This is a genomic window from Bradyrhizobium sp. WSM4872 (genome assembly GCF_055811715.1).
This window is the reverse complement of the sequence record NZ_JBVVPT010000009.1, coordinates 113869-170322: the sequence shown is the minus strand read 5'-3', so window position 1 is coordinate 170322 and position 56454 is coordinate 113869. Positions and strand designations below refer to the sequence as shown.

Annotated in this window: 53 protein-coding genes (2 of these 53 cut by a window edge); 21 read left to right on the top strand and 32 right to left on the bottom strand. The window is 64.0% G+C overall.

The window, feature by feature from the left end; genetic code table 11:
• Positions 1-169, top strand: the 3' portion of a protein-coding gene (locus AC0L3C_RS15440) for a CaiB/BaiF CoA transferase family protein (RefSeq protein WP_473408391.1). 1019 nt of this gene lie to the left of the window's left edge; only the last 169 of its 1188 coding nucleotides appear in the window; its start codon lies off the left edge, out of view; it ends in the stop codon at positions 167-169.
• Here the strand turns inward: AC0L3C_RS15440 and AC0L3C_RS15435 are convergent.
• Complete coding sequence (locus AC0L3C_RS15435) at positions 166-951, bottom strand: DUF72 domain-containing protein (RefSeq protein WP_473408390.1); 786 nt, start codon at positions 949-951, stop codon at positions 166-168. The two genes, AC0L3C_RS15440 and AC0L3C_RS15435, sit on opposite strands and share 4 nt — an antisense overlap.
• A gap of 65 nt (positions 952-1016) precedes the next feature.
• Here AC0L3C_RS15435 and AC0L3C_RS15430 point away from each other — a divergent pair, with 65 nt between their 5' ends.
• Complete coding sequence (locus tag AC0L3C_RS15430; protein WP_247496821.1) at positions 1017-1262, top strand: hypothetical protein; 246 nt, start codon at positions 1017-1019, stop codon at positions 1260-1262.
• 6 nt (positions 1263-1268) lie between these two features.
• Here AC0L3C_RS15430 and AC0L3C_RS15425 read toward each other — a convergent pair whose 3' ends face one another.
• From AC0L3C_RS15425 to AC0L3C_RS15395, 7 genes are all read right to left on the bottom strand, one after another.
• Entirely contained in the window at positions 1269-2438 is a 1170-nt protein-coding gene (locus AC0L3C_RS15425; RefSeq protein ID WP_473408389.1) for an amidohydrolase, read from the bottom strand.
• A 211-nt stretch (positions 2439-2649) separates the two neighbouring features.
• A complete protein-coding gene (locus AC0L3C_RS15420) occupies positions 2650-4098 on the bottom strand; it encodes a DUF2235 domain-containing protein (protein WP_473408388.1) in 1449 nt (482 codons plus the stop codon).
• A 473-nt stretch (positions 4099-4571) separates the two neighbouring features.
• Positions 4572-4802, bottom strand: a complete 231-nt coding sequence (locus AC0L3C_RS15415) for a hypothetical protein (protein ID WP_473408387.1) — start codon at positions 4800-4802, stop codon at positions 4572-4574.
• 200 nt (positions 4803-5002) lie between these two features.
• Complete coding sequence (locus AC0L3C_RS15410) at positions 5003-6091, bottom strand: mandelate racemase/muconate lactonizing enzyme family protein (RefSeq protein WP_473408386.1); 1089 nt, start codon at positions 6089-6091, stop codon at positions 5003-5005.
• A 102-nt stretch (positions 6092-6193) separates the two neighbouring features.
• Entirely contained in the window at positions 6194-7201 is a 1008-nt protein-coding gene (locus AC0L3C_RS15405; RefSeq protein WP_473408427.1) for an alpha/beta hydrolase, read from the bottom strand.
• Positions 7202-7428: 227 nt separating this feature from the next.
• Entirely contained in the window at positions 7429-8622 is a 1194-nt protein-coding gene (locus AC0L3C_RS15400) for a M20/M25/M40 family metallo-hydrolase (protein WP_473408385.1), read from the bottom strand.
• A gap of 24 nt (positions 8623-8646) precedes the next feature.
• Positions 8647-9900, bottom strand: a complete 1254-nt coding sequence (locus tag AC0L3C_RS15395) for an MFS transporter (RefSeq protein ID WP_473408384.1) — start codon at positions 9898-9900, stop codon at positions 8647-8649.
• 143 nt (positions 9901-10043) lie between these two features.
• Between AC0L3C_RS15395 and xylB the strand changes: the two genes are divergently transcribed.
• The 4 genes from xylB to AC0L3C_RS15375 all read left to right on the top strand — a co-directional run bounded on the left by xylB (position 10044) and on the right by AC0L3C_RS15375 (position 15305).
• On the top strand, positions 10044-11489 hold the full coding sequence (gene xylB, locus AC0L3C_RS15390; RefSeq protein ID WP_473408426.1) for a xylulokinase: 1446 nt from the start codon (positions 10044-10046) through the stop codon (positions 11487-11489).
• A gap of 210 nt (positions 11490-11699) precedes the next feature.
• Positions 11700-13229 (top strand): sugar ABC transporter ATP-binding protein, encoded by a 1530-nt coding sequence (locus AC0L3C_RS15385; protein WP_473408383.1) that lies wholly within the window; start codon positions 11700-11702, stop codon positions 13227-13229.
• On the top strand, positions 13222-14262 hold the full coding sequence (locus tag AC0L3C_RS15380) for an ABC transporter permease subunit (RefSeq protein WP_473408382.1): 1041 nt from the start codon (positions 13222-13224) through the stop codon (positions 14260-14262). The genes AC0L3C_RS15385 and AC0L3C_RS15380 overlap by 8 nt, the downstream gene beginning before the upstream one ends.
• Before the next feature lie 95 nt (positions 14263-14357).
• Positions 14358-15305: an ABC transporter substrate-binding protein gene (locus AC0L3C_RS15375; protein ID WP_473408381.1), complete on the top strand. Its 948-nt coding sequence runs from the start codon at positions 14358-14360 to the stop codon at positions 15303-15305.
• 277 nt (positions 15306-15582) lie between these two features.
• Here the strand turns inward: AC0L3C_RS15375 and AC0L3C_RS15370 are convergent, their stop codons facing one another.
• Complete coding sequence (locus AC0L3C_RS15370; protein WP_473408380.1) at positions 15583-16347, bottom strand: outer membrane protein; 765 nt, start codon at positions 16345-16347, stop codon at positions 15583-15585.
• A gap of 384 nt (positions 16348-16731) precedes the next feature.
• A complete protein-coding gene (locus tag AC0L3C_RS15365; protein ID WP_473408379.1) occupies positions 16732-18012 on the bottom strand; it encodes a L,D-transpeptidase in 1281 nt (426 codons plus the stop codon).
• 247 nt (positions 18013-18259) lie between these two features.
• Here AC0L3C_RS15365 and AC0L3C_RS15360 point away from each other — a divergent pair, with 247 nt between their 5' ends.
• The gene (locus tag AC0L3C_RS15360; protein WP_473408378.1) at positions 18260-19399 is read left to right on the top strand and encodes a lysozyme family protein; all 1140 of its coding nucleotides are present in this window, start codon (positions 18260-18262) and stop codon (positions 19397-19399) included.
• Between the two features lie 254 nt (positions 19400-19653).
• Here AC0L3C_RS15360 and AC0L3C_RS15355 read toward each other — a convergent pair whose 3' ends face one another.
• The 3 genes from AC0L3C_RS15355 to AC0L3C_RS15345 form a co-directional block, all read right to left on the bottom strand.
• Positions 19654-20004 (bottom strand): hypothetical protein, encoded by a 351-nt coding sequence (locus AC0L3C_RS15355; protein ID WP_081747933.1) that lies wholly within the window; start codon positions 20002-20004, stop codon positions 19654-19656.
• Between the two features lie 435 nt (positions 20005-20439).
• A complete protein-coding gene (locus tag AC0L3C_RS15350; protein ID WP_473281520.1) occupies positions 20440-20676 on the bottom strand; it encodes an HGGxSTG domain-containing protein in 237 nt (78 codons plus the stop codon).
• A gap of 29 nt (positions 20677-20705) precedes the next feature.
• Positions 20706-21362: a hypothetical protein gene (locus AC0L3C_RS15345; protein WP_473263408.1), complete on the bottom strand. Its 657-nt coding sequence runs from the start codon at positions 21360-21362 to the stop codon at positions 20706-20708.
• Positions 21363-21805: 443 nt separating this feature from the next.
• Between AC0L3C_RS15345 and AC0L3C_RS15340 the strand changes: the two genes are divergently transcribed.
• Positions 21806-22780, top strand: a complete 975-nt coding sequence (locus AC0L3C_RS15340; RefSeq protein WP_473281362.1) for a Bug family tripartite tricarboxylate transporter substrate binding protein — start codon at positions 21806-21808, stop codon at positions 22778-22780.
• Here the strand turns inward: AC0L3C_RS15340 and AC0L3C_RS15335 are convergent.
• The gene (locus AC0L3C_RS15335) at positions 22767-23252 is read right to left on the bottom strand and encodes an NUDIX hydrolase (RefSeq protein ID WP_473408377.1); all 486 of its coding nucleotides are present in this window, start codon (positions 23250-23252) and stop codon (positions 22767-22769) included. The genes AC0L3C_RS15340 and AC0L3C_RS15335 overlap by 14 nt on opposite strands.
• 104 nt (positions 23253-23356) lie before the next feature.
• Entirely contained in the window at positions 23357-24313 is a 957-nt protein-coding gene (locus AC0L3C_RS15330; RefSeq protein WP_473408376.1) for a lytic transglycosylase domain-containing protein, read from the bottom strand.
• 184 nt (positions 24314-24497) lie between these two features.
• On the opposite strand from AC0L3C_RS15330, the gene AC0L3C_RS15325 reads away from it, so the two are divergent.
• A complete protein-coding gene (locus AC0L3C_RS15325) occupies positions 24498-25532 on the top strand; it encodes a L,D-transpeptidase family protein (protein WP_473408375.1) in 1035 nt (344 codons plus the stop codon).
• Here AC0L3C_RS15325 and AC0L3C_RS15320 read toward each other — a convergent pair.
• From AC0L3C_RS15320 to AC0L3C_RS15310, 3 genes are all read right to left on the bottom strand, one after another.
• On the bottom strand, positions 25529-25804 hold the full coding sequence (locus AC0L3C_RS15320) for a hypothetical protein (protein WP_027516602.1): 276 nt from the start codon (positions 25802-25804) through the stop codon (positions 25529-25531). The two genes, AC0L3C_RS15325 and AC0L3C_RS15320, sit on opposite strands and share 4 nt — an antisense overlap.
• Before the next feature lie 79 nt (positions 25805-25883).
• Positions 25884-26738 (bottom strand): VOC family protein, encoded by an 855-nt coding sequence (locus AC0L3C_RS15315; protein ID WP_473281355.1) that lies wholly within the window; start codon positions 26736-26738, stop codon positions 25884-25886.
• Between the two features lie 146 nt (positions 26739-26884).
• Positions 26885-28075, bottom strand: coding sequence for a urate hydroxylase PuuD (locus AC0L3C_RS15310; RefSeq protein ID WP_473408374.1), 1191 nt, complete (start codon positions 28073-28075; stop codon positions 26885-26887).
• A 235-nt stretch (positions 28076-28310) separates the two neighbouring features.
• Between AC0L3C_RS15310 and AC0L3C_RS15305 the strand changes: the two genes are divergently transcribed.
• Positions 28311-29651: a PQQ-dependent sugar dehydrogenase gene (locus AC0L3C_RS15305; RefSeq protein WP_473408373.1), complete on the top strand. Its 1341-nt coding sequence runs from the start codon at positions 28311-28313 to the stop codon at positions 29649-29651.
• Positions 29652-29824: 173 nt separating this feature from the next.
• Here AC0L3C_RS15305 and AC0L3C_RS15300 read toward each other — a convergent pair whose 3' ends face one another.
• From AC0L3C_RS15300 to AC0L3C_RS15290, 3 genes are read right to left on the bottom strand one after another with little or no spacing between them, the layout of a single operon-like run.
• Entirely contained in the window at positions 29825-30625 is an 801-nt protein-coding gene (locus AC0L3C_RS15300) for an SDR family NAD(P)-dependent oxidoreductase (RefSeq protein ID WP_473281339.1), read from the bottom strand.
• A 1-nt stretch (position 30626) separates the two neighbouring features.
• Positions 30627-31181, bottom strand: coding sequence for a carboxymuconolactone decarboxylase family protein (locus AC0L3C_RS15295; RefSeq protein ID WP_473408372.1), 555 nt, complete (start codon positions 31179-31181; stop codon positions 30627-30629).
• A 14-nt stretch (positions 31182-31195) separates the two neighbouring features.
• A complete protein-coding gene (locus AC0L3C_RS15290) occupies positions 31196-32008 on the bottom strand; it encodes an SDR family NAD(P)-dependent oxidoreductase (RefSeq protein WP_473263421.1) in 813 nt (270 codons plus the stop codon).
• A 234-nt stretch (positions 32009-32242) separates the two neighbouring features.
• Here AC0L3C_RS15290 and AC0L3C_RS15285 point away from each other — a divergent pair, with 234 nt between their 5' ends.
• Genes AC0L3C_RS15285 through cyoD form a run of 4 tightly spaced genes read left to right on the top strand, consistent with a single transcriptional unit; the run spans position 32243 to position 36093 of the window.
• Complete coding sequence (locus AC0L3C_RS15285; protein ID WP_473281332.1) at positions 32243-33076, top strand: cytochrome ubiquinol oxidase subunit II family protein; 834 nt, start codon at positions 32243-32245, stop codon at positions 33074-33076.
• Positions 33066-35066, top strand: a complete 2001-nt coding sequence (gene cyoB / locus AC0L3C_RS15280) for a cytochrome o ubiquinol oxidase subunit I (RefSeq protein ID WP_473281345.1) — start codon at positions 33066-33068, stop codon at positions 35064-35066. Before AC0L3C_RS15285 ends, cyoB begins: the two co-directional genes overlap by 11 nt.
• A complete protein-coding gene (locus tag AC0L3C_RS15275; protein ID WP_473263423.1) occupies positions 35066-35707 on the top strand; it encodes a cytochrome (ubi)quinol oxidase subunit III in 642 nt (213 codons plus the stop codon). The genes cyoB and AC0L3C_RS15275 overlap by 1 nt, the downstream gene beginning before the upstream one ends.
• Positions 35704-36093 (top strand): cytochrome o ubiquinol oxidase subunit IV, encoded by a 390-nt coding sequence (cyoD, locus tag AC0L3C_RS15270; protein WP_473263425.1) that lies wholly within the window; start codon positions 35704-35706, stop codon positions 36091-36093. The genes AC0L3C_RS15275 and cyoD overlap by 4 nt, the downstream gene beginning before the upstream one ends.
• 215 nt (positions 36094-36308) lie before the next feature.
• Here cyoD and AC0L3C_RS15265 read toward each other — a convergent pair whose 3' ends face one another.
• Entirely contained in the window at positions 36309-37097 is a 789-nt protein-coding gene (locus AC0L3C_RS15265; RefSeq protein WP_473263426.1) for a thermonuclease family protein, read from the bottom strand.
• Positions 37098-37293: 196 nt separating this feature from the next.
• Here AC0L3C_RS15265 and AC0L3C_RS15260 point away from each other — a divergent pair, with 196 nt between their 5' ends.
• The 4 genes from AC0L3C_RS15260 to AC0L3C_RS15245 all read left to right on the top strand — a co-directional run bounded on the left by AC0L3C_RS15260 (position 37294) and on the right by AC0L3C_RS15245 (position 42248).
• On the top strand, positions 37294-38892 hold the full coding sequence (locus AC0L3C_RS15260) for a GMC family oxidoreductase (protein WP_473408371.1): 1599 nt from the start codon (positions 37294-37296) through the stop codon (positions 38890-38892).
• 7 nt (positions 38893-38899) lie between these two features.
• On the top strand, positions 38900-39349 hold the full coding sequence (locus AC0L3C_RS15255) for a gluconate 2-dehydrogenase subunit 3 family protein (RefSeq protein WP_473281330.1): 450 nt from the start codon (positions 38900-38902) through the stop codon (positions 39347-39349).
• 92 nt (positions 39350-39441) lie between these two features.
• Positions 39442-40461, top strand: coding sequence for a S1C family serine protease (locus AC0L3C_RS15250; protein WP_473263429.1), 1020 nt, complete (start codon positions 39442-39444; stop codon positions 40459-40461).
• Positions 40462-40520: 59 nt separating this feature from the next.
• Positions 40521-42248, top strand: a complete 1728-nt coding sequence (locus AC0L3C_RS15245; RefSeq protein WP_473408370.1) for an FAD-dependent oxidoreductase — start codon at positions 40521-40523, stop codon at positions 42246-42248.
• A gap of 141 nt (positions 42249-42389) precedes the next feature.
• Here AC0L3C_RS15245 and AC0L3C_RS15240 read toward each other — a convergent pair whose 3' ends face one another.
• Positions 42390-45866: an indolepyruvate ferredoxin oxidoreductase family protein gene (locus AC0L3C_RS15240; protein WP_473408369.1), complete on the bottom strand. Its 3477-nt coding sequence runs from the start codon at positions 45864-45866 to the stop codon at positions 42390-42392.
• Between the two features lie 177 nt (positions 45867-46043).
• On the opposite strand from AC0L3C_RS15240, the gene AC0L3C_RS15235 reads away from it, so the two are divergent.
• The 3 genes from AC0L3C_RS15235 (at position 46044) to AC0L3C_RS15225 (ending at position 48989) form a co-directional block, all read left to right on the top strand.
• Positions 46044-46238, top strand: coding sequence for a hypothetical protein (locus tag AC0L3C_RS15235; protein ID WP_473263433.1), 195 nt, complete (start codon positions 46044-46046; stop codon positions 46236-46238).
• Between the two features lie 383 nt (positions 46239-46621).
• A complete protein-coding gene (locus tag AC0L3C_RS15230) occupies positions 46622-47323 on the top strand; it encodes a cysteine hydrolase family protein (protein WP_473408367.1) in 702 nt (233 codons plus the stop codon).
• Between the two features lie 10 nt (positions 47324-47333).
• Positions 47334-48989 carry a regulator gene (locus tag AC0L3C_RS15225; RefSeq protein ID WP_473408366.1) on the top strand — a complete coding sequence of 552 codons (1656 nt, stop codon included), beginning with the start codon at positions 47334-47336 and terminating at the stop codon, positions 48987-48989.
• Here AC0L3C_RS15225 and AC0L3C_RS15220 read toward each other — a convergent pair whose 3' ends face one another.
• The 9 genes from AC0L3C_RS15220 to AC0L3C_RS15180 form a co-directional block, all read right to left on the bottom strand.
• On the bottom strand, positions 48990-49814 hold the full coding sequence (locus AC0L3C_RS15220) for a carbohydrate ABC transporter permease (protein ID WP_473281322.1): 825 nt from the start codon (positions 49812-49814) through the stop codon (positions 48990-48992).
• The gene (locus tag AC0L3C_RS15215; RefSeq protein ID WP_473408365.1) at positions 49811-50749 is read right to left on the bottom strand and encodes a carbohydrate ABC transporter permease; all 939 of its coding nucleotides are present in this window, start codon (positions 50747-50749) and stop codon (positions 49811-49813) included. The genes AC0L3C_RS15220 and AC0L3C_RS15215 overlap by 4 nt, the downstream gene beginning before the upstream one ends.
• Positions 50746-52068, bottom strand: coding sequence for an ABC transporter substrate-binding protein (locus AC0L3C_RS15210; RefSeq protein WP_026233315.1), 1323 nt, complete (start codon positions 52066-52068; stop codon positions 50746-50748). The genes AC0L3C_RS15215 and AC0L3C_RS15210 overlap by 4 nt, the downstream gene beginning before the upstream one ends.
• 78 nt (positions 52069-52146) lie before the next feature.
• Positions 52147-52926 (bottom strand): sulfur oxidation c-type cytochrome SoxA, encoded by a 780-nt coding sequence (soxA, locus tag AC0L3C_RS15205; protein WP_473408364.1) that lies wholly within the window; start codon positions 52924-52926, stop codon positions 52147-52149.
• The gene (soxZ, locus tag AC0L3C_RS15200; RefSeq protein ID WP_473263441.1) at positions 52923-53240 is read right to left on the bottom strand and encodes a thiosulfate oxidation carrier complex protein SoxZ; all 318 of its coding nucleotides are present in this window, start codon (positions 53238-53240) and stop codon (positions 52923-52925) included. The genes soxA and soxZ overlap by 4 nt, the downstream gene beginning before the upstream one ends.
• On the bottom strand, positions 53240-53707 hold the full coding sequence (locus tag AC0L3C_RS15195; RefSeq protein WP_473408363.1) for a SoxY-related AACIE arm protein: 468 nt from the start codon (positions 53705-53707) through the stop codon (positions 53240-53242). The genes soxZ and AC0L3C_RS15195 overlap by 1 nt, the downstream gene beginning before the upstream one ends.
• Before the next feature lie 8 nt (positions 53708-53715).
• A complete protein-coding gene (gene soxX / locus AC0L3C_RS15190) occupies positions 53716-54168 on the bottom strand; it encodes a sulfur oxidation c-type cytochrome SoxX (RefSeq protein ID WP_473263443.1) in 453 nt (150 codons plus the stop codon).
• Positions 54161-55432 (bottom strand): FCSD flavin-binding domain-containing protein, encoded by a 1272-nt coding sequence (locus tag AC0L3C_RS15185; protein WP_473263445.1) that lies wholly within the window; start codon positions 55430-55432, stop codon positions 54161-54163. The genes soxX and AC0L3C_RS15185 overlap by 8 nt, the downstream gene beginning before the upstream one ends.
• 53 nt (positions 55433-55485) lie before the next feature.
• On the bottom strand, positions 55486-56454 hold the 3' end of the coding sequence (locus AC0L3C_RS15180; RefSeq protein ID WP_473408362.1) for a xanthine dehydrogenase family protein molybdopterin-binding subunit. Its footprint extends 1218 nt past the window's final position; the window shows 969 of its 2187 coding nt (coding positions 1219-2187); its start codon lies beyond the right edge, outside the window; it ends in the stop codon at positions 55486-55488.

The window sequence follows — 56454 nt, the reverse complement described above, 5'->3', positions numbered from 1 at the left end:
TCTGCCGAAGCCCGCACCAGTGTCGCGGGCCGCCGTCCGCCTCTCGGAAACGCCCGGCGAGATCGCGACGCGTCCGCCGACGCTCGGCGAGCATACCGACCTTATCCTGAGCGAGCTCGGCTACGACAAGGCCGCCATCGCGGCGCTCCGGCAAGGCGGCATCGTCTAGCGGTGAACAACGGTGTCCGCACGGCGGCTTGCCGTCGTGATCGCCGCGCTTTGCCGCACGTTGAGCAATTGCTGCAACGCCCGGGCATCGGCCGGCGCCGCGCTCTTCTGGTCGTTGTCGAAATAGACATAGACGTCGCAGCCCTGCCGCTTCCAGGACTTGATGCGCCGCGCCCATTGCGCCAGCGCGGGTTTCGTATAGTGCCCGTGATAACGCCCGCTGGGCCCGTGTCCGCGCACATAGACGAAGTCCGCCGTGCGCTTCCATGGCGCGGGCGCATCGTGATGATCGGACAGGCACAGCGACATGTTCTCGTCGGCCAGCATCCGCAAGATGCGCGGCTGATACCAGCTCGGATGACGGAATTCGAAACTGTAACGCCGCTTCCGCGACAACAGCTTGAAGAAACCGGCGAGGCGGTCCGCGTCGGCCTCGAATTGCGGCGGCAGCTGGAACAGGATCGGGCCGGCCTTGCCGCCGAGCCGTGAGATGCGATCCTCGAGCAGTTCGAGGCTGTTCACCGAGCGATCCGACAGGCGCTTCCAATGCGTGATGAATTTTGAGGCCTTCCAGGCAAAGACGAAATCGCGGCCGGTCTGCTCCCGCCACCCCTCGACGGCCTCCGGCGTCGGGGTGCGGTAGAACACCCCGTTCAGCTCGGTGGTGTCGAACTGTCCGGCGTAGTAGCTCAGCTGCTGCTTCAGCGTCACGCCCTCGGGAAAGAACGGGCCTCGCCAGGAGGCGTAATGCCAGCCGGAAGTTCCGATCAGAACGCGCGCCATGTTTGACGTGTCCATCCGTTGCGATTTGCCGGATTGGGAACGTCCGTGCGGCCGATACGTTGCTCGTGAGCTTGATCAACGCAGGACCGGAACCGATGTACGCGCTGTTCGAAGGCAACAAGCAGATCGGCGACCCCTTTCCCTCCGAGAAGGAGGTGTGGGAAGCCGCCTTGATCGAGGGGCTGGTGACCGACGTGCCGGTCGCGGACGAGGAGGGCGGCCGGCTTCTGCCCGCCGGCTATCACGTCGCGCAGGTCGAGGAGACGTTCGAGCCGAAGCCGGGCTGGAAGCTGCCGCGCGAGATTTCTTGAGCGCGCCTAGTTCGAGGCCAGCGCCGCCTTGTTTGAAGCCAGCGCCGCCTTGGCGACTTCCGCCATCCAGCTCGATGCCACCGGCAGGATCGCGTCGTTGAAATCATAGCGCGGGCCGTGCAACTCGGCGCCATCACGCAATTCGCCGTTGCCGATCCAGACGAAGGCGCCGGGGCGCCGCGAGAGATAATGGGCGAAATCCTCACCGGCCATGCTGGGCGCGAGGTCGCGCCGCAACTCGGCCCGCACCTTGTTCGCGGCGAGGCGCGCGAGATCTGCCTCGGCCGCCGTGTTGATCACGACGCCGACGCCAATGACGATCTCGGGCGTCACCTTGACGCCGAAGCTCGTGGCAATCCCGGCGCAGATCTGTTCGATCCGCGCCACGACGGTGTCCTTTACCGCATCGCGATGGTAGCGCAGCGTGCCGCCGATTGAAACGCGTCCGGCGATTTGGTTGCGTGCCGTGCCGCCTTCGAGCGTGCAGAGCGAGAGCACAGCGGTGTCGAGCGGATCGACGCTGCGTGACACGATCGATTGCAGCGCCACGATCAGATGCCCGGCCGCCATCACCGGATCGCGCGTCAGATGCGGCATGCCGGCGTGACCGGCATGGCCATCGATGGTGATGCTGACGCGCCCGCCGGAGGCCATGACGACGCCGTCATGGACCGCGATGGTGCCGGCGGCAAGGCCCGGCCAGTTGTGAAAGCCGAACACCCGCTGCATCGGAAAGCGCTCGAACAGGCCGGCCGCGACCATCGCGCGCGAGCCGCCAAAGCCTTCCTCGGCCGGCTGGAAGATGAAATCGACCGTCCCGCTCCAGCTGGTGTCGGCGGCGAGCAGCGCGGCGGCGCCGAGCAGCGAAGCGGTATGCCCGTCATGGCCGCAGGCATGCATCACACCGGGATTTTGCGAAGCGTAAGCTAGGCCCGTATCTTCGGTGATCGGCAGCGCATCCATGTCGGCGCGCAGGCCGACGCGGCCCTGGGCGCGGCCGCGCGTCAGGGTCGCGACGATGCCGTGACCGCCAACGCCTGACACGAAGGGAATGCCGAGCTCGGTGAGCTTTTCTTGCACGAAAGCGGCGGTAGCTTTCTCCTGGAGGGACAGTTCGGGATGCGCATGCAAATGCCGGCGCCACGCGGTCAGTTTCTGGTGAAGCTCGGGGCTCAAGGCGGGATTCTCTCGGATTGTGTGTCGGCGTCGACACCATAGCCGAATAACCGCAGCTTGCATCAAGCGTCAGCGAATGCCTCGCGTGCAGCAACGCGATCTTATCCTTGAAGCCTGGCTGTGAGAGGGAGGGCCGGCAGAGGGATCGATGGCCGGGCCTCTTGCCATCTGGTCCAGATCGCGGTTCTCAAGGCTTCCGTTCGTCGTGCAGCTATTCCGCCGCTCGTTTTCCGGCTGCCAGGAACGGGGCGGCAGTTTCCGAGTTCCACGTGTCGGATAGAAGATCGTACCCAAGTCCCTTTAAGCGTTCATAGGCTTGCTCCACGGCCTTCCGCGCAAGCTCCTTGTCCTCATCCGTTGCCGTTCCGGGAGCGATGGGATCGCCTGTCCATGTCGTGATCGTCACTGCTTCCAAGCTCCAATCCCGGAAAGGATTCTTGCAGTACATCTCCCAAAGGTTAGGAAGATGTTCGATCAGGTTTCTTGGGAGATAAAACCTTTCTTCAATTGCGCTCGCGACATCTATCCTGACCGGCGTTCCAACGCGCTCGATCGATGAGATGTGAATTGATTCGCCGACCACTGCTTCGTTGCGATTCCAACTCACGAGCCGCTCGCGCCGCAGCAGCGGTGGCGGTAGGTTTCCAACGGCGCGAACGGCAATTGGGAAAAGTCGGTACGGTCCAGCCCGTGAATCATGTTGAAGAGGTTGTCCCGCGAGGCTTGGTCCCGGAAGAGGTGCGAAGGCGAAGTCGAGGATAGGAAAGTCGGCATAGTGATGCAGAAGTCGCTTAATCATCCAGTCGAACGTCACATCGTCGAGCTGCCGCGGTCCTCGATTGCGCTCCAGATCGCTGAAAAAACCTCCCCCGACATCTGCGTGCACGCCCGGGAACCAAACCTGCTCGGTGACAGAGTTGCTGACTCGAAATTTGCTCTGCCGCCACACGTTGGCCGCGAACTGGAGCCTGCTCTCGTCAATCGCCAAGGCATGCAAATTGAGTTTCACGATCGGGGAAAGAAGAACGTCGTGAAACTCGTAGCGTTCCCTATTGACCCGCCAAAATGAGGATAATGGGACGCCGAGAGCGCCAACAGTATCGAACACACCGACGCATGCGATCCGGAGGTCGCTCGGCGAATGCACATACGTGTCGAGCTGCGCCTTGATCCCCGGAAACCGATCGTTGGCCGCCATAGCATAGTAGTCCCATGCCTTCTGCTCCAGATCGGGGGTACAGTTTTGGGCCTTCAAGAGGCCCGCTGATGTCAGGAATCCCACGACTGAGCGCGCGGTATAGGCGCCTCTCGAGAATCCGAAGATAAAGATCTCGCTTCCAGGTACATAGTATTGCGAAAGGAATTTGTACGCGCGGCGAACATTTTGGTCCACGCCGCGCCCCAGAGCTCCGCCCGTGTAGCGGCTAAATCCTGATCCGGTGCCCACGCCGCGCTCGTAGAAAATGAAATAGTCGCAATCGCGGAATTTGCACGCTCCGAATTGCACGAGTCCACTGTCGGCCTTGTCGACGGCTTCGATCGAGCGAGGGACGTAGAATTCGGATGTTACGCTGCGCGAAATGACATCGCGCAACCTGACGATATTGGTGTCTTGATCGGTCTCGGCATCCTCGTTCCAGGTGCCATCCAGTAGGAGCACGAGCCTCCGGGGCGGACTCATTGCAAGTTCATCATCGGTTGGCGAAGTCTATCATAGACAATGATGATTTTCGCCAGCTGGCATATGTTCTCGACATAACCCTCCACTGGGTGGTCGTTCCTATCATTGAGTATGACATAGAGTTTGGATGGCCCGGATCCCTGCAACTCGATAGGAAGTTGTTTGGAATGGAGGATCGGAGAGTAGTCCACGAGAAGGTTTCTGCTCATCTTTCCGTTTTGAGTATAAAAGAATGCCGTGATCGTCTCGGACACATCATCTCTGAGCATGATTGTGTGGTCGCAAGAGGCGTCACTGCGACCAGAGAATGCCGGTAGCAAAATCAATGCGAGCGTGACGACCAGAAACAATCTGAGACGGAGCCGGGGCGCGCAAGAATGAAATTGACGAAGGCAATAGGGCAGCACCATCCCCTCCGAATATGCCTGAAATAGTCGCGTGGCGATGAAAGGCTATTTTCCTTTTGGCTTTTCTTGAGGTTGAGGCGGCCGCGCGTCTTCAAGACCGCGCTGATAGCCTCTCCTGTAAGCGCGCCGAAGGGCGTCTTCCGTCATCTGATCCGAACTGCGGGGAAACAGATCGTGCAGGGCTTGATCGATTTCCTTGGATGATGGCTCGGCGTAAGCTCGTTGCATTGAAAGCTGCACAACGAGCAAGCCGAGAACGATAAGCAATGCTCTCATCGCAAATCTCGCAATATCATACGTGTGTAAAATCAACTCATGGTAGCGACTTGGATGCAACTCGTCGAGTGCAATCTTACATGGAATATTGAGGCCCCGGACCGGCGACAGTGCACGTTGAGGGACCCTCGCCGCGAGATAAAGAGTTCCGATCGGCCGCTTTGCCCAGCTCCCCTGAACCAGAGACGGGCGGATCCGCGCTACGCCGACAGCTTCGCCAGCCCATTCCAGTCGAAGCTGATGCCGTGGCCGATCCGGTCCGGCGCGAGCGCCAGCCCGTCCTGCAGCACCAGCGGATGCTCGATATATTTGTCGAGCCCAAAACCGTGCGCCTCCAGATACGACCGGTTCGGGCAGGCTGCGAGCAGGTGCACGGTGATGTCGTGCGCGCCGTGGCTGGTGACGGGAAGGTTGAACGCTTCCGCCAGCCGCGCGATCTTCATGAAGGCGGAGACGCCGCCGCAATTGGTGACGTCAGGCTCGGGATAGGACACCGCGCCCGCGACGATGTAGTTCTTGAACTCCCACAGCGAACGCAAATTCTCGCCCGCCGCGATCGGCACGCCGCCGACCTGCATGATGCGAGCATGGCCCGCGATATCGTCGGGAATGATCGGCTCCTCGAGCCAGGTGAGGTCGTAGGGTTGGAACGCCCGGGCGGCGCGGATCGCTTCCTCGACCGTCCATTTCATGTTGGCATCCACCATCAGCGGAAAGCCGTCGCCGAGATGTTGCCGCATCGCCGCGACCCGGGCGACATCCGATTTGAGATCGGGGCGGCCGGCTTTCATCTTGATCGCGCGAAAACCCTTGGCGAGATTGCCATCGGTCTGCTCCAGCAGCGCCTCGACCGAGAGATCGAGGTCGATGCCGCCGGCATAGCAAGGCACGCGCGCATCGAAGCCGCCGAGCAATCGATACAGCGGCAATTGCGCGCGCCGCGCCTTCAAATCCCACAGCGCGATGTCGAGTGCCGAGAGCGTCAGCACCGCCGGCCCGCCCCGCCCGCCGTAATGCAACGCCCACCAGACCTGATGCCAGATCGCCTCGGTGTCATCGGCCTCGCGGCCTTCGACCAGCGGCGGGATCTCGCGCTTGAGGATGTCGGCGACGGCACCGCCATTGCGCCCGACCGTGTAGGTGTAGCCGACGCCCTCGGCGCCATCGGCATCGCGCACCCGGCAGGTGATCAGTTCGAACGCTGCGATGTCGCCGTGGGTCGAATCGGAGAGCATGACGGGGAGAGGGATCCGGTAGAATCCGGTCTCGATGTTTGAAATGCGCGGCATGATTTTCTCCCTGCGTTTTCTTTGCAGGCTAGACCGACGGTCGCGCCGCGGCAATGCGGTCGTTGCGACATCGCGGCGCATCTTGGGCAAGATCCCGTTGAGCTAGTGCGCCGGCGCGCCGGCGGCCGGTCGCCGCGAAGCGTCCTCGGCAAGCTGCTGACCTTGAGCGAGCCTGCGCTCGATCATGCCCATCACGGTGGTCACGTCTTCGAAGGCGCGCGAATGCGCTTGTCCCTGTAAGCGGGTGATGTCGAATACCAGAATATTGGCCCGCGCCAGTTCGTCCTTGTAAGGCTCTTCCTCCGCGTTGACATCGCCGAGCCGGGTGAGGCCGCCCGCGATCGACTTCGACAGCTTCAGCGCACCGTCATCCTGCGACAGGAAGAGCGCGAAGCGCGGCCGCGACGATCCCATTTCCTGCATCTGTTCGCGAAACGCTGCGAAGTCGACATCGGGGGCCACCATAGCCACGTTCCTGATCTTGCCGCCGACCTTCCCAGTCCGGCGTGCCCTGGCCTGGAGGGCATTCAGCGTGATCAGGCAGCCCATGGAATGGCAGAGCACGGTGACCTCGCGGATTGCGGGGTTGAGCGCCACCTGCTCGATCAGCCCGTCGAGCGATCCGACGGATTCACGGGCGACCTCGCCGTCGCGCTCATAGGCGCGCAATCCGACCAGGCCTTGCGAGGGCCAAGAGAACAGGATCGGGATCACCGGGGCTCGCGAGTCCTGGACGATTTGCGCGAAGCGATAGACCGCATCGTCGAAGCGGTTGTTGAAGCCGTGGACGAAGATCATCGCCTTGCTGCGGCGGGTCTTCTTGGCGACACTGTTGATGGCGGTATTGAAGCCGGCCCTGTCGAGGTAGTCGGCCGACACCGTGACGAACTCGCGGCGCGGATCGCCGGGCGGCACCGTCGGCCACTGGATCGCTCCGACCACGCGGGCCTCGTCAGGCGGAATTGAGACAGAGACCATCGCGTAGGACATCGCGGCGGCACGTTCGCGGCTGAACATGTCGCCAGTGTCGACGGCAGCGCGCTCGCGGGTCGTCGCAACAAGCACCGGAACACGCGACGTGCTCTCCGCGGCCTCGACCGGAACGAGCACGCCCTGCAAGGGGCGTCCTGCGCAGGACGCGCACGCCAAAAACACCATCAGGGTGCCCACGACGTGCCAATGGCTGCGGGGGAGGACCTCCGAACTCATACTGCGGCGAAGGATGGCAATGGGCCGTTGCCTCTGGTTTGCAATCTGCCGGCAGAGGATAACCTTCGGGCCCGACCTCGCTTGATCTAGATCAAGCACGGTCCGTGACGAATTGCTTTGGCATCCTACTACCGCATCGTCGCGAGCTGCACAGCCAGCGCGCAGGCGCGGTCATATTCGTCGAGATTGATCCATTCGTCGATCGTGTGCGCCTCGTTCTGGCCGGCGCCGAAGGTGACGGTCGGAACGCCGTGGCGGACCATCCAGTTGGCATCGAGGCCGCCATTGGCGGTGCGCACGTTCGGGGTGCCGCCGACGGCGGACACGGCCGCCACCGCGCGTTTGACGACGGGAAGGTTGTCCTTCATGCGGAACGGGAAATAATGGGTCTCGGCCTTGAACTTGACCTTGCCGGATTTGCCTTGCGCGTTGGTGACCTTCTTGGCCGCCTTCTCGAACGCGGCCTTGTAGGCTTTGGTGATCTCCTTGAAAAACTTTCCGTCGTGGCTGCGGCTTTCGCCGCGCACATGCACGTAGTCGGTGACAACATTGGTGGCGTCGCCCGCAGGCCGCCCCTCGCCGCCGGTGACGGGGCCGACATTGCTGGTGCCTTGCTGCTTGCGCTTGACCACCTTGCCGAACCAGCCGCTGGCCTTCACGTCGGCCAGTGCAAGCGCGAGGATCATGGTCGAGGAGATGCCGCGCTCCGGCGCGACGCCGGCATGCGAGGCGCGGCCGAAGATCTCGACGGTCCAGCGATCCGCACCGACCGCACCGATGACGACGTTGGAAGCCGAGCCGCCGTCATAGTTGAACGCCATCACCGGCGAGCCGAGCTCGTCGAGCTTGACGTGGCGCGCGCCGTAAAGCCCGCTCTCCTCGCGGACGCAGAACAAAAGCGTGATCGGCGGATGATCGAGCTTCTGCTTTTCGAGCTCGGCTGCCAGCGTCACCAGCACGCCGCAGCCGCAGCGGTTGTCGCCGCCGAGTGCGGTCTTGGCATCATTGACGATCTTGCGGCCCGACTTCTTCGGCCTGGCGCCGGCGCACAGCGGCACGGTGTCCATGTGGGTCATGAACATGATGCGCGGCTGGTTGTGCAGCGCGCCGCGGCCGGGCAGGTCGACGATGAGGTTGCCGGTCTCGGTCGGCACGGGAATGCGGGTATTGGCGTCGTCGAGCCGGATCGCCTTCGCCGGAACGCCGCTCTCCTTCAGCGCAGCCGTGAGCTCACGCCCGATCGCGGCCTCCTGTCCGGTGACGCCCTCGACGGCGAGAAAGCGCATGAGGCGGTCGGTGGCGGCCTTGGTGTCGACAGGCATGAGATGTCCCCTTGATGCAGGGCTCTACTCTATCGCCGGTCTTGGCGAGGTATAGACCAAAAAAATCAGCGCGCCGACGCCAAGCATGGCTGCCATGAACAGCAGCACCGCCGGCAGCCCCGCGAAGGCGGCCACCGCGCCGGTGACCGACTGCATCAGCGCCGCGCCGAGGAAGAAGGCGAGGTTGATCGCCGCGAGCGCCTTGCCCGCGACCTGTGCGTCGACCAGCTGCCGCGACATGCCGAACAGCAGCGGCTGCGCCGAGGTCGCCAAGCCAATGAGCACGAACAGCACGAGGTCGTATTGCGGCGGCATCACGGGAAGGCCGAGCAGCATCGAGACGGCATAGTGCGGCGCCCCTAACGCCATCAGCGCCAGCAGCAATGCGCCGACCAGGTGCGTTCCGGCCACCAGCGCGCGGCGGCGGCCGATCCTGCGGTCGATCATGCCGACGAGAAGCGGACCGGCAATCATCGCGAGCGTGAACGCGCCGAGCTGGTTGCCGGCCTCGACCCGCGACAATCCCTTGACCTGCATCAGCCACGGTCCGCCCCACAGGCCGCGCAGCACCAGCGATGTCGCGAGCGACACCAGCGCCAGCGCGATCAGGCCGCGCAAGGGCCGCGACAATCCCAGCCTGAGCACCTCGATCATCTGCGACAGCGGCGAGGATTCGTCCTTGTGCTCGGCGGGCTGGCTCGGCACCAGCAGGAACACCGCGAGTGCCACGGCGACGCCGCCGAGGCCTGCGATCCAGAACCCGGCGCGCCAGCCGTAGGTGTCGACCACGAAAGCGAGCGGGCTCGACGACAACAGCATGCCGATATTGCCGATCGAGAGGATCGCGCCCGACCACAGCCCGAAGCGCGCGGCCGACAATTGCTTGGCCGCCAATGTCATCGGGCACATCAGCATGCCGGAGGTGGCGACGCCCAGCAGCACCTGTCCGACCGCGAAGCTTTCGGGTCCCGTCGCGAACCCGGACGCGATGGCGCCGACCACGGTTCCCGCGAGCAGGCTCAGCGACACCGGCCGCACGCCAAAGCGGTCCATCGCCGCGCCGACCGGGATCTGCGCGGCCGCAAACGCGAACGGGTAGACCGAGGTGAGGCTCGCCAGCGCCTGCGGTTCGATGCCGAAATCCGCCGCCATCAGGTCGAGGCTGACCGCCGGAATGGTGCGCAGCAAGGTCGAGAGCATGTGCCCGCAGGCGAGCGCGAGCAACGCAAGGATCAGCGCGCGGGTGGCTCCCGCGTCGTGGGTGGCGGCGGTGGTCATGGGCGTTCCGTCCCGGCAAGGTTTCGGGTGGGGTTACATGATTGGCGGGTGCATGCCAACATCGGGACCGCCATGCCCGCAATGCCATGGACGCACAAGGCGATGGACACGCAAGGCAATGGGCACGCAAGGCAAGTGACATCATGTATCTCGGCATCGACCTCGGCACCTCCGCCGTCAAAATCGTTCTGGTCGACGACGCGCAGCGCGTGGTGGCGAGCCGCAGCCGGTCGCTGACGGTCAACTCGCCGCGTCCCGGCCATTGCGAGCAGGACCCGGCGCAGTGGATCGAAGCCACCTTCGCGACGCTGGACGCCTTGACGGCAGATCACGCGCGCGAACTGGCCGCGGTCGAGGGCATCGGCCTGTCCGGCCAGATGCACGGCGCGACGCTGCTCGACGCCGGTCACGCGCCATTGCGGCCCTGCATTCTCTGGAATGACGGACGGTCCTTTGCGGAATGCGCCGAGCTGGAGCGGCGCTGGCCCGCCTTGCGGACGACGACAGGCAACAAGGCGATGCCGGGATTCACCGCGCCAAAACTGCTTTGGGTCGCCAGGCACGAACCGGAGATCTTCGCGGCGACAAAACTCGTGCTGCAACCAAAGGCCTATCTGCGCCTGGTGCTGACGGGCGAGGCGATCGAGGATGTCTCGGACGCCTCGGGTTCGCTGTGGCTCGATGTTAACAGCCGCGATTGGTCGGATGAGGGGCTCGCCGCGACCGCACTATCGCGCCGGCAGATGCCGCGCCTCGTCGAGGGCTGCGCGCCGTCGGCACGGCTGCGGAGCGAGTTGGCGCAGCGCTGGGGCATGACCAGGCGGCCGATGATCGCCGGCGGGGCCGGCGACAATCCGGCAGGAGCCGTCGGCATCGGCGCCATCAATCCCGGCGCAGCCTTCATTTCGCTCGGAACCTCCGGCGCATTGCTGGTGCCGACCGAGACGATCGCGGCCAACCCGGAGCGGGTCGTGCACACGTTCTGTCACGCCGTCCCGAATAGATGGATTCAAGCCGGCGCGATCCTGTCTGCGGCTTCGTGCCTGGCCTGGATCGCGCGGCTGTTGGGGACCTCTGAGGCCGACCTGCTGGCGCCGCTCGGGTTGCGCCCGAGCGCGCCGTCGCCGGTCAGCTTCCTGCCGTATCTCTCCGGCGAACGCACCCCGCACGATGACCCGGATGTGCGCGGCATGCTCGATGGCCTCAGTCACGCCACCGATCGTGACGCGATCGTGCAGGCCGTGCTCGAAGGCGTCGCCTTCGCGCTTGCCGATTGCCGGGACGTTCTCGCCGAGACTGGACTGGTGATCGCGGAGGCCGATGTCATCGGCGGCGGTTCGCGGTCGCGGTTCTGGTTGTCGGTGCTGGCCAATGTCCTGAACATGCCGGTGCATCGCTTTGCCGACGGCGAGACGGGCGCGGCGTTTGGTGCGGCGCGGCTCGGCCGCCTCGCCGTCACCGGGGAGGCGATCGATGCCGTCTGCACCGCGCCACGGCGCGTCGAGACGTTCGAGCCCGACCGCGCGCTTGCACAAGCCTATGCCGAACGGCTTCCGCAATGGCGTCGCCTGTACCGGCCGCGGCGCTGATCGCGATGCGCGATGATGTGGCGAAGAAAAGGCATCACGCGCGAGATCGGTTCCGTCTGCAAAAGATAAAAGCAGCGCCGGACCGTGCATCGGCGTGCGGGAGGTATTGCCCTGCGCCACAACCTTTTGTTTAATGCTTGCACCCGCGCCAGGGACCAACGAGACGCGGGTGAGATTGCGATGCCGCCGTCGGCGCGTCGGGGAGGTGTGATGAGCGAGCCCATCCTCGAGATGCGCCGGGTCTCCAAATCGTTCTTCAGCATCAAGGCGCTGCGCGACGTCGACCTCACCGTCTACGCGGGCGAGATCCACGCATTGATGGGCGAGAACGGCGCCGGCAAATCCACCCTGATGAAGATCCTGTCGGGCGCCTACCGGCCGGACCCGGGCAGCGAAATCCGCATCGACGGCCAGCCCGTGCAGATCAGTGGTCCGCTCGGTGGCCGCGCGGCCGGCATCGCGATCATCTATCAGGAGCTCTCGCTCGCCCCCAATCTGAACGTCGCCGAGAACATCTATCTCGGTCGCGAGGTCTCGCGCGGCGGCTTGCTGGCGCGCGAGGCGATGCAGGCCGACGTCGGTCCGATCCTGGCGCGGCTCGGCGCGGATTTCACGCCGCAGACTCTGGTCGCCAATCTCTCGATGGGCCAGCGCCAACTGGTCGAGATCGCGCGCGCGCTGCACGCCCGCTCCAGGATCCTGATCATGGACGAGCCGACCACCGCGCTGTCGGCCGGTGAGAGCGAAAGGCTGTTCGCGCTGATCCGCCAGCTGCGCGCCGAAGGTCTCGCCATCATCTACATTTCCCATCGCATGGACGAGGTCTACGCGCTCGGCGATCGGGTCACCGTGCTGCGCGACGGCACGCTGGTCGGTTCGCTCGACAAGGGCGACATCCGCGCCGACACCATCGTCCGGATGATGGTGGGACGCGACGTCTCCTCCTTCTACAAAAAGGAGCATGATCCCAGGAATGAGGCGCGGTCGGGAGCTCCGGTGCTCGCGGCCGTCGACATCGCCGACGGCAGGCGCGTCAAGGGATGTTCGCTGACGGTGCATGCCGGCGAGGTCGTCGGCCTTGCCGGCCTGGTCGGCGCCGGCCGCACCGAGCTTGCACACCTCATCATCGGCGCCGCGCCGATGGTCTCGGGCCATGTCGAGATCGACGGGCGCGCGGTCTCCATCCGCACGCCCGGCGAGGCGCTGGACGCCGGCATTGCCTATCTCACCGAGGACAGGAAGGCGCTCGGCCTGTTCCTCGACATGTCCTGCCTCGACAACATCAATCTCGCGGTGCTCGGCCGCGATGCGAAATTCGGCGGCATCCTCGACCGCGACAAGGCCCGCGACCGCGCCAAGCGCGCGTTCGCGGGGCTCGGCATCCGTGCTGCGAATGTCGGTGTTCCCGCCGGCGGGCTCTCCGGCGGAAACCAGCAAAAAGTGCTGCTGTCGCGGCTGCTCGCGATCGGCCCGAAGATCCTGATCCTGGACGAGCCGACGCGCGGCGTCGACGTCGGCGCCAAGTCCGAGATCTATTCGATCATCGACAATCTCGCGAAGTCGGGCACCGCGGTTCTCGTCATCTCGTCCGACCTGCCCGAGATCATCGGCATCTGCGACCGCGTCGTCGTGATGCGCGCAGGACATATCGCCGGGCAGATCCGGCGCAACACGACATCGCCGCTCAGTCAGGAGGAGATCATGGCCCTCGCCACCGGAACGGAGCAGCTCGATGCCTGAGAACGGCGCTTCCGCCAACACCGTCCCCGCTGCGCCCGGTCTTGCCGCCGCGCAGGCGACGAAGCGGCAGCGGACGCGGATGATCATTCGCGCGGTCGGCATGCTGCCGGTGCTGCTGTTGTTGTGCATCGGCTTTCACGTGCTGTCGGACGGCCGCTTCTTCACCGGCCAGAACATCGGCATCGTGGTGCAGCAGTCCGCGGTCAATACCGTGCTGGCCGCGGGCATGACCTTCGTCATCCTCACCGGCGGCATCGACCTTTCGGTCGGCTCCATCCTGGCGGCATCGGCGATGGCCGGGCTGATCATCTCCAAATTCCCGGATCTCGGAGTGCTGTGGTTGCCGGCCGCGGTGCTCACCGGCGCCGCCTTCGGCATTCTCAATGGCGGCTTGATCGCGCTGCTGCGCCTGCCGCCGTTCATCGTCACGCTGGGGTCGTTGACCGCCGTGCGCGGCGCGGCGCGGCTGCTCGGCGCCGACACCACGGTCTTCAATCCGTCGATCCCCTATGCCTTCATCGGCAACGGCGCCTTGACCCTCATTCCCGGTGTATTGTCGATTCCCTGGCTCTGGGTGATCGCGTTGCTGGTCATCCTGGTGTCGTGGCTGGTGCTCAAGCGCACCGTGCTCGGGGTGCACATCTACGCGGTCGGCGGCAATGAGAGCGCGGCGCGGCTCGCCGGCATCAAGGTCTGGGCCGTGCTGATCTTCGTCTATGGCGTGTCCGGCCTGCTTGCGGGCCTCGGTGGCGCGATGCAGGCGGCGCGGCTCTATGCGGCCAATGGCCTGCAGCTCGGCCAGTCCTACGAGCTCGACGCCATCACCGCCGTGATCCTGGGCGGCACCTCCTTTGTCGGCGGCATCGGCTCGATCTGGGGAACGCTGGTCGGCGCGCTGATCATTGCCGTGTTGTCGAACGGCCTGATCCTGATCGGCGTGTCCGACGTCTGGCAATATGTGATCAAGGGCCTGGTGATCATCGGCGCGGTGGCGCTGGACCGCTATCGGCTGCAGGGCTCGGCCCGGACTTGAGAGCAAGAAATGCAGCGGGCGCTGCGCCGTCATGTTCATTCCGTCACGGCAACTGGTCGCCGTACCGGAGATTCAATAGACCAGGGAGGAAGCCAATGTTGAAGTCGATCTCGTTTGCCGGCGCCGCGATGGCGCTCGTCCTGAGCTCCGCGCCGTCCGGTGCCAAGGAGCTCAAGTCGATAGGCGTTTCGCTGGGCTCGCTCGGCAATCCGTTCTTCGTCGCGTTGTCGAAGGGTGCCGAGTTCGAGGCCAAGAAGACCAACCCCAACGTAAAGATCACGACCGTCGGCTTCGAATATGATCTCGGCAAGCAGGTCACCCAGATCGACAATTTCATCGCCGCCGGCGTCGACCTGATCCTGCTCAACCCCGGCGATCCCAAGGCGGTCGGACCGGCGATCAAGAAGGCGCAGGCCGCCGGCATCGTCGTCGTCGCCGTCGACACCGCGGCCGAAGGCGCCGACGCCACGGTGACCACCAACAACGTCCAGGCCGGCGAGATCTCCTGCCAGTACATCGTCGACAAGCTGGGCGGCAAGGGCGACGTGATCATCGAGAACGGCCCGCAGGTCTCCGCGGTGATCGACCGCGTCGTTGGCTGCAAGAACGTGCTCGGCAAGAATCCCGGTATCAAGGTCCTGTCCAACGACCAGGACGGCAAGGGCTCGCGCGAAGGCGGCCTCACGGTGGCGCAAGGTTATCTGACTCGCTTCGCCAAGATCGACGCCATCTTCGCTATCAACGATCCGCAGGCGATCGGCACCGACCTTGCGGCGCGCCAGCAACAGCGGACCGGCATCATCATCACCGCGGTCGACGGCGCACCCGACATCGAAGCCGCCCTCAAGGACCCGCAGGCGACGCAGATCCAGGCCTCCGCCTCGCAGGACCCGTTCTTCATGGCCCGCCGCGCCGTGCAGGTCGGCGTCAACATCCTCAACGGCCAGAAGCCGGCCTCCACAGTCGAGCTGCTGCCGTCGAAACTGGTGACGCGCGACAATGTCAAAGACTACAAGGGCTGGACCTCGGATCGGTCGCAGTAACGGGCGGGAGACGGCCGGCGCCGTGCGCGGCGCCCGTCGGCTTGCGTGGTGCGGTGTTAGCTGGGCGTGCAGCGATTGACCAAGGCTGGGTCGGCCGCGCTCTCGTTAAGCTCGTGATCTTGAGGTCAGAGACTCAATCTCGTCTCTCATCATATTCGGGGGCTGGACCAGCCGACGTCTGCTTTTCGACACCGAGCGGACCCCTGACTTTCAATACAGCTTGTGACCAACTACCGATGTCCGGCGACTGCACAACGATAAACCGAATAAGCTCTGCTCACCTACCCCATGGTCCGAACCTGAAATTCACGCCAACCATGGCCGTATCTATCCGGCGGCTAACTCGAATAGGTTCGATGAAACCAAACGCATCCTGTGTGTTGAGCGTCTGCGTACCGAAATCCATGTGGTCGTACTCCACGAAGACCGACCAGTTCGGCGCGAACAGATATTCGAGACCGCCTCCGACAATCCAGCCGGACCGGGTCTCCGCACCTGTGTAATTTGCGAGGCCCATTCCAGTGATCGTGTAGTCAAGCTTTCCATGCGTCCAGGCCGCACCGCCCTTGGCGTAAAGAAGCGCCTGCGGAACGACCGCATAGCCAACCCGCAGCGTTGCGGTCGTAATCCAGGAGGTCCTCGCACTTAGGTCAAAGATGTTCGGGAATTGAGGGTCGGCTGGTCCTGGCACCACGTGGTTGCTGCCGCGGAGATCAGCAGCCTGGAACATGCCTTGCGCGCCGATCACCCAAGATCCCGCCTGATAATCGCAACCAAGCTGACCGCCACCGAGCACGCCCGAATTGCGCTCAGACCCTAGATCGAAATTTGGCAATCGTTGCGGGTTGACGTTGGTGTAACCTTGGCGGTCCCAGCCACCGCCGATATTTCCGCCGATGAAGCAACTCGTCCAGCTATAGATCGGAGCCGCCGCGGCCGGAGCTTTGGTGTAGGGGCGCGTGCCCAGATCAGCAGCCTGCGCTGTCGTTGCGGATACCGCGAGCGCAGCCAGCGCAATCCCCAAGAAATTCCGAAAAGACATCGCTGCCCCCAATCATCAAAGCAGAGTTTTCATCAAACATAGATGACCTGTATAACAAGCCCGCCGGGCATGTGTCAGTTTCCAAAGTGTCTGCTGCGCTTTTAGTTGGAGCTATGTTGCTTTGACGCGACACTGGTTTACGGCGCCATTGAGAGGACTATGCGGACAGCGTCGTAGGGACCAAGCCGCTGATGGCCGCGATCGTGGCCTGAGACCGAACCGTCCTGGCTCCTCACCGCCCTCCCGGGGAAAGCTGTTTTTACACAGCCAAGACCATTAGCGGACCTCGCGCCGCTTTGGCTCAGGTGCGGACATCAAGTTGTCGTCGGACAATTCCAGCGGGTTGCGCAGCGGCGTCGTGTGTTGGTGAGTTGCGCCGCCGCGTCAATGCGTTACCACGATGAAGTCCGTGTCTTTTCCGGTCTCCTGGCTAATTCCGTTGTCGGAAACAATCAACGAAGAAGCCGGCGTCAGGAGTTCAGAGATCTTCTCAACCGTATCCTGGGGCATTTCGATACGGTTGAGCGCAGCGTTGGCTTTGTCGGGTAACGGTTCCGGCGCGGTTTGCTTCGCGGGCGCTTCTCGCCGTTTCGTGGCAGCTTCGGACATACGGGGCAATTCCTCTGGAATCGACACGACGCTCCAGCGAATAGCCGTTCCCTCGTTCTGGAATTCCATGGCGGTAAACACGTGCGTTCCCAGCGGCTCCTCCGGATTTTCGATCTTGACCGGGACATCAAACAACGGCGTGAAGCCCTGACGCACGAACAGCTTGCTCAACTTGCGACTGACGAAGATGGAGATCGGGACGATCTTTTTAGGCCCGCTTGCAGCGGGAGCCGAGCCTGGCTCCTGGAGACTGGCGGCTTCTGGAGTCTCGGTGTTTGACACCAGTGATCCCTGCGTTGCCGCGGCTGCATCGATGCTCTTGGTTGCGACGGTGGCACTCTGGAATTCGGACGAACCGGACGCGGCTTTCGGTTGAAAAAGATGCGGATTGATTATCTCGACCGGCTGGACATCACCATGCGCAATGATCACGCGCGTGCCGCGCTTCGTGAGATGCCAGAGTCGAACGGCAAAATCATTTTTCAAACGGATGCAGCCGTGTGACGCTGGATGTCCGGGCACGACACCGGCGTGCAACGCTATTCCTGACCAGGTGATGCGTTGCATGTAGGGCATGGGGGCGGCGCTATAAATATTTGAACGGTGCCATCGTTCTTTGCTGATGACGCTGAACACGCCGAGGGGCGTCGGATGCCCCTCCATTCCCGTGGACACCGAAGAGCGTGCAATCAGGGCCCCGTTGTCAAAAAGCGAGACCCGTTGGTCTGCGATCGAGATGATGATCTGGAGCGGGCCCTTCGGAAGGGGTTCGGACCGAACGCTCTTCGCCGTTTCAGAGTTTGTCTGCCGGTGGTGGTGCTTGTCCTTGTACGGAGCGTAATGGCTTCGCCAGAACGTGTGTTGGGGTCCAAACAGAAATTGAGCGTGTGCGATCCCCGCGGGGAGCATGAAAATGGCGAATACAGCGGTTGTTATCGCGCGCTGCATTGCTGGTAATTCCTTAACGAACATCGCCCGGTCCCGTAGGCGCGACTCCATCGTTTCGAGACGATGCGCGAAGCCGAAGCCTGATGCGTCATCCTGACGGCGCGCCAAGCCTCTCCTCCAAATCTGGTCGCAGTGGGTCGAAAATTGGACGGTACTCACAATTACCGTGGGAGTTGGCGCTGAGACGGGCGCAATGGCTTGTGATCGACGCGTTGCAATCGGGCAACACATTTCGGAAAAATTGACGAGCGGCCGTTCGCGCCATTGCGCGGCCCACATTGATCCCAAGGATCAGCCTCTTCGCATGCTTGGCTTTTCTACACGCTCCGGTGGAGCCTATGGGGGCGACGGCATCATGAACCCGCGGCGATTTGCGATAGTGGCGCCGACGTTTTGCGGAACGGTCGTTCTCGCGGGGTGGATCGCTGGCTGGCTGGCCGGCTTGGGTCCGGCCGGCACCGAGAACGCCCGCGCAGTGACCATCCAGGACCGCGCAGCATCTCTCGCCGCCAACGCGAGGCTCGCGGATGAATCGCAGGCAATCGCAATGGGCAACACCGGACCCGCGAACGCCGCTGTCGCTAACCCCGAAGTGGCGACTGCCGCTGAGCCCGCGGCGGGGACGGCCACCGACATGACGGCGGCCTCGGATAAATCGGAATCTATCGTCGTCGCCGCGTTGCCCGATCGGTCGCAAACGCTGTCGGCCGATTTACCGCCTGCGCAGGACACGGTGGACCTGGGCCACCACGATGTCGCCCAGCCGGCGCCGACCACGTGCGGTGCATCCGGCGGTGCCTCCAGCACGGGGCCGCAGGATTTCCGGTATCTCATTTGTTATGTCTGGTCCGAACTGCCGCCTGCCGAGAAGCCGGCGGCGATCGTCTTGCGTTCGTTCAAGGACATCCCGGTCGGAACGCCGGTGGAAGAGATCAAGCGCGCGTCCGACGCTTTCGGTCTGGATTTCAATTTCATGAAGGCCGTGGCCAAGGTCGAGTCCGGTTTCGATCCCAAGCAGCGCACCGGGTCGTATATCGGGCTGTTCCAGCTGAGCAAATACGAGTTCAGAAAATTCGGCGCCGGAGACATTCTTAATCCCCGCGATAATGCCGTCGCGGCAGCCTACAAGGTCATCACGGAAGGCATTCTATTCCAGTGGGTGACGCGCAGGAAGCCGGACTTGAACGATCTTTACCTGATCCATCAGCAGGGCTGGGAAGGCGCCGCGGAGCACCTTAGCCAACCCAATCGCATCGCCTGGAAATCGATGTGCGCCACCGGCGAAGGCAGGGAGAAGGGCGAAAAATGGTGCAGGCGCGCGATCTGGGGCAATACGCTTCCGGCCGTCAAAGAGGCGTGGAAATCCGTGGACAAGCTGACGTCGGAGGCGTTCGTCGGAATGTGGCGCGAGCGGGTTGCTCATTTCCAATCGAAATACATGGGCACCGCGACCGCCGACGCCGAGCGGGCGCAGGCACCAGTGAATATCCGTTGAGTGGCTAGCAGGCGTTGCCGCACCCGCGGGCGAGCGGGGTTTCACCGTCGCCGGTCGCGCGGATGCACTTTACATCGTCAACGACGCGCTCGGGTCGTTCCTGCTGCTAGCGAGGCGATCGATCGGGTGCCGATGTCTGCTTGTGGTCCGAAAGCGAAGTGTCCGGCACGCCGGCAGCTAGGGCCATAGCGGACATCGAGAATACGCGGGCAAATCGACGCGAGTGACCCGAAGCGGAGCATTTGAAAGTGAAGTCAAGTCATGATTCCAGGCATGAAGCATCGGACGCGCGGATGGCCGTCTATGTAATGCCTCCAGACCATTGTACGGCCGAAGCGGTTTGGTTCTGTGACAACCGCACCGTCAGGTACGAGCACCCATTCGCCGTCGATGAGGACGCGGTAACGGCCCCGACTGGACTCCCAATCGGCATCGGACACGATGTATCCGTCGGCATCGGTACAGCACTTTCCAAATTCGCTCTGCAAGCTTTCAAACCAAGACTTCAGCGGAGAGTGGTCGTATCGGCCATCGTCGCGTGCAAGGACCGGCGTCAGTAGCAACGCTGAACCCAGCAACGATGCCGCAAGTTTCGCTGGGAACATCTGTTTGCCTCCGCGATATTCGCCGGCCGATCCGCTGGCTTGGTGCGGCTTAGGCTGGCAACCCGGAAACCAAGTCCGTTGCAACTGCCGCTGACGAGTGTCGATAGCTACAATCGCTCGATGCTGTGATGGGACAGTTCATTCCCATCGCCTACTGACGTGAGTCCGGCCATTCGAGCGAAGGTTCAAATACGACAACGCTTCAACTAAAGGTCAGTGCAGCTGCTTCTTTGGCCTAGCTTGCACCTTGGCCGACCTCCAGGCTGGCGCCGGGCTTGTCCGCTCAGGACGGCGCAGCCGACCAAAGCCATCACAGACTTATGGAAACGACCCGCGGTGCAAGTCTGCAGGGCATCTGTTGCGGGTCTCGGCAAGCGTGTTCGTCAACAACGATTGCGGTCTTCGCTGGTTCGCCTTCAAGGTCTATCCGGCAACTCACGACAGCTCCCCAAGTAGCTTCAACGCATCATTCAGCAGCTCCCGGTCCTGCCTTCGTTCAGCGGCCGCATCACGCGTGAAGGCACCATGCGTCCGCGCATTCTGATTTCCCCTCGGCGCGCCCGATCTGCGTGCGCCGCCGTGCATGCGGCAGCGAGACTTGCCATGCACTGCGGGTGAGCGGCAGGTCGTGCCGTTTCGCGTTTCGGCGCCACAGCGCGGGCTCGTCCACATCGCGCTCGTGTTGCGGACGTGATTGCCGCTCATGCGTCGGCGCCTTGCCTCGATTCGGCCCTTTTGCATTCGCCGGCCTCGCGCGGCGGGACCGTTCCAGCGGCCGTCGCAACGTTCGGCTCCGCGACGATTATGTTCGCGTGTTGCGTGACGTTGCCCACGATCGCCCTGCCGCCGTCCTGCACCGACAAATTCCGGACCGTGATCGCGCGCTCGCCGTTGTTGCGGTGGCGGCTCAGTGCCTCGATCTGGGCTGCGAAGGTGCGGTTCAGCCGCGTCAATGCGCGCGTGATGCTCTCCTGCTGCGGAATGTCGTCGGTGAGGGCGAGGCGGCAGGCGGAGCGCATCGCCGCGGCGTGAACGGACACCATCTGTACCGCGAGCATGGCCTCGATCGAATCCTTCGGCGCGATGCTCTTCACCAGCGAGATCAGGAAGGCGAGATTGGCTTCATCGGGTTTCCGTCCGGTTACGCTCGCCTTCACCAATTGCCTGAGGAGACCATGCAGCGCGTCGCAGTCGGCGGCACCGAGCGCCTCTGCCAGCAGCTGTTCGCCGGCTTGCGGGTCGGCATGGAGGATCGCAATCCGGCGCTTGTAGAGCTTGACCCGCGGGCTCGCGGCGGGGCCGCTGCGATCGTTTGCCGCAACCGGCAGCGTGCTCTGGCGTTTCGAAGATGTCGTCATGTGCTGTGTCCTTTGCCCGCACGGGCGCGTTGCGCGCGACATCGATCGCTCGCCTGCTGCGCGCTTGTGGGATTTTCGAGATGTTGATGAAGGGCTTACGCGCAATCGCCACGCGACGCCCGTGGTCGGGCGGCGTGGAGGCTGACGATTGTTGCGATGATGGCATTCTGCCGGTGTTTTGCCCGACGAGTCAAACGAAGATTGCGAAGCGCGCAATCCTCGTTCGTCCAAGTCCCCGTTCGTGCAAGTGCTTGATCTCGCAAGCGTCGGCTACTGTGCATGGGGTTGTTTTTGCGTTTTTTGTTTTGAAGCGGCCCTGACCTGCCGCGCGACGGAATGCCAGCCTGCAAACGCGATTGCGAAATCCGGCGCCGCCGCTCATCATGATCCGCGAATCCGCTGCGTCATGGCAAAGCGGCGCGGTTCGTCTGGGGAGAGAACGAATGCAACGAACGCTTCGCCTGCTGGCGATCGTCGCCGGATTGTGCGTGACGACCGAAGCCCTCGCGCAAAAATATCCGGTGCGGCCGGTCAAGATCATGGTCGGCTTCAGCGCGGGCGGCCCGGTCGACGTCGTCGCGCGCATCGTCGCCGATCGGCTGAGCAACAAGCTCGGACAAGCTTTCGTGGTCGAGAACCGCGCCGGCGCCAACGGCATGATCGCAGCCGAAGGCGTCGCCCGTGCAGAAGGCGACGGCTACACGATGCTGGCCTGCAACTCCTCCACGATCACGCTCAACAAGACGCTGTTCAGGGATATCCGCTACGACCCGGACAAAGACTTCGCGCCGCTGACCACCGTCGTGTCGGCGCCGCTCGTGCTTGTGGTCAATCCGGAGAATCCCAAGACGGCCAACATCAACACGGTCGCCGATCTCGTCGCCGCGGCAAAGGCCGCGCCCGGCGCGCTTGCCTACGGCTCCGGCGGCAACGGCAATCTCGCCCATCTCGCCATGGAGCTGCTCAGCCAGAAGGCCGGCGTCAGGATGATCCACGTGCCCTATCGCGGTGGCGCTGCGTCCGAGGTCGGTATCCTCGCGCAGGAGGTGCTGGCGGTGTTCGATCCCTTGTCCGCCGTGCCGCTCGTGAAGGCCGGCAAGCTGCGCGCGCTCGCGGTGTCCTCAGCCGAGCGGCTGCCGGCGCTGCCGGATGTGCCGACCGTCGCGGAAGCCGGCTATCCCGGCTTCGACATCTCGTTCTGGGTCGGCTTCTTCATGCCGAAGACAACGCCCGCGCCGACGCTGGAGATGCTGCACCGGGAGATCATCGCGGCGGCGGCTGATCCGATGTTGAAAGAGCGGCTGGAGACGCAGGGCGTCGTGAGTGTGCTCAGCCCGGCCGAGTATTCCGTCAAGATCGCGAAGGAGACCAGGGAGCTCGCCGAAGTCGTGGCGGCCGCGAACATCAAGGCGGAGTAGGGCGTCTGCTTCGTGTGATGCCGACCACCTCAGCCAGCCGCTCGAGCAGCGGGCGCTGTCCCGCGTTGATCTTCTCGTGCGCTTCTGCGAACGTGAACCATTCGGCACGATCGACCTCCGGGAAGGTCTGACGTTTGCCGCTGCGCGGCGGCCATTCCATTTCGAAATTGTTGCTGCGAATGCTGCGCACGTCGAGGTCGAACTCGGCCCCGAACGCGGTGACGATCTTGCCGCCGCGCTGCTTGATCTGACCAAGCGAAGTCAGCGGCGTGGATAGCTCAAATCCAAGCTCCTCGGCAAATTCCCGTTGTGCGGCGATGTCTGCGTCTTCTCCGTCGGCGTATTCGCCCTTCGGGATCGACCAGGCGCCGAGGTCCTTGTTGCGCCAGAACGGTCCGCCGGGATGAACGAGGAGAACCTCGATTCCCCGGCGCTTCCGATAGGCAATGATCCCGGCGCTCTTCGATGGCATCGCAGGTTCCGTGCAGGCGGCGCATAGCGTAGGTCAATTGGCCAGCGTTTCAACTGTCCACGGCCGCCGGAAGCCGCTCCATCGAGCGGCTTCCGGATTTCGCATCAGCCCGAAGATCGTTCGCGCGCTGCAACACGGATGGCGCGGGCCTTCGCGCTCTTTCCCGCCGCGCGCGCCGCGATCATGCTGCGTGCCTTGCCGTGGGTGCCGTTCCGGATCAGGGACGCGAGCCGCTTGCGTGCGCGGCTGGTCGTCAACCGGGCCGCCAGTTGCTCGGCCTTGCGAATGATGGTCGTGACAGAGGGCGTCAGGTTCACCGGAACCCAGGCGACGTCTTTCGTCTTGGACAGGCTGCCGATGCCCTCGCATGGAGCTTCGCGCGGCAGGTCGATCCGGATCGCGAGGGCTTCCGTGCGCTCGGTCCAGTCTTCGGCTTTGGTGCCGGTGATGATGCGGACATAGTCGCGGGTCTCACGCGGCAGCTCGGTCTCTTTGGCGAGCCATTTCTGGATCCGGCCGGGACCTGCGTTGTAGGCGGCTGCGGCAAGGCCGAGATTGCCGAAATCGTCGCGCAGCTTGCGCAGGAATTTGGCCGATGCCGGCAGCGCCTTCATCGCGTCGAACGGATCATCCAGCCCGACCTCCGCTGCGGTTTCCGGCATGAACTGTGCGACGCCCTGCGCGCCGGCCTGGCTGACTTCGTTCGACTTGAAGCGGCTCTCCTGCCAGATCAGGCGCGCGAAGAACGGCACGGGAATCCCGCTGGCCTCGGCAGCTCCACGAAGCGCGTGGCAGAAGCGTTCCGTCGGTGAAATCGGCGCCTGCGCGACGGGGTCGACCGTATCCGGCGGCTCGGGTGTCTCCTCATAGGCCGCACGCGCATTGGCAAGCTCGAGGGCCTGCACGCTTGCGAGGAACAGCTCGACCACCGGAACAAGTGGCGAGGCCTGGGTGTTTTGAAGAACGGTGTGATCGAAAGCTGATGTTTGGCGGGACGCCGACGGATCGAAGTCGCACATCAGAATCATGAACGCGGCGCAAGCCGCGACGACAAATCGCATTTGCTGGAGCAACCTCGAACTGTGGGTGAACTGCCAGCGGTGCGCCGGCGATAAGGAGTTATTAACCGAGCGATTGCGGCAAAGCTGCGGTCTCGTCGGTTCCGCCGGTGTTACTACGGTGTTCCCGCCGGGAAACTCTTTTATCCGCGAAGTTGCGGGGCATTGGCGAATTGGGACGAGCGAGATGATGCAATGGATGCTTGGCGCGGTGATTTCGCTGTCGGTGATCGCTCCGGCGCTTGCGGGCAATCTCGATGCAGCAGCGGTGAACGACGCTGCGCGTCCCGCAAAGCAAATTGCCAGCGACAAGCTCAACGCATCGATCGTGAAGCTTCAGATTCTGCTCGACGGTGCGCGGTTCTCGCCCGGGGAGATCGACGGCAAGCTCGGGGAGAACGCGCAGAAGGCGCTGAAGGCATTCGCCGAGCAGAACGGCGTTGCGTCCGACAAAACGATCGCACCGGAGCTTTGGGACAAGTTGAACGCCGCGAGCGAAGGCCCCGTCGTCGTCGAATACAAAATCACGGATGCGGATGTGAAGGGCCCGTTTCTGAAGGAGCTGCCCGGCAAGCTTGATGACATGAAGCCGCTGAAGGCGCTGAGCTACACCAGTCCGCTCGAAGGGCTTGCCGAGAAATTCCACATGAGCGCAGACCTGCTTCGGACGCTCAATCCCGGCAAGTCCTTCGACAAGGTGGGAGCGACCATCGTCGTTGCAAACGTTCCGGCCCGGCGAGAGCTTCCGCACATCGCGCGGCTCGACATCGACAAGAAGGACGGCACGCTGAAAGCATTCGACGATGGCGGCACCCTGATCGCGTTCTATCCCGCGTCAATCGGAAGTCCGGATCGTCCCACGCCGAGCGGTACGCTCAAGGTCACCAGCACCCATGAGAATCCGGTCTATCACTACAACCCTGACTACAAGTTCAGAAGCGTCAAATCGAAAAAGCCGTTCGACGTTCAGCCGGGCCCGAACAATCCGGTGGGAGCATACTGGATCGGGTTGTCCGCGCAGGGTTACGGCATCCACGGAACGGCGGAGCCCGACAGGGTCAGCAAGTCCGCGTCGCATGGCTGCGTCAGGCTGACCAATTGGGACGTGCGCGCGCTGGGCGAGCACGTCAAGCGCGGCACACGGGTGGTCTTCCTGGATGCGCCGACGGACTCCTCGTCCAGGCAGCAGGTGAAGTCCGCCGGCAAGCGCGCCTCGAACTAGTCTTTGGGAAAGTCCTTGCGCATCGCGATCTCGGCGGCATCGCCGGGCGATAGCACGGTCTGGTCGAACGCTGCTTGCGGCCTCGTCATGATATCGTAAAGCGAGATGCCTTTGATCGGCTTGCCCATGAGCTCGCGGACGCAATCGGCGAGCGTGCCGTTGTAGACGAGATAGGGCGGACCTCGATCCTTCTGCCTCTCGCCTTTCAGTGACGGCCACTTTTTCAGTTCGGCCGGCGCGTCATAGGCGATCGGCGATTTCTCTTTAAACATGCGCTTGGCCCCTGAAGGCGCGGGTAGCCCAGAAGCCTAGGGCGGCCCGGTAAAACGCTTGTTAAAGAATTAGTTCAAATCAGCCGGCAACAAAGGCGAGCAGGGTGCCGTTCGCCTTGGCCGGCGGTACGCAGATCGCAGACCCGCTGCGCACCGCTGCCGAACCGAGCGCCTTCTCGGTGGCCGCGAGATCGCCGCTCACGAGCACCAGGGCCGCGCCACCGCGTTCGGAAAGACCCGCGAGCGGCACGCCGGGACAGCGTTTGCCGAGCTGCTCCAGCGTCAAATAGACAAAGTGGGCACGATCGCCACCGGAGGCCACGGTCACCGCGCCGTCGGCCTCGGCCTTCGGCTCGCGGTCGATCAGCCGCCCCAGATGCGCGGCTTCCTTCGCAGGCTCGGGCGCAGCGATCAATGTCTGCTTGATGCGCTTTGCCGCATTGGCGTGCTTCATCAGCTCGGGAATCCACACCGTCTCACGCGTCTTGTGCTGGCAGGCGAAAATGCGCACGCCGCCGGGCGCTTCCGCGGTCGGCCACATGAAGGTGCGGAATTTCGCCGCCGAGATCGTGCCGTCAGGCAGCGTCACGGGCCGCTCGAAATCGGTCGGGCCGATCGGCTCCAGGCCGCGCGCGCGGATTTCCTCCGCGCCGGCGGTGGAATCGACCGCGGTGAAGGCGATGCGCTCGATGCCTTCGCGGCTGTCCAGGAAGGCACGCGCCGGCGCGTTGTGCTCGGTCGCCGCGAGCACGCCGAGCAGCTCCATATAATCCGGGTCGAACATGATGGTGTAGTTGCCGGTGCCCATATGTGCGCTGTGGGTGCCGCGGGGCGAGATGGTGAAGCCGAGCTGCCGGTAATTCTCGGCGGCTTTGTCGAGGTCCTGAACCATGACCACGGCGTGGTCGATACCGATGACGTTCTTGAGGGCCACTGTTCTCATCCCCGAATGCAAACTGACTTCAGGCCGCGCCGGGCCGCTGCTTCTGTCTACGCCGGATAGGCGGTCAAGTCATTTTCAAATCGGCCGGGAAGGGCAGAATTTCATTCCGCGAAACGCGATATCGATGCGCGATGGCGTCAGCGCGCCTGCTCGATATAGGCGGCGAGGGTGGCGCGCTCCTCGCTGGTCATTTCGGTGATGTTGCCCGGCGGCATCGCATTGGACCAGGCGGCGACGCGGCCGATCAGGCGGATGTTGCGATGGATGTGCTCGGGCGCGTCGAGCAATATGCCCTTCGGCGCGGTGATGATGCCGGCCCAGACCGGCTCGGCGGCGTGGCACATGCTGCAGCGGGACATCACGATCTCCTCGACATTGGCAAGCGTCGGCTGCGCTGACATCGCGCTTGCCTTGACCTCGCGCGGGCCGGCCGCCGAGAGAAAGAGAATTGCGATCACGCCGACCGCTGCGATGCCCCACACCCACCACGGCGATCTGCGCCCGGCATGCCCCTCGTTGAAGAAGTGCCGGATCACAGGCCCGAGCGCCAGGATGATCGCGACGATGATCCAGTTGAAGCGGGTGGCGTAGAGCAGGGGGTAGTGGTTGCTGATCATCAGCACGACGACAGGCAGCGTCAGATAGTTGTTGTGAACCGAGCGCTCCTTGCTGGTCTTGCCGAGCTTTGGATCGGGCGCCTGGCCCGCGATCAAGGCGGCTGCGATCTTCTTCTGGTTCGGGATGATCAGCGTGAAGACGTTGGCGACCATGATGGTGCCGATGATCGCCCCGATCTGATTGAACGCGCCGCGGCCGCTCAGCACATGGGTGAAGGCGTAGGTCAATGCAACCAGGAACAGATAGCCGCCGATGGCAAAGGGCAGTTCGCGTTGCGCCAGCCCGGTGCGGCAGGCGCCTTCATAGAGCAGCCATGCCAGCGCGAGGCTGCAGAGGCTGAACAGGCCGGCCTGGAATGGCGTGAGGTCGAGGATCGACCTGTCGACCAGGAACAAATCGGCCTCGAGATAATACACCACCACCATCAGCGCGAAGCCGGATAGCCAGGTGGTGTAGGCCTCCCATTTGAACCAGGTCAGCTCGTCCGGCATCTGGGCAGGCGCCACCAGATATTTCATGATCCGGTAGAAGCCGCCGCCATGGACCTGCCAGGCCTCGCCTTGCACGCCGTCCGGCAGATCGCGCCTGGGCTTAAGGCTGAGGTCGAGGGCGATGAAATAGAAGGAACTGCCGATCCAAGCCATCGCGGCGACCACGTGCAGCCAGCGGAGCAGCAGGCTCGCCCATTCCGATATGATGGATCCCCACATGATCACCCCAACAGATGCAGCCCCAATGCCGCAGCCTTGATGACCGCAACCGGCGGTCCTGCCCTTACAATGTGTCGCACCGATCAGCCATATTTTCCAGTACGATGGGCTGCGGCTGATGCACATCGTGCGGGCATGAGCTGACGTGGGATTCGGCAGGCATTTGACCTGTCGCAGAACGTTTGCGCGTCGATCGACGTTGATGCGCCAGACGCGACGGCCGGGAGGAAACGACGTGAGCAACAGGATTTCGTTCGTGGCGATGTCCGCCGGGTGGCTGGTCGCAGTCGCGAGCTGCGCCCAGGCGGAGCCGGTGCTGCAGGGCAAGGACGCCTACGGCGATTGGCAGGCCGACAAGCCCGGCACGGTCAGGTTGATCCGGCCGCAGGATCTGGTCAGGCCCGGCGCCACGCGGTCGGTTGCGAGTTCGTCGCGCGTGGTGCCGCGCCCGCCGGAGGCGGCGCTTCAGGTCCCGGCCGGCTTCAAGATCGAGCTGTTCGCCGAGGGTCTGCGCGCCCCGCGCATCGTGCGCGTGGCGCCGAACGGAGATGTCTTCGTCGCCGAGACGCGCGCGGGCAACATCCGCGTGTTGCGCGCCGGCGAAGGCGGCAAGGCCGCGACCAACGAGGTGTTCGCTGCCGGACTGAGGCAGCCGTTCGGCATCGCCTTCTTTCCGAACGGCGACAATCCGCGGTGGGTCTATGTCGCCAACACCGACAGCGTCGTCCGTTTTCCCTATCAGGCCGGCGATCTCAAGGCGCGTGGCAAGGCGGAGACGATCGTGGCGAGCCTGCCCCACGATGGCGGTCATTCCACCCGCGACATCATCTTCACGCCTGACAACAAGCGCATGCTGGTGTCGGTCGGCTCGCTCAGCAACGTCGCCGAGGGCATGGGCACGCCGCCGGGCGGCGTGGAAGCCTGGTCGAAAGCGCAACCGCTTGGTGCGGCCTGGGCCAGCGAGACCGAACGCGCCACCGTGCTCGCCTTTACCCCCGAGGGCAAGGAGCGGAAGATCTACGCCACCGGCATCCGCAACTGCGTCGGTCTTGCGATCCAGCCGCAGACCGGGCTGCCCTGGTGCTCGACCAACGAGCGCGACGGCCTCGGCGACGATCTCGTGCCTGACTATGTGACGAGCGTGAAGGAAGGCGCGTTCTACGGCTGGCCGTGGTTCTATATCGGCGGCAACGAAGACCCGCGCCACGCCGGCGCGCGGCCGGACCTCAAGGACAAGGTGACGATACCCGACGTGCTGGTGCAGCCGCACTCGGCCTCACTTGGCATGACCTTCTATCAGGGCACGCAGTTTCCATCAGAGTATCACGGCGACGCCTTCGCCGCCGAGCACGGCTCCTGGAACCGGTCGAAGCGCACCGGCTACAAGGTGATCCGGATCCGGATGAAGGACGGCAAGCCGACCGGCGAGTACGAGGATTTCGTCACGGGATTCGTCGTGAGCGATACCGAGGTGTGGGGGCGGCCGGTCGGTGTCGCCGTGGCGAAGGATGGATCGCTGCTGGTGTCGGAGGATGGCAACGGGACGATCTGGCGGGTGACAAGCGTGCCGCGATGAACGTGTACCCTCGCCCCTTGTGGGAGAGGGTGGCTCGCCGCGCAGCGGCGAGGCGGGTGAGGGGTTTCTATCGGCGAACTCCTCTATGCGTCTGCGGAGAGAGACCCCTCACCCGGCGCTTCGCGCCACCTTCTTCCGCAAGGGGAGAAGGAAGAGCGGCGTGCTTGGGATGTCTATCCCCTCCGCACACTCGCTCCGCCATCCACCGGCAGCGTCACACCCGTGATGAAATTCGCCTCGTCCGAGGCCAGGAACAGCGCCGCATTCGCGACGTCCCACCCCGTGCCCATCTTCCTGCGCAGCGGCACCTTGCTGTCGCGTTCGGCTTCGACTTCGGCGCGGGTCTTGTGCCATTCGCGGGCGCGGGTGTCGACGGCCATCGGCGTGTTCATCAGGCCCGGCAGGATGACGTTGGCGCGGATGCCGTATTCCGCGTTCTGGTAGGCGAGCTGCTCGGTGAAAGCGATCATCGCCGACTTCGTCGCCTTATAGGCGACGTAAGGGTAGGTCGTGATCGCCGCCATCGAGGAGATGTTGATGATCGCGCCGCTTCCTTGCGCGCGCATGATCGGGATCACCTCTTTCGCCGCCAGGATGCAGCTCTTCAGATTGATGGCGACGACGCGGTCGAAGGCCTCCTCGGTGATTTGCAGCAGCTCGGCGTCGCCGCCGGACAGGCTGACGCCGACATTGTTGTGCAGCACGTCGATCCGGCCCCAGCGCGCCTGCGCCTCCGCGACCATCGCCTTGATGTCAGCGGACTTTGTGACGTCGGCCCTGAACGCCGCGGCGGTGCCTTGCTTCGCGGCGATCATGGCGGCGGTTTCCTGCGCCGATTCCAGATGATGATCGACGCACAGCACCTTGGCGCCCTCGCGCGCGAAGGTCAGCGCCGTCGCGCGGCCATTGCCCATGCCTTCGCCGGGGCTCTGCCCGGCGCCCACAACGACCGCAACCTTGTCCTTCAAGCGCATGTTAGTTCACTCCCGGAATCGGGTACTGCTGGAGTACCTCTTTGTAATATGGCTCGTTGTCGATCTTCATGGTGGCGAGCACGCGCACCACGCCGCAATAGAAGGCGATGGTCAGCACGAGGTCGACCATGTGTTCGTCCGAGAGATGCTGCTTGATCTCGGCAAAGGTCACATCCGAGATCGCGAGCTCGCGTACCATCTCGCGGGCACCTTTCAGGATCGCTCTTGCAAGCGGCTCGAGCTTCGAGGGCCTGCCGTCGGTCTCAGCCATCAGGCTGGCGATGTCATCGTCGGTGACGCCGAATTCCTTGCCGATCTTCACGTGGTGAGTGAACTCGTATTCCGACTTCTCCATCCAGCCGACCTGGAGGATTGCAAGCTCCCGCAGCCGCGGGTCGAGCTTGCTCTTGAAGCGGATGTAGCCGCCGATGCCGTTGAAGGCGCGCGCCATCGCCGGCGAGTTGACCAACAGCTTGTGCAAATTGGTGTTGCGCTTGAGCAGGTCGCGATATTCGGGCGCGACCTGGTCGGCCTCGAGATAGGGCAGGCGGGCCATCCCTGATGTTCCTTTCAGTGTTCTTGTGATTCACGTTCGGGCGCTTGCAGCGTCACCCCGCCGTCCACCACCAGCACCTGTCCGGTGATATAGCGCGAAAAATTGCTGAGCAGGAATTTGACGGCATGGCCAACGTCCCAGCCGGTGCCTTCCGTTTTCAGCAAAGACGCCTTGGCCCGCTGGGCGCGCGCCTGTTCGCTCATGCCGCGGCCATAGACCATCGGCGTGTACATCGGCCCGGGGCAGATGCAATTGACGCGGATGTTGTCGCGGCCGTGATCGACCGCCATTGCGCGGGTCAGGCCGATGATCGCGGCTTTCGAGGTCGAATAGGTCGTCAGGCCGCGCGGCCGCAGCGCCGAGATCGAGGAGATGTTGACGATCGCGCCGCCCCGCGCGGTCTTGATCATGGCAGGGATCGCGTGCTTGGAAAGCAGGAACATGCTCTCGACATTGACCTGCATGACGCGGCGATATTGCTCGGGCGCTTCGTCGACCACGCTGCCGCGGCTCCCGATGCCGACATTGTTGTCGAGGAAATCGAGCCGGCCCCAGCGGTCGAGCGCGGCTTCGACCAGCGTCCTGCAATCGTTCTCGCTGGTGACGTCACCGCCATGCGCCGCGGCCGTGCCGCCTTCGGCTGCGATCATCTCCACGGTGCGTTCGGCGAGCTTGAGGTCGCGATCAGCCACCAGCACTTTGGCGCCGGCGCGAGCCAGCAGAATTGCGGCGGCGCGGCCGTTGCCGATGCCGTCGCCGGCAGCGCCGCCGCCGCTGACCAGCGCCACCTTGCCGGCGAGACCGGGATCGTCCTCGGGCCCCTGCATGTCGTTTCATCCCAATTATTTTCGTGCACTCTAGCAATCGCCCCGAGTGGAGAGAAGGGCCGGGCTGCCGCTTTCATGTCATTGACATCGCATGGAATTGCATGCCGCCGCACGAGAAGGGCGAACGATCGATCCGCGCCGTTAGGAACCGACCTCACGCGACTGCGTTTGCCGCCGGAGCCTTTCCCGCGCTAGGCTCTGTCCCGGGGCTTCCCAACCGCCAGTGGCTTGCCGATGAATCTGCTCGATCCACAAGGGCCTGTGGCTGCGGCCAACAGCACCATCCTGGTCGATTCCGTCTTCATCATGCTCGCGATCGTGGTCCCGACCATCATCGCGATTTTGGCCTTTGCGTTCTGGTTTCGCGCCTCGAATCCGAAAGCAAAATTTCAGCCCGACTTCGTCTATTCCGGGCGGGTGGAGATGGTGGTGTGGGCGATCCCCGCGCTCACCGTGATCCTGCTCGGCGGCGTCGCCTGGATCGGCTCGCATCAGCTCGATCCCGCGGCACCCGTGCCTGGCACCGGCAGTCCGGTCCGCATTCAGGCCGTCTCGCTCGACTGGAAATGGCTGTTCATCTATCCGGACCAACGCATCGCTACCGTCAACACGCTGACGGTGCCGGCGGGTGCCGAACTGAATTTTCAGCTGACGTCGTCGAGCGTGATGAACGTGTTCTTCATTCCGCAGCTCGGCAGCATGATCTACACCATGAACGGCATGGTGACGAAGCTGAACCTGCGCGCCGACAACGAAGGCAAGCTGCAAGGCCTGTCGGCGCATTTCTCCGGCGACGGCTTTCCGGACATGATGTTCGACGTCAACGTGATCTCGCCGCTCGCCTTTCCGGAGTGGGTCGCGACCACGGCGAAGAGCGATGCCGTCCTCAATGAGGACAGCTACAAGAAGCTGATGCAGCAGGGCATCGAAAAGGGCAGGCCGACCTACCGGCTCGATGATCCCCGGCTGTTCGACCTGATCGCGACCCAGCACATTCCGCCGGGACCGGGCCCGGAGCTCGCATCCGAAGCAGGCCGGCCGCAAAGTGGAGGCCATGATGCTCGGTAAGCTCGATTGGTCGGCCATTCCGTTCGATCAGCCGATCCCCCTGATCGCAGGCGCGGTGGTGCTGGTCGGGATTCTCGCCGTGCTGGCCTGGGTCGTGGTGAAAGGGCATCTGTCCTATCTCTGGCACGAATGGATCACCAGCGTCGACCACAAGCGCATCGGCGTGATGTATATCCTGCTGGCCTCGGTGATGCTGCTGCGCGGCGGCAGCGACGCCATCATGATGCGGATCCAGCAGGCGGTTGCCTACCAATCACAAGGCTATCTGCCGCCGGAGCACTACAACCAGATATTCTCCGCGCACGGCACCATCATGATCTTCTTCGTGGCGATGCCGTTCGTGATCGGACTGATGAATCTCATCGTGCCGCTCCAGCTTGGCGTGCGCGATGTCGCTTTCCCGACGCTCAATTCGGTCGGCTTCTGGCTGACCGCGACCGGCGCGCTGCTGGTCAATCTCTCGCTTGTGATCGGCGAGTTCGCCCGCACCGGCTGGCTCGCGTTTCCGCCGCTGTCGGAGCTGTCCTACTCGCCGGGCGTCGGCGTCGATTATTACGCGTGGTCGCTGCAGATCTCCGGCGTCGGCACGTTGGTGGCCGGCATCAATCTCGTGACGACAGTGCTGAAGCTGCGCACCAAAGGCATGAACTATCTGCGCATGCCGATGTTCTGCTGGACCACGCTGGCGTCGAATCTTCTGATCGTCGCGGCCTTCCCGATTCTGACGGCCACCCTCGCGATGCTGCTGCTCGACCGCTATCTCGGCTTCCACTTCTTCACCAACGAGGCCGGCGGCAATGTCATGATGTTCATGAACCTGATCTGGGCCTGGGGGCATCCCGAGGTCTACATCCTGGTGCTGCCGGCCTTCGGCATCTTCTCCGAGGTGGTGTCGACCTTCTCCGGCAAGGCGCTGTTCGGCTATCGCTCGATGGTGCTGGCGACCATGGCGATCTGCGTCATCTCCTTCATGGTCTGGCTGCATCACTTCTTCACGATGGGCGCGGGCCCCGACGTCAACGCCATCTTCGGCATCGCCAGCATGATCATCGCGATACCGACCGGGGTGAAGATCTACAACTGGCTGTTCACGATGTATGGCGGCCGCATCCGCTTCGAGACGCCGATGCTATGGTCGATAGGCTTCATGGTCACCTTCATCATCGGCGGATTGACGGGCGTGCTGGTCGCGGTGCCGCCGGCCGATTTTGTCCTGCACAACAGCATGTTCCTGGTCGCGCATTTCCACAACGTCATCATCGGCGGCGTGCTGTTCGGCGCCTTCGCCGGGTTCGAGTACTGGTTCCCCAAGGCGTTCGGCTTTCGCCTCGACGACCGCTGGGGCAAGCTCGCGTTCTGGTTCACTTTCCTCGGCTTCTACGTCACCTTCATCCCGCTCTACGTCGCCGGCATGCTGGGCATGACGCGCCGCATGCAGCACTACGACGTCGCGGCGTGGCGGCCCTGGATGCTGATTGCAGCTGTCGGCATGGCCGTGCTGACGATTGGCGTAATCTGCCAGATCGTGCAGATCGTGGTCAGCATCCGCAACCGCGAAGCCCTGCGCGACCGCACTGGCGATCCCTGGGACGGCCGTTCGCTGGAATGGGCGACGTCGTCGCCGCCGCCCGTTTTCAACTTCGCTTTCAATCCCGATGTGCGCGGCGAGGATGCCTACTGGGACATTAAGACACGTGGCCAGCAGCAATCGCTCGATCATGATGCGCCCGAGTATCATGACATCGAGATGCCCAGGAATTCGCCGACCGGCTTCGTCTGCGCGTTCTTCGCCACGGTCATGGGCTTTGCGCTGATCTGGCACATCTGGTGGATGGTGATTTTGGGCGGCATCGGAGCGTTCGCGACCTTCGTCGTGTTCGCCTGGCGCGACCATGACGAATACGTCATTCCGGCCGAGAAGGTCGCGGCGATAGACCGCGTCAATCTCGAGGAGCGGCGCAATCTTGTCAGCATGGCGGGGACAGTCTGATGTCAATGACCGCAACCGCCGGCCATGCGCACGCCGATCCCCATCACATCGGCCTCGTTGTCGAGCATCCGGGCCCGGCGCCGAAGCGCATCGTGACCGCCTATGGCTTCTGGATCTTCCTGCTCTCCGACATCGTGATGTTCTCCTGCTTCTTCGCGGCCTATGCGGTGCTGGCCGACCAGACCGCCGGCGGCCCGAAGGGTTCGGAGATCTTCGAGCCGCGAAACGTCGCGATCGAGACGGTCTGCCTGCTGCTGTCGAGCTTCACCTGCGGCATGGCCAGCATCGCCGCCGATGTGCGCAACCGGTTCTGGTTCTATCTCGGGATGGCCGTGACCTGTTTGCTCGGCCTCATCTTTCTGGTCATTGAGTTTCGCGAGTTTGCCGATCTCGTCGCGCGAGGCTATGGCCCATCGCGCAGCGCGTTCCTGACTGCATTCTTCTCCCTCGTCGGCTGCCACGGCCTCCACGTCTCGGCCGGCATATTGTGGCTGCTCACCATGATGGCCCAGGTTTTTGCGAAGGGCTTTCGTGCCGACGTGCTGCGCCGGATGATGTGCTTTGCGCTGTTCTGGCACGCGCTCGACATTGTCTGGGTCGGAGTTTTCTCCGTCGTCTATTTGCTTGGGAGTGGCGTATGAGCGATCAGACGCATATGCCGGCCGACCATGACCTCGCGCCGGGCGATGAGGAGCAACACAGTGTCGGCACGCGCGTCCTCGGCTACGTGGTCGGTCTTGTTCTCGCGCTGCTGCTGACGGCGACGTCGTTCTTCATTGCCGGCACGGATCTGGTCTGGCAGCCTTCCATTCCCGTCGCACTGATCGTGCTGGCGATCGCGCAGATGGGCGTGCACCTCGTGTTCTTCCTGCACATCACCACCGGCCCCGACAACACCAACAACGTGCTGGCGCTGGCCTTCGGGCTGCTCGTCGTGTTCCTGGTGGTCGGTGGTACTGTCTGGATCATGGCGCATCTGAATGCGAACATGCCGGCCATGGATCAGATCATGCCGATGCGTCACTAGGGGCGCGCAAAAAAGAAGAGCCGCTTTGTGACAAGCGGCCCAAGTCTAGGGAGGAAACGCCCGAGCAAAGCAATCGGGCCGGAGCCGGATTGCCGCCAAGGAAACGCTCGCGCAAAGCGCTTGCGTACGCTTACAAATGCAGCAACTCCCGATAGAGTTCAATTCCGGATGAATACTGTCTCCGGCTGCCGCTCACGGGTGCGTGATGGGCGTCGTTATTTCGGCCGCCGGCAATTGTAGGCCTTGCGGAAGCCCGCAGCCTGGGCGTCGTCCTCCGAGCAGAACCAGCGGTCCGGCTTGGTGGTCGCGGGGTAGCTCGGGCAGCCGCGTAAATGGTAGATGCCGATATTGCCGGTCACGCGCGCGCGCACCGCAAGCTTGCCCTTGATGCCACAGCTCGGCGGCATCGTCAGATCATCGGGAAACAACACCGCCCGAATCTCCTTGTCGCGGTCGGCGCGGCAGGCGGCGCCCAGGAGCGCGCCGTCCTTCTTGCCGGTGCGGAATTCTTGCGGCGCAACAAAGCAGCCCTTCCAGATTCCGGCCGAGGCTGATTTGGCGTCCGCCGCGGCCGACTTGACGTTCGCCTTGACCGGCTCGCGGGCAATGGCATAGCCGAGCTTGACCAGCTGCTCGTTCAAGCTGGTCTTGTCGCCCTCGGCCGTGCAGATCGCGCGGTGACGCTTGCCGAAACTCTTTTCCGGTCCGACATCGTCGCAACGCACCGATCGCTTGCCGATCAGCTTGGCGAGCTGGTCGCGGGCCTCGATGCCGCAGGTCGAGGGATCGGCGTGGTCGTCGATGCAGACCTGGTCCAGCTCGGGGGCGTCGACGCCGTCGAGGCGGTAGGTGACGTCGCCAAGCTGGATGGCGTTGCCGTCGCGGACCGTCGCGGCGGCTGTCAGCGCGGAGGCGGGGCCGGTCGTGCCCAGAAATCCGAACAGGGCGAAAAAGAAAACGAGCGCAAAAGCGCGGGCGTTGGCAAAGGATTGTCGGAAGGACATAAGGTCTCGCTATCGATGGCTCGTACGCCCCGTTCCTAGCATCCGGATGTGGCGATACCAATGGTCTGCGCCCCGCGAAGTGCGACATTCCGGTCTCGTGGCTTTACTCGGCCGTAGCTCTTATCCTATCGTTCGCCGGCCTTGCGGAGCGGAGGCCGAATCGCCCGGGAAGCGGCGAAGGGAGGAAAAATTTGCGATGAAAGACCCCGTGGACGTCCTGATCATCGGCGCCGGCGCTTCAGGCGCGGCGGTGGCGTGGTCGCTGGCCGAGACCAAGATGCATATTCTCTGCATGGAGCAGGGCGGCTGGATGAACCCGGCGGAATATCCCAGCACGGGCCGGGACTGGGAGGCCAAGTTCTACGGCGAGTGGTCGTCCAGCCCCAACGTCCGCGGCCGGCCCGAGGACTATCCGATCAACGACGACAACTCGCCGATCAAGGTCGTCAACTACAATGCGGTCGGTGGCTCGACGGTGATGTACACCGCGCACTGGCCGCGGCTGCATCCCTCCGATTTCAAGGTGAGGACGCTCGACGGCGTCGCCGACGACTGGCCGATCGACTACGACGCGCTGACCCCGTTCTTCGAAGAGAACGACCGGATGATGGGCACGTCCGGCCTCTCGGGCGACCCGCTCTCACCGCTGACGCATCCGCCGATGCCGCAACAGCCGCTCGGATTGTCCGGCGCCATCATCGGCAAGGCCATGAACAAGCTCGGCTGGCATTGGTGGCCGTCGGATACGACGGTCGCGACTATGGATTACGAGGGCCGCGCGCGCTGCATCAATCTCGGCCATTGCACGCCGGCCTGCGCGCAGGGCGCAAAATCCTCGACCGACATCACCTATTGGCCGCAAGCGGTCCGCGCCGGCGTCGAGCTGCGCACCCATTGCCGGGTGCGCGAGATCACGACCGACGAGAGCGGCATGGCCTCGGGCGTGGTCTACTATGACAAGGACGGCGTCGAGCAGTTTCAGCCGGCGCATGTCGTCATCATCGCCTGCAACGGCGTCGGCACGCCGCGGCTGCTCTTGAACTCGGCGTCGAGCCGTTTCCCGAACGGTCTTGCCAATTCGTCGGGCCTCGTCGGCAAGAACCTGATGTTCCATCCCTATGCGCAGATCTACGGCTATGTGAAGGAGCCGACCGACAGCAACCGCGCGCCGCCGACCTGCCTGTGGAGCAAGGAATGGTATGACACGGACCTCTCGCGCGGCTTCGTGCGCGGCTACGGCGTCCAGTTCGTGCGCGGCGCCGGGCCGGTGTTCGAGGCTGTCGTCAGCGAGCAGAAGGGGATATTGCCGTGGGGCGCCGATCATCACCGCATCTTCCGCAAGCTCAACGGCCACCGGCTCGGCTTTTCCGCGATCTGCGAGGACCTGCCGGAGGAGCATAACCAGGTTACGCTCGATCCGGTGTTGAAGGACAGCCACGGCATTCCCGCGCCGAAGATCGACTATACGATCAGCGAGAACAGCCGGAAGATGATGGAGCATGCGCTGGCGCGCGGCCGGGAGATTCTCGAAACCGCGGGAGCGAGCGACATCTGCGTCAACTCGCCGATCCCGTGGGGCGGCTGGCACCTGCTCGGCACGGCACGCATGGGCACCGACCCCGAACGCTCCGTCGTCAACGAATGGGGCCGCTCACACGACGTGAAGAACCTCTTCATCGTTGACGGCAGCATCTTCGTCACCTCGGGCGGGGTCAACCCGACGTCCACCATCCAGGCCCTCGCGCTCTACATCGCCGACCAGATGAAGCAGCGCCTCGCCAATTTGTTCGATTGAGGCCGACATGTCCGCAGACAATCAACTGACACACAGCCAGCGCGACGACCTCCGCGCTATCGCCGCGATGATCGTGCCCGCCAGCGACGAGTACAAGGTGCCCGGCGCCGACGACTCCGCGATCCAGGCCGACATGCTGGCGACGCTGGGGCGTGACGCCAAATTGGTGGTGGCGGCGCTGGACCATCTGGCGCGGCTCGCGGGCCAACCGTTCGCCGAGCTCGATGCTGCCCGGCGGCATGCGGTGGCGCAGGAGTTTCGCAGTTCCGGCGGTGCGGCTGCGGCCACGCTCGTCCGCGTGGTGCTGCAATGCTATTACCGCGACGACCGGGTGCTACGCTCTCTCGGGCTCGAGCCGCGCGCACCTTTTCCCGAGGGGCATGTGCTGCCGGATGGCGACTGGTCGCTGCTGGACCCGGTCAAGGCAAGGGCGGGCACGCTGCGACGGGCGCCCTAGCCACCTGGGCAGTCCAGCCTTGCGCCTCGGGCGGGGTCCCTTGCGCCTAACGGAGCAGGCCACCATTTGTGTGAGCCTCAAGGACTCCTATCATGCTGGATTTCACCTCAGATATCGTCGATGACACCGCGTCATCGCGAACGGAAACTGCCGCTCCGGTCGATGACCGGGCCCTGCTGGACGCCTATTCCAATGCCGTGATCGACGTGACCGACCGCGTCGGTCCTGCCGTCGTGCGCGTCGAGACCGGACCAAAGGTGCCGAACGGCCGCGAGCGCGGCGGGCTCGGCTCGGGCATCGTGATCTCGCCGGACGGGCTCGTTCTCACCAATAGCCACGTGGTCGGCTCGTCGAAGGAAATCCGGCTGCGCGACGTCGAGGGCCATGTCGGCGACGCCCGGGTGCTCGGCGTCGATCCCGACACTGACCTTGCGCTGCTTCGCGCCAATGGCGTGCGGGACTTGCCCTATGCGGCGCTCGGCAACTCCAAGACCTTGCGGCGCGGCCAGCTCGTGATCGCGATCGGCAATCCGCTCGGCTTTGAATCGACCGTTACCGCCGGCGTGGTCTCGGCGCTCGGGCGCTCGATTCGCTCGGTCAGTGGCCGCACCATCGAGGACGTGATCCAGACCGATGCTGCGCTCAACCCCGGCAATTCGGGCGGGCCGCTGGTGTCCTCGAACGCCGAGGTGATCGGCATCAACACCGCGATCATCAATGGCGCGCAAGGCATCTGCTTCGCGGTCGCCAGCAACACCGCGCAATTCGTGCTGTCGGAGATTATCCGCCACGGCTATGTCCGTCGCGCCTATATCGGCGTCGCCGGCCAGACCGCGCCGATCCCGCGGCGGCACGCGGTGCTAGCCGGCGTCGAGAACAAGATGGGCGCGCTGCTGGCGCAGATCGAGCCGGACGGGCCGGCGGCGAAGGCGGGCCTGTTGTCCGGCGACGTCGTGATCGGCCTCGACGGGGTCGAGATCAACGGCGTCGACGATCTGATCCGCGTGCTCGACCGCGATCGGATCGGCCGTCGGCTGGCCATGGACGTGCTGCGGCTCGGCCGCCTGCGGGCGATCGATATCGACCCGGTCGAGCGCAAGCCGGCCCGCTAGCGTGTGGGCGCCGAAGCGAGGTATGACGGTGTCATGCCTCGCTTCGGGAACCCCGCCGCATGATGCCGGCGCATGAGACCTACGATGTCATCGTCGTCGGCGCGGGCGCCGGTGGCATGACCGCCGCGGCGGTCGCCGCCGCCGAAGGCCTGCGTGTGCTGGTGATCGAGAAGACCGCTTTCGTCGGCGGCACCACCGCATGGTCCGACGGCATGGTCTGGATCCCCGCCAATGCCAAAATGAAAGAGGCGGGGCTCTCCGATAGCGTCACGGACGCCGTGCAATACCTATCGAACACGGTGCCCGAGCCCGCCAATGCGGGCCTCCGCGCCGCCTTCCTCGCGCGTGGACCGGAGGCGGTCGCCTATCTCGAGGCCAACACGCAAGTGCGCCTCCAGCCGGTGAAAGCCTGTCCGGACTATTATCCGGAGCGACTGGGCGCGACCGCGGGCGGGCGCGTGCTCGAGCCGGTCGTCTTTGACGGCACGCGACTGGGCGCGCATTTCGCGCGGCTGCGCGCTCCGCTGCCGGAGCTCACTTTGTTCGGCGGGATGACGGTCAACCGCCTCGACATCCCGCATCTGCGCCGGGCCGGAAAATCGCTGCGCTCGACTCTTCGCGCGATGCGGCTGGTTTCGGAGTATGGGTGGCAGCGGCTGCGGAGCCCGCGCGGCACGACGCTGCATCTCGGCAATGCGCTCGCCGCGCGGCTGTATGCGTCGCTGCTGGCGCGGCAGGTTGAGATCCTCTTCAGAGCCGACGTCGAGGATTTGTCGATGCAGGGCGAGCGCGTCGGCGGTGTGGTTATCCGTCACGGCGCGCGCGATCGGCTGATCGCCGCGCGACGCGGTGTGGTGCTGGCGACCGGCGGCTTTTCGCACGACGCGACCTTGCGCAAACGCTTGTTCCCACCCGCGGCCGGATCCGTCTCGGCGGCCCACACGTCCGTTACGGGCGACGGGCTCCGCCTTGCGACTGCAACCGGCGCAGCGCTCAACACGGATGCGACGAGCCCGGCCTATTGGGTGCCGGCCTCACTGTTCCGGCGCACTGACGGAGGCCGAGGCGTTTTCCCGCACATGGTGACCGACCGCGCCAAGCCCGGCGTGATCGCGGTCAATGCGGCAGGTCGGCGCTTCGTCAACGAGGCACTGTCGTACCACGAGTTCGTGCTCGCCATGCTGCGCGATGGCAATGGTGAGCCGGAGCGGCCGTTTTATCTGATCTGCGACCGTCCCTTCCTGTGGAGCTACGGCCTCGGCCGCATCAAGCCGTTCACGCGCAGTATCAGGCGCTATGCGGCGAGCGGCGAGTTGGTCGAGGCGACTGATATCGCGCAGCTCGCAACGAAGATCGGCATCAAGCCGTCGACACTCGCGGCGACGATCGCAAACTACAATTCCGATGCGAAAGAGGGCCGCGATCCGGAATTCGGTCGCGGCAGCACCATCTATCAGCGACACATCGGTGATATCAGCCACAAGCCGAACCCGTGCGTCGCGCCCATCCTTTGCGCGCCGTTCTATGCGATGCGGATCTATCCCGCCGATCTCGGCACGGCGATCGGCATGAAGGTGGATGCCCAGGCGCGCGTGCTGCGCGAGGACGGCGCGCCGGTTGCGGGCCTCTACGCCTGCGGGAACGACATGGGCTCGATCATGAACGGCAATTGTCCCGGGCCGGGGATTGCACTGGGGCCCGCGCTGACATTTGGATATATCGCAGGGCGACACCTGGCGGAGGGAAGTGTGGCAGCGACGCCGATCGCCGCTACAACGCCGGTCTAGCCATCTCCACCGCTGTCATGCCCCGCGAAGGCGGGGCATCCAGTACGCCGCGGCTTCTCGACTTGATCACAACCTTCTCGGAGTACTGGATCGCCCGGTCAAGCCGGGCGATGACACTGAGTGTGTGGCGCCGGCTTGGTCTTACTCCGCAGCCGCCGCAAAGCGGCTGTTCTCCAGTTCCGCTTCCAGCCGCGCCTTCTCGGCCGCCGCCAGCTTGATGTTGGCTTCCTTGATATGCCCGAAGCCGCGGATCGTCTCCGGCAGCCGCGCGAGCCTCGTCAGCAGCGGGATCTGCTCCGCTTTCAGGCCAACGATCCGCTGATCGATCATGTCGAGATAATCCGCGACCAGCTTCCGCTCGGTCCGGCGCTCCTCGGTGCGGCCGAACGGATCGAACGCGCCGCCGCGCAGGAATTTCAGTTTGGCCAGTACGCGGAAGGCATGGATCATCCAGCCGCCGAATTCCTTCTTCTGGAGATGTCCGGTGGTCTTGTCGCGCTGCGCGAAGATCGGCGGGGCCAGATAGAACTTCAGCTTGAAGTCGCCGTCGAATTTCTCCGAGACCTTCTTGGCAAAGCTGCCGTCGGTATAGAGCCGTGCGACCTCGTACTCGTCCTTGTAGGACATCAGCTTGAACAGGTTCTTCGCCATAGCCTCGGCCAATTCCGTGGACGCGGGCGAGGCGGCCGTTTCCGCCTTGCGCACCTTGGCGATGGCGGCGAGGTAGCGGTCGGCGTAGGCCTTGTCCTGATAGCCGGTCAGAAACTCCGCGCGGGTCGCGATGATGTCGTCGAGCGACTTCGTCGGCGCGGAGGCCCGGCTCCTGAACTGCAGCACGCTACGCACTCGCGACATGTCGTGGGCGGCGAGGCGTCCCCAGGTGAAGGCGAGCTTGTTCATCTCGATCGCGGCGCCGTTGATCTCGATGGCGCGGAGCAGCGCTTCCAGCGACAGCGGGATCGCGCCCTTCTGGAAGGCGAAGCCGAGCATGAAGGGATTTGTCGCAATCGAATCGCCCATCAGCGCCGAGGCAATGCCGGTGGCATCGATGACGTCGAGGTTCTTGTCGCCGACGGCGTCGCGCAGCACGGTCTGCATCGCGCCCATCTCGAAATCGAGGTCGGGGTTTTGCACGAAGCTCGCGGTCGGCTGCAGGTCGGCGTTGATATACGCTTTCGTTGTTCCGCGCTCGGCGCGGCTGAGCGCGGAGGGACCGGCCGAGACGATCATGTCGCAGCCGAGGATGACGTCGGCGCCGCCCGTGGTGATGCGGACCGCGGAGATGTCTTCCGGCTTCGCGGCGATGCGGACATGGCTCATCACCGCGCCGTTCTTCTGCGACAGGCCAGTGAAGTCGAGCGCCGAGCAGCCGCGGCCGTCGACATGGGCGGCCATGCCGAGCAGCGCGCCGATGGTGATGACGCCGGTGCCGCCGATGCCGGTGACGAGGATGTTGTAGGGGGCGTCCAGCTCACGCGCGGGTGGCAGCGGCAGGTCGGCAAACAACTGGCCTGAATCCACCGCCGAGGTCTTGATCCGCTTGAGCGTGCCGCCATGCACGGTGACGAAACTCGGGCAAAAACCCTCGACGCAGGAGAAGTCCTTGTTGCAGTTCGACTGGTCGATCTGGCGCTTGCGGCCGAACTCGGTCTCCAGCGGCTGCACCGAAACGCAGTTTGAGGCTTGCGAGCAATCGCCGCAGCCTTCGCAGACGAGTTCGTTGATGAAAGCGCGCTTGGCGGGATCCGGATAGAGCCCGCGCTTGCGGCGGCGGCGCTTTTCCGCCGCGCAGGTCTGGTCATAGATTACGACCGTAAGACCCTTGATGTCGCGCAGCTCGCGCTGCACGGCCTCGAGCTCGCGGCGGTGATGGACGGTCGCGCCTTGTGGGAAGTAATTGCCGTCTGGATACTTGCCTGGATCGTCCGACACGATCGCGAGGCGCTTGACGCCCTCGGCCCAGACCTGATGCGCGATCTGGGCGACGTTGAAGGCGCCCTCGGCCGGCTGGCCGCCGGTCATCGCGACAGCGTCGTTGTAGAGGATCTTGTAGGTGATGCTGATGCCGGCGGCCGATGCCGCGCGAAGGGCAAGCAGTCCGGAATGGGTGTAGGTTCCGTCGCCGAGGTTCTGGAAGATGTGCTGCTCGGTGGTGAAGGGCGCTTGCCCGATCCAGTTCACGCCCTCGGCGCCCATATGCGAGATCAAATCGGTGCGGCGAGTCGGCATGCTCAAAGCCATGCCGTGACAGCCGATACCGGCCATGGCGCGGCTTCCCTCGGGCACGCGCGTCGAGGTGTTATGCGGGCAACCCGAGCAGAAGAACGGCGTGCGCGCGAGCTTGATCGGCGTGCTGGTCGTCACGGGATTGTCGAACGCCTCGAGCCGGGCGAGGCGCTGCTCCAGCACCGGGCTGTGGTGGCCGAGCTTGCGCAGCCGCGCTACCAGCGCGGATGCAACGATGGTTGGCGTCAACTCGCCCTCGCTCGGCAATAGCGGCGCGCCGCGCTCGTCGCGTTTTCCCGTCACGGTCGGGCGCCTCGACGCATCGATATTGTAGAGGATGCGCATCAGCTGGTCTTCGATGAAGCCGCGCTTCTCCTCGACGACCAGCACGTCCTGAAGTCCTTCGGCGAAGCGCTTGGCCCCGCTTTCCTCCAGCGGCCAGGTCAGCGCGACCTTGTAGATGCGCAAACCCAAATCCTGCGCATCCTTTTCGGTGATGCCCAGATCGGCCAGCGCCTGCCGCAGATCGAGATAAGCCTTGCCCGTCGCGACGATGCCGAGCCGTGCCGGCCTGGCGTCGAGTACGATGCGGTCGAGCTGGTTGGCACGGGCAAACGCCTGGACAGCGGCCATCTTCGGGCCGAACAGGCGCCTTTCCGCGTCCAGCGGCGGGTCGGGCCAGCGGATGTTGAGGCCGCCGGGCGGCATCTCGAAATCTTCGGGGAGCTTGATCTGGATGCGTTCGGGGTCGCTATAGATCGAGGCCGAACTCTCCACGGTTTCGCTGATCGCCTTGAAGCCGACCCAGCAGCCGGAGAAGCGCGACAGCGCAAAACCGTAGAGGCCGAGATCGAGATAATCCTGCAGCGTCGCCGGGTTGATGACGGGGATCAGCGCCGCCGCGAACACCTGTTCGCTCTGGTGCGCCAGTGTCGAGGACTGGCAGCCGTGGTCGTCGCCGGCAAGCGCGAGCACGCCGCCATTGAGCGAGGTGCCGGCGGCATTCGCATGCTTGAGGGCGTCGACCGAGCGGTCGACGCCCGGCCCCTTGCCGTACCAGATGCCGAACACGCCATCGACCTTGGCACCGGGAAACAGGCCGACCTGCTGGCTGCCCCAGACCGCGGTCGCCGCAAGGTCCTCGTTCAGACCGGGGACGAAGGCAATATCGTGCTGCTGGAGGTGCGACTTCGCGCGCCACAGTGCGTGGTCGTACATGCCGAGCGGGGAACCGCGATAGCCCGAGATGAAGCCGCCGGTGTTGAGGCCCTGCAGTCGGTCGCGTTCGCGCTGCAGCATGGGCAGGCGGACCAGCGCCTGCGTGCCAGACAGGAAGATCCGCTTCGATTCGAGCCGGTATTTGTCGTCCAGCTCGACCTGCATCAGCGTCATTTCAGAAGTCCTCGTCTCTTGTTTCGGCTCTTATTCGACTTGGGGTTTGCGCTGCGGGAGGGAGGAGCGGCTGCGCGACGCGAATTGTGACAGTCAAGGGCATGCGCAGACGATGTCAATATCGCTGGCCGCATCCGTGGCGCTCCTGCTGGTCATGGCTTGCTTGCTGAGAACACCATGGCTGCAAGCGCGTTCGATACCGAGATCACAGAGACGGCTGAGGCTCTAATCGAGCCGTGGCGCCACCCGCACCAGATGCTCCAGGCAGAAGTATCGCGCGGCACGGCCGATAACGTTGGTGCGCCGATAGCCCTCGACAGACGTCTTCGCGAACTCATGCCGCTGGCCGATCCCGTCATCCTCAAGACCTGAAGGTCGATCAACCTGGCGACGACTCCTATGCCTCTTGCGAGGAGGCACATCGGTGGCCGTGGAGCGGGTCGCTAACGCCACCTTCGTTGTTCCGGGGCGCGCGTAGCGCGAGCCCGGAATCCATTTCACCACGTGTTTAGCCGCCCGATGGATTCCGGGTTCGACGCTTACGCGTCGCCCCGGAATGACGACAGAGAGCGCTCATCCTTTGGGCAAATGCACGTCGCAAAGCCGCCGCACAGCGAATAAGCAGACCTCGGCTTTTCTAATAACATTCTGACAGCGCAGTAAATTTTCCTAAGCCGTTGGCTCAATCGCAATTGTACACAATGGCATGGCGCTTGCAGAACTCCCGCAGAGAGTTCTCGCGGGGGCCTTGAGTCATGTTGAACTCAACCAAGCCGACATTGGGTGTCATCAGCGCCGAACCGGAGCCGGTCAAGCTCGACTGGCCTGCCACCGCGCTTCTCATCATCGACATGCAGCGCGACTTCATGGAGCCCGGCGGCTTCGGCGAGACGCTCGGCAACGACGTCAGCCAGCTCGCGCGCGCGGTGAAGCCGATCGGTGCGGTACTGAAGGCCGCGCGGGATACCGGCATGCTGGTGATCCACACGCGGGAGGGCCATCTGCCCGATCTCTCCGACGCGCCGCCGGCGAAAGTCGAGCGCGGCGCGCCATCCTTGCGCATCGGCGATCCCGGTCCGATGGGACGCATTCTCATCCGCGGCGAGGCGGGCCACGACATCATCCCGGAGCTTTATCCGCTCGACAGCGAGATCGTGATCGACAAGCCCGGCAAGGGCGCGTTCTACGCCACCGAACTCAGCGACGTGCTGGAGAAATATGGCATCGAAAATCTGCTGGTGTGCGGCGTCACCACCGAAGTGTGCGTCAACACCACCGTGCGCGAGGCCAACGACCGCGGCTATCGCTGCGTCGTCATCTCGGACGGCTGCGCGTCCTACTTTCCCGAGTTTCATGAGATGGGCCTGAAGATGATCAAGGCCCAGGGCGGCATCTTCGGCTGGGTCGCAAGCTCAGCCGCGGTACTGGAGGCGATGAAGATTTCCACATCAGCGTAGGGGCATCACCATGAGCACAGGCACGACAGGGACGGCTGGCACCTCCGAGTTCAAGCCGGCACTATGGACACCGGGCGACTGGAACGCGTTTTTCGGCTTCGGCACCAACATCCTCGTCAACATGCTGGTACTCACGGGCCTGTTACGCTTCGTGTTAAAGATGCCCGACTCACTCGTGTTCGGCCGCATCCTGCCCGCACTCGGGTTGATGATGTGTCTCTCCACGTTCTACTACGCGTACCTCGCCTATCGTCTGGCGCAGAAGACCGGCCGCAACGACGTCTGCGCGTTGCCGTCGGGCGTCAGCGTGCCGCACATGTTCATCGTCACCTTCGTGATCATGCTGCCGATCACGATCAAGACCGGCGATCCGCTCAAGGGCTGGTCGGCGGGCCTGGTCTGGGTGTTTTTCCAGAGCTTCATCCTGATGATCGGCGGCTTCATCGCGCCTTTCATTCGAAAGATCACGCCGCGCGCGGCGCTGCTCGGCACGCTCGCCGGCGTTTCCGTCACCTTCATCTCCATGCGGCCGGCGCTCGAAATGTACATGACGCCGCAGATCGGCCTGGTCTGCTTTGCCATCATCCTGGTGAGCTGGTTCGGCGGCGTGAAATATTGGCGCGGCATTCCCGCCGGTCTCGTCGCGATCGCGGTGGGCATGGCCATTGCCTGGGGCTCGAACCTGTTCGGCCTCGGTCTCGGTGGACTGAGCGTCAAGGGCGTCGGTGATGCCTTCGCCAATTTCGGCTTCTCGGTGCCGATTCCGGCGGTAGGCCACGTCTTCTCCGGTTTCGAATTCCTCGGAATCATCCTGGTCACCGCCATTCCGTTCGGCATCTATGATCTCGTCGAGGCCATGGACAATGTGGAGAGCGCGGAAGCCGCCGGCGACGAATATCCGACCACGCGCGTGCTCACCGCCGACGGAATCGTCAGCCTGATCGGCTGCCTGATGGGCAATCCCTTCATCAACGCCGTCTATATCGGCCATCCCGGCTGGAAGGCGATGGGTGGCCGGATCGGCTATTCGGCCGCGACCGGCATCATGGTGGTCGTGCTGGCCTGGTTCGGCATCATCTCGGTGCTGCTGGCGCTGGTCCCGGTCGTCGCGATCTCACCGATCCTGCTCTATATCGGCATGCTGATCGGCGCGCAGGCGTTCCAGACCACGCCAGTGAAGCACGCGCCCGCGATCGTGCTGGCGCTGACGCCGCATCTGGCCGCCTGGGCCAAGCTGCAGATCGACACCATGCTGGGCTCGACCATGAATGCGGCTGCGACCGTCGGCGGAATGGCCGCCGACAAGGCCGACGCGGTCAAGGCTGCGGCGATTGCCGCGTTGCCGCAGCAGGGCGTGTTCTATCACGGACTCGAAGTGATGGGCGGCGGCTCCATCCTCGGCGGCCTGATCCTGGGTGCGATCGGCGTCTTCATCATCGAGCGCGACTTCGAGAAAGCCTCGGCATTCGCGCTGGTTGGTGCAGTCCTGACCTACTTTGGTTTCATGCACGGCGAAGCCGTCGGCATCGGCGGCGGCTTTGGCGTCACGCCAGCGGTCGCGTTCGCCTATGCCGTGATGGCCGCCGGTCTGTTCGCGGCCAGCCGGCTCGGCGCGAGCGAGCCCTACATGCCGCATGCGGACATGCACGCCGCACCGGCGGAGTAGCTACCCGCCCTTGACCGCCCCCGCCGTCAGCCCGGCGACGATCTGTCGCTGGGCGAACACCGTGAGCAGCAGCACCGGGAGGGTGACAATCAGCGCGGCGGCCGCGAGCGGTCCCCAGCTCAGCTGGTCGAACGAGATCATGTTGTAGACAGCGACCGGCAGGGTCCGTGTCTCGCGTCCGGCCAGCACGATGCCGAAGACAAAATTATTCCAGGAGAAGATCACGGCCAGGATGAAGGCGACCGCGATGCCGGGCTTCGCGATCGGCAGCGCGACATGGCGGAAGACCTGCCAGCGCGTGGCGCCGTCGATGAGGGCTGCTTCTTCCAGCTCCATCGGCGTCGTCTCGAAATAGCCGATCATGATCCAGATCACGATCGGCACCGTGACCACGAGGTGGATGATGATCTGCGGCACCAGCGTGCCCAGCAGTCCCAGCCATTGGAACATGAGAAACAGCGGGATCAGATAGGACAGGCCCGGCGTGATACGGGCGATCAGGATCACGATCGCGGATTTATGCGCGGCCATGCGTGCGATGCCGTAGCCGGCGGGAACGCCGACGAGCAGCGCAAGCAACGTCGCGCTGCCGGTCACGATCAGGCTGTTGATGAAATAGGTCAGGAAGCGGTTGGAGGCGAGCACGTCGGCATAGTTCTTCCAGGCGACATGCTCGGGAAAGAACACCGGCGGGTACGCGGCGTTGTCGATCTCGAATTTGAGCGACAGCGACAGCATCCAGAGGAAGAACAGGATTGCTGGCGACACGATGACGAACACCGAAAGCCACAGGCCGATCTTGCCGATGATCTGACGGGGTGTCATGTGCCGCTCGCGATCTCGGTCCACAGCATGCGCTGGCGCGCATAGAGCATCACCGCCGCAAGCAGAACGATCAGCAGGAAGAACACGACAGCGATCGCCGAGCCGTAGCCGAGGTCGTAATAGGAGAAGGCGACGCTGTAGAGGTAGATATTGATCGTCTCCGACGCCGATCCCGGACCGCCCTGCGTGATCGCGAAAATGATGTCGAAGCTCTTCACGGCGTCGATCATGCGGATCATGCCGGCGATGAACAGGAACGGCATGATCAGCGGCAGGGTGATGAAGCGGAACACCTGCCAGAGGCTGGCGCCGTCGATCTGTGCACTTTCGTAAGGCTCGGTCGGGATCGCAGCGAGGCCGCCGAGCACGATCAGCATGACCAGCGGCGTCCATTGCCAGGTCTCGACCAGCACCAGCGAGGGAATGACGGTCGCGGGATGAAATACCCAGAGCTGCGCAGGGATTCCGACCAGTGACAGCAGATAGTTCAGCACGCCGAGCTGCGGGTGGAACATCATGGTCCAGACCAGCGCGATCGCCACCGGCGTCGCCATCATCGGCATGATGAAGACGCCGCGCAGAAAGCCGCGGCCGGGGAATTTCTGGTGAAACACCACGGCCGCAAAGGTGCCGAGCACGAGCGGCAGCAGCACTGACAGTATGGTGTAGACCAGTGTATGCCCGACGGCCTCAATGAAACGGGGATCGCTCGTCAGCCGCAGATAATTGGACAATCCCACGAAGGTGGTCGACGAGCCGACCTTCCACTCGTTCAGGCTCATCCAGATCGTGAAGACCCACGGAAAGATGATGATCGCGATCACGACGACCAGCGCCGGCACCACGAACGGCCAGTAGGACGGCGGCCGCAACTCCTTCTCCGGCGCGGCATCAGACTGTGCCGCGCCCGGAGTCGATTGTGTCAACGCACTCACGCCTTCTCGCTACGCTCCAGGATCGGCCGGTACTGATCGTTGGCCTTCTTCAGCTCGGCGGCAGGATCGGCGCCGGACAAGGTCGCAGTGACCGCGGCGCCGACGATGTCGCGGAATTCGGCGACCGGGATCACGACGGGCAGGCCCAGCTTGCTGATCTTGCCGGAATCGATCACCGATTGCAGCCACTCCTTGGTCTTGACACCCTTCTGGACCTCGGGATCGCCAAGGATGGAGTTGCGGAACGGCACGCCGCCGCCGGCCTGCAGCAGCCGCGCACCCTGGGTTTTCGAGACCACCCATTGGCAGAGCAGATAGGCGGCTTCCTTGTTCTTGCTCGCAGCGGCAACGCCGATGCCGTCGCCATAGGTCGAGGAATATTGGCCCTTGGGGCCGGCGGGCACGACGGTGTAGCCGACTTTGCCGACGACGCGCGAGGCGGCCGGATCTTCCAGCGGTGGTGCCCAGCCGACGCCGTCGATCCACATCGCGGATCGGCCTTGCGTGAACGAGGCCATCGACTCCATCCAGTTGAAGCCGGCGACGCCGGGCGGTGCCGATTTGGTCAGGAGCGTCTGATACAGCTTGGTCGCGGCAATGGCTTCCGGACCGTCGGTCAGGATGTTGCCCTTGGCGTCGAGGAATTCCCCGCCATAATTGAGGAAGAAGTTGCTCCACATCGCCATGTTGGCATTGCGCAAGCCGCGCCCGACAAAGCCGTAGATGCCTTCCTTGGTGTCGGTGAGCTTCTCGGCCGCCGCAGCCATCTCGTCGAGGGTCTTGGGAACGGCGACGCCCTTCTTCTCGAACAGCTCCTTGTTGTAATAGAGGATGAAATAATCGACCGACCACGGCAGCGACAGCATCTGGCCCTTGTCGTTCCTGGCGTATTGCAGGCCCGCGGCAGAAAAATCGCTCTCGACGAGATCGGGCGCGGTCAGCGCCGGGTCCTTCATGAAGGGCGTCAAGTCGGCGAGCCAGCCGGCCTTCTCGAACTGCCGCTTCTGCACGTGATAGCTGAGATGGACGACGTCGAAGCTCGGACGGCCCGAAGTGAACTCGATCACGACTTTCTGCCGCTGCTGCTGCTCGGGAATCTGCTCCGCTTCGACCTGGATGCCGGTGAGCTCGGTGAACTCCTTGACGTATTTTTGCAGATTGTCGCCGCGGGGGCCCTTGGCGAGGATCACCTCGAGCTTGGTCCCTGCGTATTTCTTCCAGTTCACCTCGGCGCGCGCCGGCAATCCCGTGAGACTGAGCGCGCCAGCTGCGGCCGTGCCAGTCAAGAGCGTACGACGCGAGATTTTGTGGTTGACCACTTTAGGTCCCTCCCTGTGACTCAATTTGGGCGGATACTAGCGGCCGTTCTGCGTCTGCCTAGTCCTAATCTGCGGAATTCAGGGCCGCGCGGCCGGCGTCTCCATCGGCAAGCCATGCGCCCGCGACATCAGATAGAGTTCGAGCGCGACCAGCTCGGGGGCGCCGAAATTATACGCCTGGGCGCGGACACCCGTCATGCAACTGCGTAGCCGGCGCTCCAGCGATCCCAGCGTCTGCCATTCCAGGCGATAAAGCGGATAGCCGGTCGGTTGTCCCTGCGTGATCGGCGCGCCGGCAAGTCGCTTATCGAAATTATCGTCGTGGCAATTGGTGCACGCAAGGTTGAGCTGGCCCTCGCGCTGCATGAAGAGGTCGCGGCCCTGCTCGACGAATGGCTTCAGTTGCGGATCGTCGCCGGCCGTAATCGCGACGCCGCGCGATTGGTGCGCGACGAAGGCGGACAGGGCCAGCAAATCGCGGCTCTCGTAGGGCAGCGGGGTTGCCTGCTGATGATTGCTGCGGCACAGATTGATGCGCTGGTCGAGCGTGACCGGGCGCGCCAGCGCCTTGTCGAAGGCCGGATAGCGCGCCGCCACGCCTTTCATGCTGTCGCGTGCATCGCCATGGCAGTCAGCGCAGGCCTTGTCGGCGCTGCCGGTCTTCTTCGTCCACAACGCCTCGCCGTCGAGCACGAACAGCATGCCGGGATTCGAGGTGTCGTCATCCTGCATCGCGCGCGTGTCGGGCCGCATGAACGAATAACCGGAGCGGCGCGCGTCCGGCGGAATCTCGCCGGCGAGCAGGGCAGGGGCGGTGGCGAGGAGCGCCGCGGCCGCTATCGCGCGCCAGAAACTCATTCGACCGTGATCGACGCCGATGCGCTGGACGAATAGCCGTTGTCGCCAATCCATTCGAACTCGAACTTGCCGCTCTCCTTTGCGACCGTGAAGAACGACAGATAGGGATTGGCCGCGATCGCCGGAAAGAGATCGGCGCGAAAAATCTCGGCACCGTTGTAGCGGCACGTGAAGCTGGTGATGATGTCGCGCGGCACCAGCGCGCCGTCCGCGGTATGGCGGAAGCCGGTCTCCATGATGTGCGAGGTCAACGTGCGGATCTCGATGATTTCGCCGCGTCTGGCTTTCGCCGGGACATTGATGAGCGCGGCCATCAATTCATCTCCTCTGTGCAGGCGGCCAGCGTCACGACGATTTCGGTCGTGACCTGCCAGAACGTGTCGTCGGAAAGACGCGCGATCGCCACCACCTTCTGGGTGTCGGCGAGCCGGATCCGGGTCGAGACCTGGGCGCGGCCGCAGGAGGGGCCGAGATGGAAGTTGCCGATGTTCGGCTGCGGGTTCTTCTCGTTGAAGACGTGGATGCTCTTGACGTAGTCGTCCGCCGTCATCGGGCTCGCGACGCTCACGGTCATCGGCACCGTGTTGCCGTTCTCGACCAGCGGCGGAATGTCGAGCTTCACCTTGCCGCTGCGGACAGGTGCTTCGCCGACGACGTTGCGGATCGCGGCGCTGAGCATCGCCGGTGTCGCCTCGAGCGGCCGCGGCGTGACGATCGGGATCGTCCCGGCGAAGGTCACGCTTCCGGCGAGATTTAGGAATTGTCGTCGCGTGGTCGGCATGAACAGTCCTAGTCCCGAAGCGTTGCAAGAAAAGCCACGATGTCCTCGATCTCGGCGGCGGACAATATCGGTTTGCCGACGAAATTTCGCCCGACCCGCACGAGGTGGTCGCTGCGATAATAGGACGGCATGATGGTCTCAGGGTTGAAGCGCGCTGCATCGACCAGTCGAAGCCGCAACTGGCTCACCGTCCAGCGGTTCCCTGCACCCGAGAGGTCAGGCGCGAGGTCGCCCTGGAACCGGGTTTCCGGGAAGGGACCGGAATGGCACAGGATGCAAGTCGTCGTGCGCGCCAGCACCAGCGCGCGCCCGCGCGCGGTATCGCCGGGCGCGCCGGTGAGCGATTCCGCAATGCCGTCGCCGGCGATGTTGTAGGGCAGGAGCTCCTCGGCTCCCGCATGGCAGGCGAAGGCGAGACTGGCGGCGATCAGCGCTGCGATATGGACCGTTGTTCTAGCCAAAGGTGTCCGCCGTGATGGTTTGAAACCAGCGCTCGGCTTCAGCCGCCTCGCGGGCGCGCAATTCGCGCGGCGCATCGACCGGGCTGGTCGTTCCGCCCTCGACCTCGGCGAAGATGTCGCCCCTGGGCTGGTAGTTGCCCGCGAGTGAAAAGCCGTAGCCGGGTGCGGCAATGTTGTAGCAGACGCCTGTCAATCGCGGGGTTTCTGGTGTGCGGCCGGCAAGGAGGTTCACGATCGCGGCAGCGCAGGCCTTGCCCTGTGCGCTTGCCGCGGATGCCGATTTGGGAATGCCCCCGCCGAGGCAGGCATCGCCGATGACGTGGATGTTCGGGACCAGCTTCGACTCGAAGCTAACAGGATCGATCGGGCACCAGCCGGTGGCATCCGCAGCCCCCGCGACCTGGGCGATGCGTCCGGCGCGTTGCGGCGGAATGACGTTGGCGACGTCAGGTGTGTAGTTGCCGAATTCGGTGACGATGGTCCTTGTCGCGGGATCGACCGAGGTCACGCGGCCGCCTTGCGACAGAGCGATGCGTTCGATCATGTCGCCGTAAAGCTCCTTCCACGCCTTTTCGAACAGTCGCTGCTGGGAGAAATTGTCCTTGGCGTCGAGGATCAAGACCTTTGAGCGCGGCTTCTTCGTTTTCAGGTAATGTGCGATCAGACTGGCCCGCTCGTAAGGCGCCGGCGGACAGCGCGAGGGATTGGCGGAGATCGCGATAGCGACGGTGCCGCCGTCCGGCATGGCCTCCAACTGCCGACGCAACAGCAGCGTCTGCGCGCCGGCCGTCCAGGCATGCGGCATTTTTTCTGATGCCGGGCCGTCGTAGCCGGGCAGGGCCTCGAAATGGAAGTCGATGCCGGGAGAAAGGACGAGACGATCATAGGGCAGCGCAACGCCATCGGCCGTCACGACGCTGCGCAGCTGCGGCTCGATTGTGGCTACCGTCTGGCTGATCACCGTGACGCCCTCGGCGGCGAGTCTGTCATAGCCAAATTGCTGAGCTTCGATGTCGCGGAGGCCGGCAATCACCTCGTTGCTGAACGGGCAGGAGGTGAAGACCGCATTGGGTTCGATCAGGATGACTTGCAAGTTCGCCTGCGCGCGCTTCAGCGCGCGGGAGCACGCCGCACCGCCAAAGCCGCCGCCGACCACGACGATGCGACCCGCCGATTGCGCGCGCAGGATCGAAGGGACGGCGAATGATGTGGCCGCGGCGGCAATGCCGAGGACGGCATCCCGCCGTGTCACCGGAGCATTCATGAGTCTTGTCCGGAACGTCTGCCGCGACGGCCGTACGGCCGCCGCGGCGTTTCTCAGGCGAAGGTGATGTTCTGGTCGCGCAGCGGCACTGAGCGGATGCGTTTGCCCGTCGCCGCGAAATACGCGTTGAGCACCGCCGGCGCCGCGACACCGATGGTCGGCTCGCCGACACCGCCCCAGAACCCGCCGCTCGGCACCATCACCGATTCGACCTTCGGCATCTCGTTGATCCGCATCGAATTGTAGGTGTCGAAGTTGGTCTGCTCGATCTTGCCGTCCTTGACGGTGCAGCCGCCGTAGAACAGCGCGGAGAGGCCATAGACGAAGGAGCCCGCGATCTGCCGCTCCACCTGCGCCGGATTGACGACGTAGCCGGGATCGGTGGAGGCGACGATGCGATGCACCTTGATCTTGTTGCCGTCGGTCACCGAGATTTCGGCGCCGCCGGCGACATAGCTGCCATAGCCCATCACCTGCGCGATGCCGCGATAGATGCCCTGCGGCGCCGGGGTGCTCCAGCCGATCTTCTCGGCCACGGCATTGAGAACCGCCAGGTGCTTGGGGTGATTGCCCATCAGCTTGCGGCGGAATTCGAGCGGATCCTGGCCTGTGGCCTGGGCCAGCTCATCCATGAAGCATTCCATGTAGATCGCGTTGTGATTGACGTTGACGCCGCGCCAGAAGCCCGGCGGAACGTGCGGGTTGCGCATCGCATGCTCGACCAGGAGGTTGGGCACGGAGTAACCGAACGCGGCTTCGCCGGTCTGGGCGACGCCCTGGAATGCGGCCGGATCCATGCCGTTCTGCAGCGCTTCGGGACGGAGCGAGAACAGGATCGATTGCCCGGACAGGCGGTAGTGCAGCGCAACCAGATTGTTGTCCGCATCGAACGCGCCGGTCATCTTGCACTGGGTGATCGGGTGATATCTGCCGTGCGCCATGTCCTCTTCACGCGACCACAGCAGCTTGATCGGCGTCCCCGGCATCTGCTTGGCGATCAGGACGGCCTGACGGACATAGTC

Excerpts from the sequence above, each read along its gene's own strand:
- AC0L3C_RS15435 (WP_473408390.1), bottom strand. The coding sequence starts at position 951 with ATGGCGCGCGTTCTGATCGGAACTTCCGGCTGGCATTACGCCTCCTGG.
- AC0L3C_RS15415 (WP_473408387.1), bottom strand. The coding sequence starts at position 4,802 with ATGAGAGCATTGCTTATCGTTCTCGGCTTGCTCGTTGTGCAGCTTTCA.
- AC0L3C_RS15410 (WP_473408386.1), bottom strand. The coding sequence starts at position 6,091 with ATGCCGCGCATTTCAAACATCGAGACCGGATTCTACCGGATCCCTCTC.
- AC0L3C_RS15400 (WP_473408385.1), bottom strand. The coding sequence starts at position 8,622 with ATGCCTGTCGACACCAAGGCCGCCACCGACCGCCTCATGCGCTTTCTC.
- AC0L3C_RS15395 (WP_473408384.1), bottom strand. The coding sequence starts at position 9,900 with ATGACCACCGCCGCCACCCACGACGCGGGAGCCACCCGCGCGCTGATC.
- xylB (WP_473408426.1), top strand. The coding sequence starts at position 10,044 with ATGTATCTCGGCATCGACCTCGGCACCTCCGCCGTCAAAATCGTTCTG.
- AC0L3C_RS15385 (WP_473408383.1), top strand. The coding sequence starts at position 11,700 with ATGAGCGAGCCCATCCTCGAGATGCGCCGGGTCTCCAAATCGTTCTTC.
- AC0L3C_RS15380 (WP_473408382.1), top strand. The coding sequence starts at position 13,222 with ATGCCTGAGAACGGCGCTTCCGCCAACACCGTCCCCGCTGCGCCCGGT.
- AC0L3C_RS15375 (WP_473408381.1), top strand. The coding sequence starts at position 14,358 with ATGTTGAAGTCGATCTCGTTTGCCGGCGCCGCGATGGCGCTCGTCCTG.
- AC0L3C_RS15370 (WP_473408380.1), bottom strand. The coding sequence starts at position 16,347 with ATGTCTTTTCGGAATTTCTTGGGGATTGCGCTGGCTGCGCTCGCGGTA.
- AC0L3C_RS15360 (WP_473408378.1), top strand. The coding sequence starts at position 18,260 with ATGAACCCGCGGCGATTTGCGATAGTGGCGCCGACGTTTTGCGGAACG.
- AC0L3C_RS15355 (WP_081747933.1), bottom strand. The coding sequence starts at position 20,004 with ATGTTCCCAGCGAAACTTGCGGCATCGTTGCTGGGTTCAGCGTTGCTA.
- AC0L3C_RS15350 (WP_473281520.1), bottom strand. The coding sequence starts at position 20,676 with ATGTGGACGAGCCCGCGCTGTGGCGCCGAAACGCGAAACGGCACGACC.
- AC0L3C_RS15345 (WP_473263408.1), bottom strand. The coding sequence starts at position 21,362 with ATGACGACATCTTCGAAACGCCAGAGCACGCTGCCGGTTGCGGCAAAC.
- AC0L3C_RS15340 (WP_473281362.1), top strand. The coding sequence starts at position 21,806 with ATGCAACGAACGCTTCGCCTGCTGGCGATCGTCGCCGGATTGTGCGTG.
- AC0L3C_RS15335 (WP_473408377.1), bottom strand. The coding sequence starts at position 23,252 with ATGCCATCGAAGAGCGCCGGGATCATTGCCTATCGGAAGCGCCGGGGA.
- AC0L3C_RS15330 (WP_473408376.1), bottom strand. The coding sequence starts at position 24,313 with ATGCGATTTGTCGTCGCGGCTTGCGCCGCGTTCATGATTCTGATGTGC.
- AC0L3C_RS15325 (WP_473408375.1), top strand. The coding sequence starts at position 24,498 with ATGATGCAATGGATGCTTGGCGCGGTGATTTCGCTGTCGGTGATCGCT.
- AC0L3C_RS15320 (WP_027516602.1), bottom strand. The coding sequence starts at position 25,804 with ATGTTTAAAGAGAAATCGCCGATCGCCTATGACGCGCCGGCCGAACTG.
- AC0L3C_RS15310 (WP_473408374.1), bottom strand. The coding sequence starts at position 28,075 with ATGTGGGGATCCATCATATCGGAATGGGCGAGCCTGCTGCTCCGCTGG.
- AC0L3C_RS15300 (WP_473281339.1), bottom strand. The coding sequence starts at position 30,625 with ATGCGCTTGAAGGACAAGGTTGCGGTCGTTGTGGGCGCCGGGCAGAGC.
- AC0L3C_RS15295 (WP_473408372.1), bottom strand. The coding sequence starts at position 31,181 with ATGGCCCGCCTGCCCTATCTCGAGGCCGACCAGGTCGCGCCCGAATAT.
- AC0L3C_RS15290 (WP_473263421.1), bottom strand. The coding sequence starts at position 32,008 with ATGCAGGGGCCCGAGGACGATCCCGGTCTCGCCGGCAAGGTGGCGCTG.
- AC0L3C_RS15285 (WP_473281332.1), top strand. The coding sequence starts at position 32,243 with ATGAATCTGCTCGATCCACAAGGGCCTGTGGCTGCGGCCAACAGCACC.
- cyoB (WP_473281345.1), top strand. The coding sequence starts at position 33,066 with ATGCTCGGTAAGCTCGATTGGTCGGCCATTCCGTTCGATCAGCCGATC.
- AC0L3C_RS15275 (WP_473263423.1), top strand. The coding sequence starts at position 35,066 with ATGTCAATGACCGCAACCGCCGGCCATGCGCACGCCGATCCCCATCAC.
- cyoD (WP_473263425.1), top strand. The coding sequence starts at position 35,704 with ATGAGCGATCAGACGCATATGCCGGCCGACCATGACCTCGCGCCGGGC.
- AC0L3C_RS15265 (WP_473263426.1), bottom strand. The coding sequence starts at position 37,097 with ATGTCCTTCCGACAATCCTTTGCCAACGCCCGCGCTTTTGCGCTCGTT.
- AC0L3C_RS15260 (WP_473408371.1), top strand. The coding sequence starts at position 37,294 with ATGAAAGACCCCGTGGACGTCCTGATCATCGGCGCCGGCGCTTCAGGC.
- AC0L3C_RS15255 (WP_473281330.1), top strand. The coding sequence starts at position 38,900 with ATGTCCGCAGACAATCAACTGACACACAGCCAGCGCGACGACCTCCGC.
- AC0L3C_RS15250 (WP_473263429.1), top strand. The coding sequence starts at position 39,442 with ATGCTGGATTTCACCTCAGATATCGTCGATGACACCGCGTCATCGCGA.
- AC0L3C_RS15245 (WP_473408370.1), top strand. The coding sequence starts at position 40,521 with ATGATGCCGGCGCATGAGACCTACGATGTCATCGTCGTCGGCGCGGGC.
- AC0L3C_RS15240 (WP_473408369.1), bottom strand. The coding sequence starts at position 45,866 with ATGACGCTGATGCAGGTCGAGCTGGACGACAAATACCGGCTCGAATCG.
- AC0L3C_RS15235 (WP_473263433.1), top strand. The coding sequence starts at position 46,044 with ATGGCTGCAAGCGCGTTCGATACCGAGATCACAGAGACGGCTGAGGCT.
- AC0L3C_RS15230 (WP_473408367.1), top strand. The coding sequence starts at position 46,622 with ATGTTGAACTCAACCAAGCCGACATTGGGTGTCATCAGCGCCGAACCG.
- AC0L3C_RS15225 (WP_473408366.1), top strand. The coding sequence starts at position 47,334 with ATGAGCACAGGCACGACAGGGACGGCTGGCACCTCCGAGTTCAAGCCG.
- AC0L3C_RS15220 (WP_473281322.1), bottom strand. The coding sequence starts at position 49,814 with ATGACACCCCGTCAGATCATCGGCAAGATCGGCCTGTGGCTTTCGGTG.
- soxA (WP_473408364.1), bottom strand. The coding sequence starts at position 52,926 with ATGAGTTTCTGGCGCGCGATAGCGGCCGCGGCGCTCCTCGCCACCGCC.
- soxZ (WP_473263441.1), bottom strand. The coding sequence starts at position 53,240 with ATGGCCGCGCTCATCAATGTCCCGGCGAAAGCCAGACGCGGCGAAATC.
- AC0L3C_RS15195 (WP_473408363.1), bottom strand. The coding sequence starts at position 53,707 with ATGCCGACCACGCGACGACAATTCCTAAATCTCGCCGGAAGCGTGACC.
- AC0L3C_RS15185 (WP_473263445.1), bottom strand. The coding sequence starts at position 55,432 with ATGAATGCTCCGGTGACACGGCGGGATGCCGTCCTCGGCATTGCCGCC.